The following is a 57,671-nucleotide window of genomic DNA, read 5'->3' as shown; positions in this document are numbered from 1 at the left end:
TTATGACTACAATTGAGGATAAGATAAATTTATTTTCTAAAGTTATATATGATAAGGTCAATGATGAAAAGGAAGAAAAGCTTAAAGCTTTTGATGAGAAAGCTTTGGAAAAAATAACTTTAGAAAAGAAAAAAATAGATGAGCTTAGAAAAGCTATTAAAATTAGCTTAGATAAGAAATACAATATTAAAGCTAATGAAATAATTGCAAAAGAGAAACTTAATAAACAAAAAGCCATATTAGCAATAAAGGAAGAATTAATCAATAATACCTTATCAGAGGTTAAGGCTAGGCTTTTATATTTTATTTCATCTAAAGAATATAAGAATTATTTTATTTCCTTGTTAGTAAGTATTTTTGATGAGCTAGAGGAAGGTAAATATAATCTTATTGTTCTAGATAGGGATTATAAAAGATTTGAGGAAGATATTAAATCTGCTATAAATAAATATTCTCATATAGATATAAAGGTTGAAACATCAAATGAGGAGTTTATAGGTGGGGTAATATTGAAAGACGAAAAAGAAACCTTCAAAATTGATAATAGTCTTTATTATAAGTTAGAAGAATGTAAAGAATTTATAGGTATAAAGGTTATGGAAAAGTTAGCGTAGGAGATGGTTTTATGGAAGGTAGAATAATAGGAGTCAATGGTCCTGTTATAAAAGCCGAGGGAATGAAAGGCTTTAAAATGAGAGAAATGGTCACTGTAGGATCAAAAAAATTAATTGGTGAAATAATTATTTTAGAAGAAGATTTTGCGACCATTCAAGTTTATGAAGAAACAGGCGGACTTAAAATAGGAGAAAAAGTGATTTCCACAGGTAATCCACTTTCATTAAAATTAGGACCTGGGTTATTGGGAAGTATTTTTGATGGAATAGAAAGGCCATTAGAGAAAATAAATGAAGATTCTGATGGATTTATACCAGAAGGAATAGGTCTTATATCTATAGATGAAGAAAAACTTTGGGAAGTAAAGGTAACGGTTAATATTGGTGATGAGCTAGAAGCAGGTCAAGTGTATGCTGAAATTCAAGAAACACCTTCTATAACCCATAAGTTAATGGTTCCTCCAGATTTACAAGGAAAAGTTAAAGATATAAAACCAAATGGAAAGTATAATATAGAAGAGGTAATAGTCACTCTAGAAAATAATGATGGTGTTCATGAACTTAAATTATACCAGCTTTGGCCAGTAAGAAAACCAAGACCTGTTAAAGAGAAAAAGACTATATTTAGACCCTTAATAACAGGTCAAAGAATAATTGATATGTTTTTTCCACTTGCAAAAGGTGGAACCTGTGCTATACCAGGTGGATTTGGAACAGGGAAAACAATGACTCAACATCAGTTAGCTAAATGGTCAGATGCAGATATAATAGTTTATATTGGCTGTGGAGAACGTGGAAATGAAATGACTGAGGTATTAGAAGATTTTCCTAAGCTCATAGATCCTAGAACTAATCTTGCACTTATGAATAGAACTATTTTGATAGCTAATACATCTAATATGCCAGTTGCAGCTAGAGAAGCCAGCATTTATACTGGAATAACTTTAGCTGAGTACTTTAGAGACATGGGTTATCATGTAGCTATTATGGCAGATTCAACATCAAGATGGGCAGAAGCCTTAAGAGAGATTTCAGGAAGACTTGAGGAAATGCCAGCAGAGGAAGGATATCCAGCTTATTTACCTTCAAGAATAGCAGAATTTTATGAGAGAGCAGGATACGTTGATACATTAAATGAAGAAGAAGGATCTGTAACTGTAATTGGAGCAGTTTCGCCAGCAGGAGGAGATTTCTCAGAGCCAGTTACTCAAAACACCAAACGATTTGTATCAGCTTTTTTAGGCCTTGATAAAAAACTTGCTTATGCAAGACATTATCCAGCTATTAATTGGTTAGCTAGTTATAGTGGATACTTGCCATTACTTAGAGAATGGTATGAAGAAAATGTAGCTGATGATATTTTTAACTTAAGAGCAGATATGCTTAAGCTATTGTATGAAGAAGATAAACTTTTGGAAATAGTTAAGTTAGTTGGTGAAGATGTTCTTCCAGATGATCAGAGACTTATTATTGAAGTTGCTAAAGCTTTAAAGGTAGGATTCCTTCAGCAAAATGCTTATAATGCAGTGGATACCTATGTACCACTAGATAAGCAATATAAAATGCTAAAGGTTATAAATAGTTTTTATAAACAAGGGGTAAAAGCAGTTAAGCTTGGAATACCAATAGCTATAATAATGGATAGAGATCTAATAGAAAGAATATATAAGATGAAATATAACATTCCAAACGACAATTTAAATGAAATAGATGATTTAGAGAACGATATAGCAAATTATATGAATAATCTTATAGCAAAATATAGATAGGAGGAGGATGGAGTGAGGAAAGAGTATTTAACCTTAAATAGAGTTCAAGGCCCCTTAATTGTATTATCTAATGTAAAAGATGTTGCTTACGATGAAATTGTTGATATTATAGTTGATGGAAAAGATAAGAAGAAAGGCAAAGTAGTTCAAATTCATAAAGACAAGGCAATAATACAAGTATTTGAATCTACTATTGGTATGTCTGTAGATAATACTTCAGTTCACTTTAGAGGAGAATCACTTAAGATACCACTATCTAAGGATATACTTGGAAGAGAGTTTAATGGTGTAGGAGAATGCAGAGATAAGGGTGGGGAAATCTATTCATCTAAGAAGTATGATGTTAATGGAAGACCTATGAATCCTGTAGCAAGAAAATACCCTAGAGACTATATTCAAACAGGAATATCGTCTATTGATTGTTTATCAACCCTTATAAGAGGACAAAAGCTTCCCATTTTCTCTGGAAATGGTATGCAACATAATGAGCTTGCTGCACAGATTGTTAAGCAAGCTAAGATTTCAGAAGAAAATGAGGATAATTTCTGCATAGTTTTTGGAGCCATGGGAATAAAATACGACGATGCTAACTTCTTTAAGAAAAATTTTGAAGAAGCTGGAGTTCTTGAAAAGGTGGTTATGTTCACTAATTTGGCAGACGATCCTATAGTAGAGAGGATAGTAACACCAAGATGTGCTTTAACTGCCGCTGAATATTTAGCTTTTGAAGAAGGTATGCATGTGCTTGTAATATTAACAGATATAACGAGCTATTGTGAAGCTTTAAGAGAACTATCATCTTTAAGAGAAGAGGTTCCCAGTAGAAAAGGATATCCAGGATATTTATATTCAGATTTAGCATCTTTATATGAAAGAGCAGGTATGATGATTGGAAAACAAGGTAGTATAACTCAGATACCAATACTTACAATGCCAAATGATGATATAACTCATCCTATACCAGACCTTACTGGGTTTATAACAGAGGGCCAGATAGTTTTAAGTAGGGGCATACAACAGAGAGATATATATCCATCCGTTAATATACTTCCATCTTTATCAAGACTTATGAAAGACGGTATAGGGGAAGGTTTTACTAGAGAGGATCATAGTGAGGTTTCTAATCAGATATTTGCAGCATATTCTAAGGTTCAGGATGTAATAGCCTTAGCTCAGGTTATAGGAGAAGAGGAACTTTCAGAACTGGATAAAAACTATATGGAGTTTGGAAGAGTATTTGAAAATAGATTCTTAAAACAAGATTATGATGAAAATAGAGAAATGGAAGAAACATTAGATTTAGCTTGGCAGGTATTAGGTATATTACCTAGAAAAGAATTGGATAGAGTTTCACCAGATATATTGAATAAATACTATAAAGCTATGGAGAGATAATATGGAAAATTTTGTGCCAACTAAAGCGAATCTAATGGCTGCTAAAAATTCTTTAGAGTTCTCTAAAAAGGGGTTTGAATTACTAGATAAAAAAAGAAATGTTTTGATTAGAGAGATGATGTCATATGTAGCTACAGCACATGAGTTACAGGAAAAAATAAATATAACTTTTGGTAAGGCATATGAAGCATTGATTGAAGCTAACATCATATCTGGTGTAGTAAATGTTGAAGATATTTCTATGACTGTAGAAGAAGCTAATGACTATGAATTATTATTTAAAAGTGTTATGGGAGTTGAAGTACCTATAATAAATTTTGATAAAAAAGATATAAACCTTAAGTATAGCGTTTTTAGAACTGGAGCTGCTATAGATGAGGCTATGAGAGAGTTTAATAATGTTAGGTATTTAACTTATGAATTAGCGGAAGTTGAAAATGCTGTATACAAATTAGCTATGGAGGTCAAAAAGACTCAAAAGAGAGCTAATGCACTTCAAAATATACAAATTCCGAAATTCCAAGAGATAGTAAAGTTTGTTACAGAGGTTTTAGAAGAAAAAGATAGGGAAGATTTCTTTAGATTGAAAATTGTAAAAAAGAAACATAAAATAGAATATTAATAACTTATAAAGCATAGAAGAATTTAGACTTTCTATGCTTTTTTGTTTATATTGTAATAATTATTTTAATATTTTTAGGCTAAAAATGTGATATTATAGAAGTGAGTCGGAGGTGCTTTGTTAGAAAATAGTATTAAAGACTGTTTAAGTTGATTATATATATGGCTATAGGATATAATTATGTATAGTTATAAGTTTTAAGGAGACGCATTTATGAAATACGTAATAGCACTAATAAGCACTTTTTTAATCGTGTATTTTATAATACCTTTTTTGATGAAATTATTTGTAAAATATGATTTTTTGGATAAGCCTACTCAGAGAAAAAATCATAGAGAGCCGATTCCTCTTTGTGGTGGAGTAGGTATGTTTATAGGTTTTTTTGTAGTTTATTTTTTAGCTATGGGAAGGAATATAAACAAGGAAAATATAAGTGTTTTTATTGGAGCATTAGCAATATTAATTATAGGACTAGTTGATGATTACTATAAAACAAGAGGAAAAGAATTCCCTATTTACCCAAGATTTTTGGTCCAAATATTAGCTGCTATATTAGTTTATAATAGCGGAATATCATTTTCTGGATTTACTAATCCAATAACAGGTGAATTTGTACAACTTCATATAGCTTTACAATTTTTATTAACTGTAACCTGGCTATTTGGGGTCACAACAGTTATAAATTGGTCAGATGGAATGGATGGACTTGCAGGTAGTATTTCTACAATATCATCTGTAACGTTGTTTATTGTAGCTCTTGTTATGAATCAAAGTGATTCTGCAATTGTATGTATTATTTTAGTAGGAGCAATACTCGGGTTTTTAAATTATAACAGACATCCAGCAGTGGTTTTTATGGGAGATTCAGGAGCTAACTTTTTAGGTTTTATATTAGGAATAATAGCCTTAGATGGAGCTTTTAAACAAGCTACTATAATGAGTCTTTTTATACCTATATTAGCATTAGGGGTACCCATATTTGATAATATATTTGTTATATTCAAAAGATATACAGAAGGGAAACCAGTATATCAAGCTGATAGAAGCCAAATTCACTTTAGATTACAAGAAAAAGGTCTTACCACAAATCAAGTTGTGGCATATATATGTGCCATAAGTTTTGTATTAAGTTTGTTATCAATAGTATTATTATTTATTAAGATATAAAAGCGACTTGGTCGCTTTTTTATTTTTAGGTTATAATATATTAAAGGGGTGATTTAATGAGTATAAATTTTAATGAAAAAATAAATCGGTTAAATACAGGCAACATAAAATGGGATAATTATGGGGAAGATTACATACCATTATGGGTAGCTGATATGGATTTTAAATCTCCAGATGAAGTTTTAGAAGCTCTAGAGAAAAGAATTGCTCATGGAATATTTGGTTATACAAAGGAAGATAAGGAATTAACAAATATCATAGTGGAGCATTTCAAAAAACAGTATGGTTATGAAATAGATAGCTCTTGGCTAGTATGGCTTCCAAGTGTTATGCCAGCAGTAAATGTTATATGTAGGATGATTGAAGGGTCAATAATGATTAATACTCCTATGTATATGAATATAAGAAGTGCTCCTATTAATGCAGATAAGGAGATAATAGAGGTTCCTTTAAAGCATTCACAAGGAACATATACCTTTGATTTTGATGCTATGGAGAAATCCATTAAAGCTGATACAAAATTGTTCATATTGTGTAATCCTCATAATCCAGTAGGAAGAGTTTACACAAAAGAAGAATTACATAAATTAATAGTTTTTGCTAAAAAACATAATTTAATAATTTGTTCAGACGAAATTCATTGTGAACTGGTTTATGAAAAGAAACACATTCCAATGGTTACATTAAAGGATGAATTTATTAATAGCATAACTTTAATGAGTCCAGGGAAAACATATAATCTTCCTGGAATACCTATTGCTTTTGGTGTGATTCCAGACAAGGAGTTAAGAAACCAATTTTTGAAGGCTTCAGCAGGTGTACTACCAAAACCAGGAGTATTAAACTATGAGGTATGCAAGGCTGCCTATAGTAAAGGGGACTCTTGGAGACAAGAACTTTTAAAGCATTTAAAAGGTAATATAGATTTTCTAAAGGAAGAAATAAATAGAAGAATGCCAGCTTTAAAAGTTGGGGAAGTTGAAGGAAGTTACTTAGCCTGGATTGATGCTAGGGAATTAGGAATAGATGATCCGCATAAATTTTTCTTAAAGGAAGCAAAAGTGGTTTTCTCTGATGGAAGAGATTTTGGTGAAAGTGGATACCTAAGATTGAATTTTGCTTGCAGTAGAGAAGTCTTGGAAGAAGCCTTAGATAGGATGGAGAATGCTATAAATAAAAGATTTAAGTTATAAATAATAAATTATTTACACTTTAAATCATATAATGTATAATATAAAAAACACTTATCGAGAGAGGTGGAGGGGCTGGCCCTATGAAACCCAGCAACCCATAAGTTTTCATTTAGACTTACAGGGTGCTAATTCCTGCAACTATTTAGTTGGAAGATAAGGATATTGCTTGGGGAAGTCTATTTATGCCTAAAGGAAATATCCTTTAGGTTTTTTTATCTTTGTTTTAAATTTTAAGGGGGTTAACAAATGTTTATAAAGGATATTTTTAAAGAAAAAAAGGTTGTATTTTCGTTTGAAATATTTCCACCAAAAACAACATCATCATTGGATACTATATATAAAACGATAGAGGATTTAAAAGATTTAAAACCAGATTTTATATCAGTAACTTATGGGGCTGGTGGAAGTACTATAGATAATAAGACAACTTTACTATCATCATTAATAAAAAATAAATATGGAATAGAATCAGCGGCTCATTTAACTTGTATAGGTTCATCTAAAAGTGACATTGAGACAATACTAGAAGATTTAAAGAAAAATAATATTGAAAACATTTTAGCTTTAAGAGGTGATATTCCAGAGGATAAAACTTCAAATGGTGAGTTTTCATATGCGTATGAATTAATATCTCATATAAGAGAACATGGGGATTTTGGAATAAGTGCAGCTTGTTATCCAGAAGGACATCTTGAATGTAGAGATTTGGATTTAGATATAGTTAGACTTAAACAAAAAGTGGAAAATGGGGCAGAACATTTAGTTTCACAACTTTTTTTTAACAATAATGTTTTTTATGATTTTTTAGAAAGATGTTCTAAAAAATCTATAGATGTACCTATTGAAGCGGGTATAATGCCAGTAATAAATAAAAAGCAAATAGAGAGAATAACTGCTTTATGTGGAGCAGAATTGCCAGAGAAATTTATTAAGATTATGAATAAATATGAGCATAATCCAGAGGCTTTAAGGGATGCTGGAATAGCTTATGCAGTAGAGCAGATAGTTGACTTATTATCATCAGGTGTAAGAGGAATTCATCTATACACTATGAACAATCCTTTGGTTGCAAGAAGGATAACAGAAAGTGTAGGATCTATTATTACAAGTTTAAACAAGGATATAATTGTTTAAATAAAATCATTGCTATTTGAGAAAAATATCTATGACTAAACATAGAAGGAGTGATTTTATGAACAGAGAAAATCAACAGGACGCATTTAAAGTTGCAAAAAAGATGATGATAGATGGTGAAGATTGGGATAAAATAATGCAAGAAACTAGACTTAGATTAAAGGATTTAAAAAGAATACAGCAAAATGAAATAGACCCACATTTCTAGGATTAAGTAAGAACCTATAAACTAAATAATTAGTTTGTAGGCTCTTTTTATATTATGGACTTTCTCCTTTAAGAAAATATTAAGAACATTACTATAAAAATATTAAGAAAATGAAGATATTATTAGTTTATAGAATAAAAGGAGTGAGTAGTAATGAAGAGCAAAGGGAAAGCATTAATATTTTCCATATTACCTGGAGGAGGACATTTCTATTTAGGTACTTATACTAGAGGAATTATTTTTCTTATAAGTTCAATAATATTTTCTATGAGTTTTAGAAACTATGGATACGGTCCATTTAATGCCTTTAACGGATTAAATAATTTATTTCATAACTTTGCCGTTTTGATTTGGATTTATTCAGCTATTGATGCTTATGTTAGTGCTGATTATATTAATAATGGCGGAATTAATTTGGAAGATGAGAGGAGTTTTTCTACTAGAAATAAAAATCTTTTAGGAATTATCTTGGCTTTAGTACCAGGATTAGGGCATCTTTATGAAGAGTATTCTGAAAAAGGATCTAAACTATTAGTTATTTTTATTGTAACTGCGGCAATAGGTGGATTTTTTAATACTGGACTAATAAATGACTTGTTGTTGATTTTATCAATATATTCAGTTTTAGATTTAATGGCAATGAGGGAAGGAAAAAGCTTTGGGTTTAAGGTAGAAAACTCAAAAGAGTTTAAGACAATTATTAAAATAGCAGGAATTGCTTTAATAGCATTTGGTATATCTCAAGGATTCCAAATAGCATCAACATATTTAGTTGATTATGGCTTTAACTATCTATTAAATATAGTTTCATTAGGAATGAAAGCTCTTATTTTAATAGTAATAGGTATGATTATATTATTTAAAACAAGAAAATAATTTTTTTAAAACAGTACACGATAAATCTTAATCGTGTACTGTTTTTTTTGTATATGAAACAAATATTTTTATGTTAAAATTAAGTGGTTAACTTAAATCATATTTTATACTATGATTAAATAATAAATTTGGACAACTAGTTTTATAATGGAATATTTTTAAATAATTTCAATTATAAAATTAATGCAAAAATTCGAAGCATATGCAATAATTATAGTATATAAACTGAAAGGGGAAAAACGATGGCAGTTAGAACAATCGTACAATTAGGCGATGAACATTTAAAAAAAATATCAGAGCCTGTGAAAGAAATTAATGAAGAAATATTAAACCTTGTTAAGGATTTAAAGGATACTTTAGCTACAGTTGAGGGAGTTGGACTTGCAGCTCCTCAGATAGCTGTGAATAAAAGAGTTATATATATAGACTTAAGAGATGGCTCAGAGCCGATTGTATTAATAAATCCTGTTATAACTGAAAAAGAAGGCAGCGAGATGGACTATGAAGGCTGCTTAAGCTATGTAGGTTATGAAGGTATGGTTGAAAGACCTACTAGAGTTGTAGTTCAGGCTTTAAATGAAGACGGAGATTTAATGGAATATGAAGCAACAGACTTTTTAGCTAGATGCTTCTGCCATGAAATAGATCATCTTGAAGGTATTATGTATACAGATAAAGCTACTGAGATCTTTGAACTTGAGGAAGAAGAGTACGAAGACGAAGATGAAGAAGAATACGAAGAATAAAAAAGCGACATTGTCGCTTTTTTTATTGTATAGGAAAGTAAAGTTTATATTGTAGACATTTTAGAAGAATTTATCTATAAAATGCCTTGAAGTCGCATAAACACTATATATAGTTATATATCTAGCTATCTATATAGAGAAATATATATCTAGATATATTCCTATTTCTTTATTGACATGTATTTTTTATAGAAGTATAATATCCTTTTAATGGGAAAAGAAGGTGATGTAATGCATAAAGATTTTAATGAAGAACAAGAAATTTTAAAACAAAAGATTAATAGAGTAGAGCGTGAAATAAAAAAAAGAGAAGATGAAGAAGAAAAGTTTAAGGATAAAATAGCACTTTTAAAAAAAGCAGCTAAGGGCAGTTATAACTTAGAGCTAGAAAATACAAAAATAATATATGATATTGTAAATAAAAATCTTCAGAATTATAGAGAATCTATAGTGAATCCATACTTTGGAAGGATTGATTTTAAAGAAGATAAAAAAATACCAGAGAGTCTTTATATAGGAAAACATGGAATATATAGCTCAGAGGATGGAGAAGAAATAGTAATAGACTGGAGAGCTCCTATATCAGATCTTTATTATAGTGGAACTGAAGGTGAAGCCTATTATAGATCACCTATTGGTGTAATAAATGGAAAGCTATTACTAAAGAGAAAATTTTTAATAAAAGACGGTGACCTTGAGAAGATTTTTGATGAGGGAATAAATGAGATAATATTAAAAGGTGAAGAAGTAGATCAGGAAAACCAATTAGTGGATGAATTTTTGAAGATTAATCTAGAGGAAAGTGCCGGTAGCAAATTAAAAGAAGTTGTGGCAACGATTCAAAGAGAACAGAACGATATAATTAGAGCTCCACTAAACTTCCCTATAATTGTTCAAGGATCAGCTGGATCTGGGAAAACTACAATAGCTTTACATAGGTTAGCTTATTTGGTGTATAGATATAATGAAAAAATAACAGGAAAAGATATATTGGTTTTAGCACCTAATAAGTTATTTTTAGATTATATATCAGAGATACTTCCAAACTTAGGAACTTATGATGTTAATCAAAAAACTTTTGCACTACTAGGAAAAGACTATTTGAACTTTAAAAGTAAAGTGTATTCAAGAGATGATAAGTTAAAAGAAATCCTTGAGGGTGATCCAGAAAAAAGTAAACTAATCAAAAACTCTAGTAAAGTAAAGGGATCTTTAGTATTTAAGGTTATACTAGATAGACTTATAACCATTTGGGAAAGAGAGTCACAAAACCTGAAGGATATAAAGGTTCAAGGTTTTACATTATATAATGAAAAAGAAATAAAGAGATTATATTTTAAAGATTTAGTACACTTTCCAGTAAATAAAAGAATAGAAGAAATTTATAAGTATTTTAAAAAGAAATTAGATAATACACTTGTAAAAATATATGAACAGCTAGATTTATTCTATGATTTGAAGATAAATAAAATCAAAAAGAATAATGAGGACTCAAAAGAGCGAAGAGAAAGATTAATTGGCATATATAATCAAAGAGATGAGATAAAAAATAATCTTAAAAAAGAAGCTTTAGTGAAACTTAAAGAATATTTTGATACATGGAACAGCTCTAGTGGAGAAGGACTATATTATAGGCTTTTTGAAGATGAAGAAATATTTAATGAAGCTACTGGTGGGAAAATACCTAAAGTGTTAGCTGATTTTATGAAGGAAGAAGTTTTAAATAACAGAGATAAAAATATAATAGATGAAGATGATATAGCTCCACTTTTATATTTAAAACTTAAAACTGAAGGGGTTAAAGAGGAGAATAAGTTTAAACATATAGTAATAGATGAAGCACAGGACTACTCTCCACTTATGTTTATAGTCTCAAAAATGTTGTCTATAGGAAGCTCTATGACAATAGTAGGAGACTTAGGACAAGGAATATATAGCTACAAAGGTATAGACAGCTGGGATGGGTTAATTAGGGATGTATTTGAAGGTGATTGCACTTATATATCATTAAGCCAAAGCTATAGAAGTACTATTGAAATAATAGATTTTGCTAATGAAGTTTTGAGTAAACAACAAAACGCTCCTAAACCAGCTAAGGCAGTTATAAGAAGAGGACCAAAACCTCAGTTAATTAAATTTAGTAATTTTAAAGAACTTGCATCGACTATAGACAATTTAGTAGAGGAAATAACTTCAACTAACAAAAAATCTATAGCTATAATTTGTAAAACATTTAGAGACTGTAAAAAGCTTAGAGATAGAATAAAAGCCTACAGCAAAACTCAGTGGACTTTAGTAAAAGAGGGAGATAGTGAGTTAGATGTAACTAATATAATACTACCATCCTATCTAACTAAAGGCTTAGAATTTGATTGCACTATAATATATGATGTATCTAAGGATGTCTACAAAGATAGTGAAGAAGACAAAAAGCTATTGTATGTAGCATTAACTCGTGCACTTCACAATGAGTATGTAATTTATAATGATGAAGTGAGTGAATTAATAGAGTAATATTTTTAGAAATGGTTGTTAGTAGAGTAGCTCTATGATAGAATTAATGTGAATTTAATAGTAACTAAAAATTCCCCTAAAATGGGGAATTTTTATTCTTTAGGAAGCTATAATAACTATAAATGTGGATAATTTTATTAGATTAATTTATAATTTAAGTGTTAAATTTACTCCTAAAGAATAAAAATGTAAATTGAGCGCCTGCCAGTTTTTCCTCACATGCGTTTGGAAAGGCAGATGCGCAAAAAAAATCGACGGCTCATAGTCGCCTTGGCGATTTTTTTATGAAGAAAATATAATCAAAAAGTGGAAAGGTGAGTATAATGGAAGAAAAAGAAATAATGTCATTTAAAGATGAAGATGGAAATAAAGTAGACTTTGAGGCAATAGCACGAATATATTTAGAAGAACAAGAATATTTAATACTATCACCATTAAATGGAGATGGCAATGAAGATGATGCATATATATTTAGAGTAGACTACGTAGATGAAAAGCAAGAATTAAACTTGGTAGAAGATGATGAGGAATTTCAAGCAGTTAAGAAAGAATATAAACAATTACTGTATTAAGGAGAGGGAAATATGGTAAAAAATGAAATTATTAAGGCGCTTAAAGAAAAGGGCGTAAGTGACATTGAGGAGATAAAATATAAAAGAGGTTATCTATTGGTGAAATTCTTTTATGATTTTGATGACGATGAAATATCAGCAGCTAGAACTTATTCAAATGAAGAGGGAACATATGAATCAGAAACAGAGGAATGGTTTAAAGAGTTATATCTTCCTTACCTTTATGATATCTCATTAGACAATGTTGAAGAGTATATAGAAGAGATAACAGAAGAGTATGAGATTCAAGGGCAATTTGTAGCTTATGATGTGGATATAAATAACCCAACCTTTGGAGAATTTTTAGCTATATTTAGCGAAGATGAAGAAGAAGTAGATATTGATGAAGTTGTAGAAGAATTAGATCTATAAAGATATATGATAAGCAAAAAAGAAACTCAATTAATTGAGTTTCTTTTTTTACGCAGAGTTATGCTATGTACTTTAAATATGTCCTTTTTTTTAAACCTAATTTATTCTTATAAGTTTTATAAAGTTGCTTTTGTTTTAAAGAAACTGACTTGTCCAAACTTTGACTTAAATTAAGAACTATTTTATTAGTAGGTAACAAAAACTTCAAAAAGAAGTTTAAAAGTGCTCTTTTAATTAAAATTTTTCTATCTAGTATATAACAACCCATACCCAACACCCCATTTATTAGTTGATACTTCAACAAATCTCTTAAGATAATTATAACAAATTCGGAAATTATGTAAAATCATTTCGTGTGTCAATTAATTACAAAAAATATATATGTTTGGACAAGTATTTACAAAAAAGTATTTTATAGTGCGGCTGTTTGTTACATAATGTAACAAATTAACAAAAATAGGAAATTATTCAAAAATAATTATATGTCGAAATAGTTAAAATTGATGTATTAAAGTTAGCAACAACAGCTGTTATATGATATAATTTTCCTTGATAAATGTTGAATTTATTTGTAAAATAGTTTTAAGTTTATCTGATGTCTAGCCATTGTAACACTCCTATCTTATATTAAAGTGGGATATAACAATGGCAGAACCCTAGACATTGTGCTCCATGTGGGCAAAGCACTCTATGAGTGTAAATTCAACTAAACTTCAGTGGTAGAACAAAACTCCCTATGAAGCTAAGTTTCACTTTATACAAGGAAGAAGGTACATAATGGATATAGATGCATTAATAGCAAGAATCAATGAATTATATAAAAAAAGTAAAGAAGTAGGATTAACAGAAGAAGAAAAAGAAGAGCAAGCTAAATTAAGAAGAAGATATATAGATTCAGTGAAAAGTAATTTTAGGGCTCAATTAGAGACCGTTAAACCTAATAAACCGACAAATAAATATAGAAATTAATTAATTTAATGATGGGGGCGTTTAGAATGACTGTGACTGTTGAAAAGCTTATCAAGGACTTTAACCTTGAAGTGCTAGTAGAAGGGTGTGCGAATAAAGAAATAACTGTAAGCGATATTAATAGACCAGGATTACAACTAGCTGGATTCTATAATTATTTTGCTGCAGAAAGAATACAGGTTATAGGAAAAGCTGAGTGGAGCTTCCTAGAAGACATGGGTATTGAAATTAGAAAAAAAAGATTAAATAAATTTTTAAGTTTTGATTCAACTTGTATTATCATAACAAGAGACTTAGAACCACATGAAGAACTTATAAAAGCTGCGGAAAAAAGTAAGGTATGGGTTTTAAGAAGTGATGCAATAACTACGAAGTTCATAAGTAAATTAACCATATATTTAGGTGATAAAATGGCACCAGAAACAAGACTTCATGGAGTGTTGGTGGACGTGTATGGTGTAGGAGTATTAATAACAGGAGAAAGCGGAATAGGTAAAAGTGAAACAGCTCTAGAATTAATAAAAAGAGGGCATAGAATAGCTACCGACGATGCTGTTGATATAAGAGAAATAGATGGGGAACTTGTGGGTTCATCTCCTGAAATAACTTTTGGAATGCTTGAAGTTAGAGGGATGGGAATAATAGATATCTCTGCTTTATATGGACTAAGCTCAATAATTCCATCAAAAGACATAAAATTAGTAATACATTTTGAGCATTGGAAAGATGATGGAGATTACGATAGATTAGGCACTAATGCAGAATTTATGGATATACTAGGGGTTAATGTTAGAAGACTAGTAGTTCCAGTAAGACCAGGTAGAAACATTGCAGTTATAATAGAAGCGGCGGCTGCAAACTATAGATATTCATTGATGTCTAAAGTTACTCCAGTAGATATTATAGAAAGTAGAATGAATAAACTTTAATATTATAGCTAAAACATAGGCATACTATAATAAATATTATAGTAAAGGTGGACCTATGATAATATATGATATTTCTAATAAATTTAAAGAAGTTGAGGAATGGGATAAAGAAAATAGCTTTTATTGGATAATACTACATGCAGAAGAGCTATATAATTTAGAACTTTTGTTGGATGAAGAGTGCATAGTTGAATGTATGGACTTTTCACAATCAGCACAAATTCATTACTATAATGATTATATATTTATGGTACTAAATGTACTGGATTTAAATAAGAAAGATGTTATCTCCAAGGAGCTTAACATCTTTCTTAGTCATAACTTCATTATAACTGTATATAAAGATAGGATAGCGGTTCTAGAAGAGATAATTCAAGATGTAAAAGCAAATAAAAATTGCTTTTCATTGAAGAAAAAAGGAAGACCAGAAGTTGTTTTGTATTATATATTAGACAGACTTATAATAAGAAACTACAACATTATGTCAGTAGTTGAAGAGATGGCTGATAAAGCAGAAATAGATATATTAAAATCTCCGCGGTCAAATCAAATAGATACTTTAGTATTTTTAAGAAGGCAGACCTACAAAATAAGAAAAATATTAAATCCTTTAAGATATATAGGAGATGCCTTAATTGCTAATGAAAATGGAATAATAGATGATGAGTACATAGAATATTTCAAGAATATAAATAATAAGATAAGCAAGCTCATGAAGGTAATAGAAACTTTAGTTCAAGACTTAGCTATGGTTAGAGAAGCCTATGAAGCTGAAATATCTAATAAGACTAATGACCTTATGAAGGTATTTACTGTGGTTACAACTATATTTTTGCCGCTAGAATTACTAACAGCAATATTTTCTATGGGATTTAACTACATGCCATTTAAAGATCATCCATATAGTTTTTTTGGAATATTAGCATTAATGTTAGCTATTGCCTTTGGTATGCTCTTATATTTTAAGAAACATAAAATGTTTTAAGGTAAATTTGAATATACTAAAAAATAGGTGTAAAATATAGTAGATATAAGGCAAGGAGGTATCGGTATGGAACAAAATTTAAGAAAAGAATATGCGTTAGCATGGGATAAATATGATGAAGAGGATCTTAAAAAGGTATTTTCAATAAGTGATAGATACAAGAACTTCATATCTAAATGTAAAACAGAGAGAGAATCAGTAGATGAACTTATAGTACTAGCTGAAAAAGAAGGCTACAGAAATGTTCAAGATATAATTAATAATGGAGAAACATTAAAAGCTGGAGATAAGGTTTACGCCAACAATATGGGTAAGACCTTAGCACTATTTTTAATAGGAAGTGAACCATTAGAAAAAGGACTAAGAATATTAGGAGCTCATGTAGACTCACCAAGACTTGATTTAAAACAAAATCCATTATACGAAGATGGTGGATTAGCTTTATTTGATACTCATTACTATGGTGGTGTTAAAAAGTATCAATGGGTTACTATTCCTTTAGCTATACATGGAGTTATAGTTAAAAAAGATGGAACTGTAGTTAAAGTTGAGATAGGTGAAGATGACAATGATCCAGTAGTCGGAATATCAGATCTTTTAATTCACTTAGCTGGAAAACAACTAGAGAAAAAGGCTAGAGAAGTTATAGAAGGCGAAGATTTAAATGTTTTAGTAGGTTCTATGCCTATTAAAAACAAAGAATTAAAAGAGAGAGTTAAAGAAAATATATTAGTTCTTCTAAATGAAAAATATGGAATAGTAGAAGAAGATTTTGTATCCTCTGAATTAGAGATAGTACCAGCAGGAAAAGCAAGAGATTATGGTTTAGATAGAAGTATGGTTATGGGATATGGACATGACGATAGAATATGTGCTTATACAAGCTTTGAAGCCCTTCTAGAGATTAAAGATACTGATAGGACGTGTGTAGCTCTATTTGTAGATAAAGAGGAAATAGGGAGCGTAGGAGCCACAGGAATGAACTCTAAGTTCTTCGAAAACATATTAGCAGAGATTATGGATAGAAAAGGTGAATATTCAGAATTAAAGCTTAGAAGATGTTTAAATAATTCTCATATGCTTTCTTCTGATGTAACAGCAGCTCATGATCCTAATTTCCCAGGAGTATTAGAAAAAAACAATGCTGCATACTTCGGTAAAGGAGTTGTATTCTGTAAATATACTGGAGCTAGAGGAAAGTCAGGATCAAATGATGCAAACCCTGAATATATAGCTCGTATAAGAGAAATAATGGATAAAAATGAAGTAGTATGGCAAACAGCTGAACTTGGAAAGGTTGACCAAGGAGGCGGTGGAACAATTGCCTATATACTAGCTCAATACAATATGGAAGTAATAGACTGTGGTATAGCACTTCACAATATGCATGCACCATGGGAAGTTGCAAGTAAAGCTGATATATATGAAGCTGTAAAATGTTATAAAGCATTTTTAAAAGAAATATAATAAAAAAGAAACCTTGGGTTCCTGTCAACTGATAGGGATACAGGGTTTCTTTTTTTATTTATAAAGGATTACCTGGATAAATAAATTAAGTTACATCCATATTGGAATAATTTATAAATTTATGTAATATATACTTGACTTACATAGAAGCTCGATGTAATATTAATACATAGAATTTCTATGTAAGGATGTGATAAATTTGGTGTCAAAGGATCTTATGGCTGCTTCAGCTAAACCCCTTATTCTTTCGATTTTAGCAACTAAAGAAAGCTATGGATATGAAATTATAAAATCAGTTAAGGAACTATCCAAAGATGAAATAACTTGGAAAGATGGAACTCTGTATCCAGTTCTTAAAAAGTTGTGTGAAAGTAAACTCATTGAATCAGAATGGAAGTCCATAGATGGAAGAAAGAGAAAATACTATAAGATAACAAAGCTTGGATTAGATACGTTAGAAGAAGAAAAATCTCAGTGGAAGGTAGTAAATAATACTCTAAATAGTTTATGGGGGAATTCGGCATGTTTGAATTAGAAAAAGCATTAAATCAGTGGAAAACAAAACTATATAAAAGCGATTCTTTTTGTGAATCGGATATATTAGAGTTAGAAGAACACCTGATAGATGAATTTAACTCTTTAATGAATACTACAAAGTTGTCAGAAGAGGAGGCTTTTTTAGTTTCTTGTAGTCGTATTGGTTCAGTAGACTTATTAAGTGAAGAGTTTGAAAAAGTGAATCTAAGAAGTATTTGGTTTAGGAAAATATTTATGTTTTTTTGTGGTTATATTTTAATATCATTTCTACAAAAATTCATCCTTCTTTTTTCTATTTTATTAACAGTGAACTTTAGCAAAATACAGTTATTAAAGAATATAAAATTGGAACATTCTAATTTTATAATAAGTACAGTTATAACATTAGTACTTTTATTAATTATGTTTACTTCAAAGTTCACATTTATAACTAAATTGCACAATAAATTTAGTAAACTCTTTTATAATAATAAATGGATATTTATTTTTTGTGTACTTATGATAGCACTGTTAAGTAGCTTTTCAAGTATTTTTTATACTCCAGCACTTCTTAATCATATAAGTATTGAAGACTACGGTAGAATATCTTATGGAAGTAACATGTTTATAGTAATATGGACGATACTAATAATTTTATCTACATCATTTTTATATCTAAAAGAACGTAATAGAGTAGCAACATAAAAAAGAGGCTTAACGCCTCTTTTAAATTTATTCTCCTAAATATGCACTTCTTATCTTATCATCATTTAGTAGTTCTTTAGCATTTCCTTCAAGAACTATTGAGCCAGTTTCAAGAACGTAAGCTCTATCAGCTATTGAAAGTGCCATGTGAGCATTCTGCTCAACTAATAAAACAGTAGTGCCAGCTTTGTTTATTTCCACAATGGTATCAAAAATCCCCTTAACAACTATAGGTGCTAGACCCATAGAAGGTTCATCTAGAAGTACCATTTCAGGTTTAGACATTAAAGCTCTTCCCATGGCTAACATTTGTTGCTCTCCACCAGAAAGTGTACCAGCTTTTTGTTTCATTCTTTCTTTTAATCTTGGGAATCTGGTAAAAACAGTTTCCATATCAGAATTAATTCCCTTTTTATCTTTTCTAAGATAAGCACCTAGTTCTAGATTTTCTAAAACAGTAAGGTCAGGAAAAATCTTTCTTCCTTCAGGTACATGTGATAAACCTAAAGAAAGGATCTTGTGAGATGGTATAGTTTTTAAAGAAGTATCTTTAAAACTTATATCTCCTGATTTAAAAGGAACTAAGCCTGAGATGGCTCTTAGGGTTGATGTTTTACCAGCTCCATTAGCTCCTATTAGAGTAACTATTTCCCCTTTATTAACCTTTAAAGAAAGATCTTTTAAAGCATGAATTCCACCGTAATATACATTAAGACTATCTATTTTAAGCATTTTAAGCCCCCTCTCCAAGGTACGCTTCAATAACTTTAGGATTAGTTTTAATTTCCTCTGGTGTACCTTCTGCAATTTTTCTTCCGTAATCTAAAACAACTATTTTTTCACAGATACCCATAACTAATTTCATATCATGTTCAATTAGTAATACAGATAGCTCAAATTTATTTTTAATCCAATTAATCATATTCATTAACTCTTGAGTTTCTTGAGGATTCATACCAGCTGCTGGTTCATCTAATAATATTAGTTTCGGCTCAGCGGCTAGTGCCCTAGCAATCTCAAGACGTCTTTGCTCACCATAGGAAAGATTTTTTGAAAGCTCATAAGCTTTACTCTCTAAACCAAAGTGAGAAAGAATTTCAAGGGATTTTTCTTCAATTTCACGTTCTTCTTTTGTAAATCTAGGTGTTCTAATCATTGCATCAAAAATTGTGTATTTAACTCTATAGTTAAAACTTATTTTGATGTTATCTAAAACAGTAAGATTAGAAAAAAGTCTTATATTTTGAAAAGTTCTTGAAATTTTCTTTTTTGTAATGTTATAAGGTTTAGAACCTTGGATTTCTTCACCAAAATAAGAGATGGAACCTTCAGTAGGTGAATAAACTCCAGTAAGCATATTAAATACAGTTGTTTTACCAGCTCCATTTGGTCCTATTAAACCAACGACTTGTTTTTCACCTATATTTAAATCAAAATCTGAAACAGCTTTTAATCCTCCGAATTGTATAGATAAATTATCAACTTTTAACATGGTTTATTCCTCCTTCCCTTTTTGAGGTGATAGTTTTTTGAAAATATTAAATGATATTTCCTTTGTTCCAAGTAAACCTTCAGGTCTAAATATCATAAGTGCAATAAGTGCTACTGGATAGATGATATTTTTAAAATCCTGTAGAGATCTTAAAGCTTCTGGTAATGCTGTTAAGATAAATGTTGCTATAACAGAACCAGATAATGAACCCATTCCACCAAAAACAACAAAAGTTAAAATTTCAATTGATTTCATAAAGTTAAATGATTGTGGTTGAATGAAAGTGTAGTAGTGAGCATAAAGACCACCAGCAACACCAGCTATAAATGCAGCTATAATAAAGGCTAATAGCTTATATTTAAAAGTATTAATTCCCATAGCTTCAGCAGCTATTTCATTTTCTCTAACAGAAATCATAGCTCTTCCAGGAGAAGAGTGAATTATATTATAAATAACAAGTACGGATAAAACCATTATGATAAATGCCCAAGAAAAATTAGTATTTCTAGGAATACCACTTAATCCTCTTGCACCACCTATTAAATCAGTATTTGTAATTATACCTTTTATTATTTCTCCAAAAGCTAGGGTAGTTATGGCAAAATAGTCTCCTTTAAGCTTAAGCGTAGGAACACCTACTATTAATGCTAGAGCAGAAGCCAGTAAACCACCTAAAACTAAAACCAAAATAAAAGGTAAATGATAGGTTTTAGATAAATAAGCTGATAAATAAGCTCCTATAGCCATAAAACCTGCATGTCCAAGTGCTAATTGACCTGTGAAACCAACTACTAAGTTTAGAGAAACTGCTAATATAATATTTATAAAAGCTAAAACTAAGATACCACTATAATAAGAATTTATAACTTTTCCATTGATAAGTGTTGAAAGTACTAGGTAAACAGCTACAATAACAGCAAATGTTATTAAAGATTTAAACATTGATTTATTATTTTTCATATATTTCACCTACACTTTCTCGTTAGTTTTCTCTCCAAGTAAACCAGTTGGTTTAACAAGAAGGATGATTATTAGCAGCGAAAATGCTACAACATCTGATAATGATGTTGAGATGTATGCTTTAGTTAAAGTTTCTATAGACCCCATAAGTATTCCACCAAGAAGTGCTCCAGGTATGCTTCCTATTCCACCAAGTACGGCAGCTACGAAAGCTTTAAGACCAGGCATCATTCCCATATAAGGATCTATTGTTGGATATGTAATTGCAACCAATACACCAGCAATTCCAGCTAAAGCTGAACCAATAGCAAAAGTTAAGGATATTACTGTATTAACATTAATACCCATCAATGACGCAGCCTCCATATCTTGGGAGGCTGCTCTCATTGCTTTACCAACTTTTGTTTTATAGATAATGTATTGAAGAAGTAGAACAAGAATTGCGGATACACCTAACATTAACAAAATTTTTCCGTTTATGTGTAGGGGACCTATATCTACAGTTCCTACAGGGAATAAATCTGGAAATGGTTTAGGATTTGGACCTACTAAAAATCTCATTCCGTGTTCTAGGAGCAATGACATACCGATTGCTGTTATTAAAAGTGCTATTCTTGGCGAATTTCTAAGTGGTTTGTACGCAATTTTTTCAATTATAACACCTAAAAGTGCTGCTGCTACCATAGAGACAACTAATGTTGGCACTAAGGATAAACCTAAGTTTGCTGACGCATAAAATCCAGCAAAAGCCCCAATCATATAAATATCCCCATGTGCAAAGTTTATAAGTTTTATAATTCCATATACCATTGTGTAACCAATAGCAAGTAGAGCATACACGCTACCTAAAGCTAAGCCGTTAATTATCTGTTGTAAAAGCTCCATTATTCTACTCCTCCATTTTAAGTATTAAATATTAAGGATTAACCTTATCAACTAGTTCTTTTTTATCTCCATTTACTTTTATTATTGAAGCTCCTTTAACAGCAGATCTATCAGAACCAAAAGTTATATTACCAGTTACTCCATCAAGTTTAGTTTTTGCTAAAGCATCTTTTATAGCAACTGGATCAGTTCCAGCAGATTTTATAGCTTCAACTATAACTTTTGTTGAATCATAAGCTAAAGCAGCAAAAGCATCAGGTTCTGCATTGTATTTAGCTTTGTAAGCTTTAACAAAGTCTGCTACTACTGAAGCAGAATCTCCTGAGTAATAGTGATTTAAGTATAAAGCACCATTAACAGCTGTTCCACCAAGCTTAGTTAATTCTTCTGATTCCCATCCGTCTCCACCTAAAAGTTGAGATTGTATTCCCATGTCTCTAGCTTGTTTTGCTACAGTACCAACTTGAGTATAGTAGTCAGGTAAAACTAAAAGATCTGAATTTGTTCCTTTGATTTTTGTTAATTGAGCATTAAAGTCTTTATCGCCTTCATTGTAAGTAAGGAATTCTGTAACTTTACCACCTTTGCTTTCAAATTCCTTTTTGAATGCATCAGCTATTCCTTTTGAGTAATCTGAATCCTTGTTATATAATACAGCAGCGGTTTTTTTGCTTAATTTAGAAGTAGCATAGTCTGCTAAAGCAACTCCTTGGAAAGAGTCAACAAAACATCCTCTAAATACAAACTCACCACCATTTTTTGTGATGTTAGGTTCTGTTGCTGTTGGTGTTAACATTGGAATTGATCTAGATGTAGCTTGAGGTGCTACTGCATTAGTTGCCCCAGAAGTTACCGCTCCTAATATTACAGGAACCTTGTCATTATCTACAAGTTTATTGAAAGCTTGTATAGCTTTATCAGCATTAGCTTCGTCATCTTCAAATAGAAGACTTAATTTCTTTCCGTCGATTCCTCCATCAGCATTTACTTGTTCTAAGTACAATTCAGCACCATTTTTTACTGATTGACCATAAGTTGAAGCAGGTCCTGTTAATGGTCCTATAGCTCCTATGTTGATTGTGTCGCTGTTAGCTGAACTTTTGGAACAACCAGCTAATACTGATCCCATTACAGCTGTAGCCATTAAAGCTGATAATATTTTCTTTTTCATAAAGTGTGCCCCCTTAAAATATAAAAGTAATTAATAATTTATCAAATTTATTACTTTGAAGTAATTAAATAGTTAAAGATTCTAAAAAATCTTTAGTGATATAGTAACATAGAGTAGATGAAATTACAATATATGAATTTTAAATATTTTCATTAAATAATTAAAGAAAACACGAAAAATGTAAAAATATGTTTCAACATCTGGTGATTATGTGAATAAACTAATGTTGAGGAGTGATGATAAATGAATGATAGTTCAAGGTTCAAGAATTATGCACTATGGATATCTGTTTTTTCACTTATTCCATTGATATTAGAGGCTTTTGGTCTAAATATAATCCCGAAGAATTATAATGAAATAGTTACTGCTGTTTTGTCAGTATTAGTAATGGCAGGAATCATTAATAATCCAAGTACTGAGAGTAAATGGTATCTAGATGATGAAAAGAAAAATGAGAATTCTGTAGAGGAAAAATAACTAAAAGAAGAGGACAGTCTTAGACTGCCCTCTTTTGCTTACCTATATGCACTTAGAAACCTTTCTAATAATTCTTCAGGTATTTCTGTAATTCCTAAATCTCCATGTCGATCATCTCCAGCTAAATCACCGTGAAAATCGCCACCAGCAGAGACTAATAGATTTTTTTCTCTGCAGAGTTTTAATAATCTTTTTGTATCATTTTTTTTATTTTGGAAATATATAGCTTCCAACCCATCAAAATTAAAACTTAAAAAGTCCTTAATTGGAGTTTTTCTTATTAAAATAGGATGAGCAAGAAATACTAAAGCATTATATTTTTTTAATAAAGCTATACCTTCCTCTACACTAACTTGTTTATTTTCAACATAAGCAGGACTGTCTTTTGAAATAAATTTATCAAAAATCTCAGCTTTAGTATAAGGGTAGCCATTGTCTATTATTGCCTCGGCAATATGAGGTCTAGCAATAACACCTTTTCCCCTCTTTAGAACATCTTCATAAGATATTTCAATATTAAAATAAGTCTTTAAATTATTAACTATTTTTTCTCCTCTGGTTCTTCTATGTTCCTTTAAGTCAAATAAAAAATCCTGAAGTTCCTTAGACTTATAGCTATCATCTCTAAAAAAACCTAACATATGAATAGATTCATTATTGTGAATAGTAGAAAGCTCAATACCTGGAATAAAATCTATAGAAAATTCTTTAGATGCGGTAATTGCTTCTTCTAATCCAGCCGTAGTATCATGGTCTGTAAGTGCCATAAGAGTACTACCTTTTTCTTTAGCTCGTTTAACTAAATCCCTTGGAGACAACCTTCCATCTGATGCTTTAGAGTGAGTATGTAGATCAACTTTTACCATAAAAATCTCCTTTCAGTTTAGAAAATATATTAATCCTATTGTAATATTATTTTTAGAAAAAACCAATTCTTCTGTAAAACTAATCTTCTTGCTATAATATAAGAATGACCAAGGAGGTATATATGTTTTTAATAATAGATAATTATGATTCTTTTACATTTAATTTGTCTAGGTATATAGAGGAACTAGATGAAGAAGTTAAAGTATATAGATGTAATCACATAACTGTAGATGAAATAAGGCACATTAATCCTTTAGGGATAATAATTTCACCAGGTCCTAAGTCTCCTAAGGAAGCCAAAGAATCTTTGAAGGTCATAAATGAGTTCAAAAAAGATATACCTATACTGGGAGTATGTTTAGGGCATCAGTGTATAGGAGAAGTTTTTGGTGGAAAAATTGTTAAAGGCACTGAACCTGTACATGGGAAAATATCTAAAGTAACCCATAAAGAAAAGGGGATATTTAAAGGAATAAAAAATCCTATAAATGTAACTAGATATCACTCATTAATCATAGATAGAAAAACTATTCCCAAGGAGCTTTATGTTACTGCAATCACTGATGACGGAGTTATAATGGGGATAGAACATAGAGATTATCCTATATATGGGGTTCAATTTCATCCAGAGGCAGAATTAACAGAGTGTGGACATTTACTTTTAAAAAACTTTATAAATATTTGTAGAGAAAGGATAAAGCTTAATGGAGGTATTAATTAAGGAAATAGAAACTTCTTTAAATATCGCAGAAATATATGCACATTTTAATAGTCGAAATAATATAATGTTAGATTCCTCTAAAGAAGATAAGGAATTATCAAAGTTTTCATTTATTGGAGTAAATCCCTTTTTAATATTTAAATGGTTTGGTGAATTTGGAGAAATAATTAAAGATGAAGAAATAGAAAAATTTGAATCTGATCCTTTAGAAAAATTAAGAGAATTAACTGAAGCTTATAAGATAGAAATAGATAACAAAATTCCCTTAGTTTCAGGGACAATAGGATATATTTCTTATGATTATGGAAAAAGAATTGAAGGGATAGAGGGAGTAAGTAAAAAAAATATAGAAATTCCTGAAATTTATTTTGTTTTTTATGATAATATAATAGTCAAAGATTTGAGTAAAAACAAAACATATGTAACTTCTAGAGGGATTTTAAAAGATAGAAAAATTAGCTTAAAAGAAATAGAAGATAAAATACATAAGATAATTAAAACTAAAGATGAGAAATTTAGTTTTAATACAAATAAATTTACATCTAATTTTTATAAAGAAGACTATTTAAAAGCTATTAGCAAGATGAAGGATTATATAGTGGATGGACATATTTATATAGCAAATATGACTCAAAACTTTTGCTGTGAAAACAGTGAAGATTCTTTTTATACATATAGAAAATTAAGAGAAATTAATCCTGCTCCATTTTCAGCATATATGAACCTAGATGGATTTGAAGTAATATCATCTTCCCCAGAAAGATTTCTAAAGCTAAATAATAGAGGTAAAGTTGAAACAAAACCTATAAAGGGAACTAGAAAAAGAGGGAAAACCTTAGAAGAAGATGAAAAAAACAGGAGAGAACTTGAAAATTCAGAGAAAGATAAAGCTGAACTTTTAATGATAGTAGATTTAGAAAGAAATGATTTAAGTAAGGTGTGTAAACCTCATTCAGTTAAGGTTGAAGAATTATTTAAAATAGAGGAATATTCTACTGTTTTTCATTTAGTATCCAAAATAGTCGGAGAACTAAGAGAAAAGGAAGATATTTTTTCATTACTAAAGGCAACATTTCCAGGAGGGTCTATTACAGGAGCACCTAAGCTTAGGGCTATGGAAATAATTCATGAGCTAGAAAAGCTAGAAAGAGGCTTGTATACAGGTTCAATTGGATATATTGACTTTAGAGGAAATAGCGATTTTAATATTGTAATAAGAACAATAATAAAACAAAAGGATAAAGCTTATTTTGGAGTAGGTGGCGGGATAACCTACGACTCTTTAGAGGAGTCAGAATATGAGGAGACTTTAGATAAAGGAAAGGCTCTAATGAAGGTATTATAAATGGATTTGATAAAGGTTTATAAAGGTGAATCTAAGATAGATATAGATGAAGGAATATTTTTTGGAAAAGGTGTATTTGAAACAATATTGATACTTGAAAAGCCAGTTATGCTAAAAGAACATCTAAAAAGATTAAATACTTCTCTAAAAAAATTATCTATAGATAAAGAGATTAATTATAATGAAGTAGTAGACATAATTGAAAAAGATAATATAAAAAATAAGGCTCTAAAGATAACAATTACTCCTAAAAATAATATAATTTCTTTAAGGGATATACCCTATAAAAAAGAGGATTATGATAAAGGTTTTTCCTTAGGCATATCAGAGATAATAAAGGACTCTAATGCTTTTTTAACCTCAATTAAATCTACCTGTTATTATGAAAACCTACATATAAGAGATGAGGGCTTAAAAAAGGGATTTAATGAAATGCTTCTTATAAATAGTAAAGGGAAAATTTCAGAAGGAACTTTGAGTAATATATTTTTTATAAAAGAAGAAAAAATCTTCACACCATCTCTTTCTTGTGGATTATTAGATGGGATTATGAGACAATGGTTAATAAATAATTATGATGTTCAAGAGGGAGAGTTTAGAGCTCAGGATTTATTACTTGCAGAAGAAGTTTTTATAACTAACTCTTTAGTAGGAGTAATGTGGATAAACAGAATTAAAGATAATAAACTTTATAAGGGAAAAATAACAAACAATATAATAGAAAGATATAAAACATTTTTGAAAGAAAATGGAGGGGCATAAATGATTGATAAAAACAAAATAGAAGAAGCTGTTAGGATGATGTTAGAGGCTATAGGAGAAGATCCTGAGAGAGAGGGACTTAAGGAAACACCATTAAGAATAGCTAAGATGTATGAAGAAATATTTGATGGAATAGGTAAAACAGCTAAAGAGCATTTAGAAAAGACTTTTACAGTAGAAAGAGATGATTTAGTAATAGAGAAGGATATAACTTATTATTCTATGTGTGAGCATCATCTAGTTCCCTTCTTTGGAAAAGCACATATAGCTTATATACCAAATGGAAAAGTTGCAGGGTTATCTAAACTTGCAAGATGTGTAGAAATCTATTCTAAAAAACCACAACTACAAGAAAGGCTGACATCTGAAGTTTGTGATGCACTTATGGCGTATTTAAAACCAAAGGGAGTTATGGTTTTGGTTGAGGGTGAACACATGTGTATGACTATGAGAGGTGTTAAAAAGCCAGGTACAAAGACAATAACCTATAGTTATAGAGGGGTTTTTGAAGAAGATGCAGAGCTTAGACGAGAAGTAAGGGAACTTATTAATGGATAGAGTTAATGAGATTTTAAATAATCCTATATATAAAGAGAATTTAACCAAGATTAAAGCTTTAGAAAAAGACAGGATCTTTTGTAAGCACGACTTAGAGCATTTTATTAATGTGGCTAGGATATGTTACATAATTAATTTAGAGAGAAATTTAGGATTTTCTAAAGAAATAATATATACTATTGCACTTTTGCATGACATAGGAAGAGGGGAGCAATATGAAAATGGAACCCCTCATGAAATAGCTTCTTATGAAATAGCTAAAGCGATAATTAAAGATATTAAATTTAGCTTAGAGGAGCATAGGTTAATAGAAGATGGAATTATAGGTCATAGAAAAAATGAAAAAGCATCTATTATAGGTAAGCTTATGTATGAAGGTGATAAAGTTTCTAGAGAATGTTATAACTGTCCTTCAAAATCTCTATGTAACTGGAAAGATGAAAAGAAGAATTTAAAGATTAAGTACTAGGAGTGAAATTAATGAAAATAGGTACTAAAGAATTTAACTTAGGTGAAAGAACTTTCATAATGGGGATATTGAATGTTACTCCAGATTCTTTTTCTGATGGAGGAAAGTTTAATACCTTAGCTAAAGCCTTAGAGCAGGTAGATAAGCTTGTAGAAGAGGGAGTAGACATAATCGACATAGGAGGAGAGTCTACTAGACCTGGATTTTTATACGTTGAAGAAGATGATGAGATAGCTAGAGTAGTACCTGTTATAAAAGCAATAAAAGAAAAATATGATATAGCTATATCTATAGATACATATAAGTCAAAAGTTGCAGAAGAAGCTGTTAAAGCTGGAGCAGATTTAATTAATGATGTTTGGGGATTTAAAAAAGATTTAAATATGGCGAAGGTTGCTGCTAAATACAATGTGCCATGTTGTCTTATGCACAATAAAAGTGAAAAAGAATATGACAATATAATAGAAGACATGCACCTTGAACTTCAAGAAAGTATAAATATTGCTTTAGAGGCCGGAGTTAAAAAAGAAAATATAATTTTAGATCCAGGTATAGGTTTTGGCAAAACCTATGAGCATAATATAGAAGTTATGCACAATTTAGAGAAGTTTTTAGATTTAGGATATCCTATGCTTTTAGCTACTTCAAGAAAATCAATGATAGGCTTAACCTTAGATTTACCTACAGAAGAACGAGTTGAAGGGACTATAGCAACTACTGTAGTTGGGATAATGAAGGGTTATGATTTTGTAAGAGTCCATGATGTAAAAGAAAATAAAAGAGCAGCACAAATGACTGATGCTATTATTAGAAGAAAAAGGTGAGTACATGGATAAGATTTATATAAAAGATTTAGAGGTATTTGCATACCATGGAGTTTTTAAAGAAGAAAAAAAATTAGGGCAGAAATTTTTAATTTCTATTGAATTAGGATTAGATTTAAAAACCCCAGGAAAAACAGGGGATTTAGTTACATCTGTACACTATGGAGAACTTTCTCATAAGGTAGAAGAGGAATTTAAAAAAGTAAGCTATGATTTAATAGAGACAGCATGCAATAAGACTTGTGAATTTATACTATTAGAATATCCCATAGTAAAAGAAGCTAAGGTTTCAATAAAAAAACCTTGGGCACCTATACATAGAAGTTTAGATACTGTAAGTGTAGAAATAACTAGGGTAAGAAGAAAAGCAATAATTGCCTTAGGTTCAAATCTAGGTGATAAAAAAGACAATTTAGATAATGCAATTAAACAAATAGGGGAAAATGATTTTTGCAGAATAACTAAAACTTCAAGTTATATAGTAACAGAGCCTTGGGGATATACAGAGCAGGAAGAGTTCTTAAATGGAGCAATAGAAATAGAAACTATATTGTCTCCAAGGGAACTTATGGAGCTTCTTTTGGATATCGAAAAGGGATTAAAAAGAGAAAGGATTCTTAGATGGGGGCCTAGAAGCATAGACTTAGATATTATATTTATGGATGATATTATATCTAATGATGAGTATATTATATTACCTCATCCTAGAATGCATTTAAGAGAGTTTGTACTAGAACCTATAAATGAAATAAGTCCGTATTTTTTACATCCCCTAAAAAACAAAAGAGTTTTTGAACTATTAGAGGATTTGAAAAAACAGGAAAGTTAAAAAGGTAGCTTTAGGGCTACCTTTTAGTTTTTCTTTGAAGTATTACTATTGTTTTTATCTAATATATAGTTACAGAAAGTAGTAAGTTTATTTCCAAGAGGAATAGATTCCTCTTTTAATACATCTTCCTTAAATACTCCATCCCAAGGAGCTATAGATACATACTGATCTTGGAATACCTTGATTTGATACTTAGTATTATCTATTGTAACATAAACTCTAAATAGGCATTTTTTACTGCTATCAATTGCTTCTTCAGTAAAATTATCATCTTTTATGGATTTAAGAAAAGCCTTAAAAGATTTCTTATCTTCGTCATCTACCGGCATTTGTTTGTAATAATTTGAATCAAAGACAACTAAAGAAAAGTCTTCAGAACTATTTAAAGCATTATTTAATTCTTGAGTATAATAATCATTTGAGGGCTTAGATTTTAAGTTTATGTATTGCGAACTATTAAAACTACAGCCTGACAAAAAGAATAAACATATAAATAAAAATGTAACATAAAAAATCTTTCTCATATGAACTCCTTTTAGTGTACTTTATTATAATTTATTAATATATGTAACTTCTTAGAACCTTTTTACATTAAATACATAATATATTAATAAAGTGAATTATGGAGGAATCCATATATGAAGTATGGCTTGGATATTAAATCAGACTTTTTAAGAGAAAAAATTGGGAAAGCCTTAAGTGAGGAAGGACATACAATTATATCTATGGATAAGCTTGAATACTACAATAAAGGAGATTTGTTAGTTAAAAAGGTACTGTTAGCTAATCAAACAAGAGTAGACTTCTATATTAAATTAGATATAAGTGAAGATGTAGAAAATAGATTGATTTTTTATGGAGATAGAAGTGTTAAATCTCTAGAATTATATGAAAGTTTACATGAAGAAAAAGAACTTTTTAATAGTGAAAATATAAAATATATTGAAGGGCTTAATTATTATCTTATAAAAAATATTAAGGGAAGTGTTGTATTTTTAGATATACACCTTAAAGAATTAGAACTTAAAAAAATAGCAGATTATGTTATTAAGGCACTGCTGTCACTAAAGGACAGTTGATGTATAAAAGTCCGTAGTGAGACTACGGACTTAGGATAAAATTAGCAAAGATCGTTTTTTTTAGATTTTGATAAATAGTTTTTGTCCTCGACATCACTTAAGGCTTTAGACATTGAGGTTAGAAATCCGACTGAAGCAAACAATAGATTTTTAAATTCACCTATAGGAGCAGAATTTAGGTTAGTGAAAGTGAATTCACTAATAATTAATATTAATGTTGTAATTAAGGCTACAAAACCAGCAACATAAATTCTAAATCTCCTGCTACCAATACTTTCTATAACTGAGTTGTTGCTTTGACCAAAGATATATCCAAAAATTGATAACATTATTGAACGAATAGCTTCATCCGAAGAATTGTTTATACTTTTAACGGAGAAAGTTGTTATTATCATATAAGATAAACTAGCGAAGCAAATCACCGTCAAAAATTTAGTTGATAAGCATAAAGAGCGCCAAACTCTTCTAAGATCTCTAATAGTTTTAAGCATAAAATCACCCTCTTAATGAATATAATATGTACAAATGCCAATTATGTTAAGAAATTGTGCATTAAATTTGTAATAATTTTATTTATATAAGTATAGGATTAAATGAAGCACTTTTTAAGGAGATTATATGGATATAATTATAACTTTAGGACCAAAAACCTTGGATGGGACTAGCATTAAAGATATTAAAAGTTATGGTGCTACTGCAGTCAGATATAATTTCTCGCACTTTGACGAGGAGCTATTTAATCAAAACATTAAAGAAATAAAGGAAGGTAACATAGATTTAAAGCTTATAGGAGACATACAAGGTAGCAAGATAAGGGTATGGAGAGGTTTAGAGGCTCCTATGAAATTAAAAGAAGGAGATCAAGTTAGATTTTGCTCACATGAGGTTTACGAAGACAATTTTAAAGATAAGGATAAATTAATTCCTCTAAATCTTAATTTGAATATGTTTAAAAAAATAAAATCAAAAGAAATAAGTTTAAAAGATGGAAGTATAATAATAAAAGTTCTAAAAATTCAAGAAGAATATGTAATTGGACAAGTAGTTAAAGGTGGATTAGTAAGAGGAGAAAAAAGCTGTAATATAAAAGGGTATATAAGAGAAAAAGGTGCATTAAATAATAAGGATAAAAAGGATATAGAGTACTGTATAGAAAATGAATTTGATACAATTGCCTTTTCATATATTGAAGATAAAGAAAGTCTTATAAAATATAAAAAATATATAAATAAAATGGCTTTAGAGTTATCAAAAAAAGTCCCTAAAATTTTCGCTAAAATTGAGACTATTAAAGGTGTAAAGAATATAAAAGAAATTAGTGAAGAATCAGATGGAATCATAATAGGGAGAGGAGATCTGGTACCCGAGATAGGTATAGAAAATATCCCTATTGCACAAAGAATAATAATAAATTGTTGTAAGGATAAAGAATTAATAATAGCGACACATGTATTTAATTCCATATCAACAGGGATAGGAATATCACCAGCTGAGGTTAATGATATATATTGGTTTATTAAAAGCGGTGTAAGTGGATTTATGCTTGCAAAAGAAACCACAATATCATCAAATCCTAGAAACGCCATAGAAAGCTTAAATAAATTGATGAAAAAATATATTAAAGAATAGAAAAAATAACTTAAAATCCTTCATATCTAATTCATTAATTGGTATAATTTAATAAATTGTACGTAAAAATTTGATGAATTTGGAGGAAATATGCACAAGAAAAAACTTTTAATAATTATATATGCTTTGGTTATAGTAGCAACAATTTTTGGAGGCTACAAATATTTTGATAATTCAACAAAGGTAGATAAAGATAGTGTGTTAGGAACTAAACTTAATACTGGAGATAAAGATAAAACTAAAGAAGAGGACAAGGTACAAGAAGATAAAAGTGTTGAACCTGTAAAGGTAGATGAGAAAAAAGAAGAACCAAAAGATAATACCAATCAAAATAATACATCAACTACTAACACTAATAATTCTAATAAAAACTCTAACACTAATGTAAATAAGAATAACACTTCTAGTAACAGCAGCAGTAATGGTAGTGGGAATAGTAATACTAGTGGGGGTTCTAGTTCCACAGATGGAAATCAAACCGGTGGTACTAAACCTGAGGATTCAGATAACCCTACAAAGGAAGAAACTCCACCAAGTACTAATCCACAAAATGATGATAATAAGGAACCTGAGAACAAGCCACCAGTAGAGGAACCTAAAAACGAACCTCAAGATGGAGGAAATGAAAATAATAATGGGGTAGATAATAATCAAAACAATTCACAGATACCTCCAGCTACTTCATAATTGGAAAATTATGTTCTTGCATTGGTAAAAAATCTGTGATAATATGTTAAAGTAACTTGCCGATGTGGCGGAATGGCAGACGCAGTGGACTCAAAATCCACCGGTGGCAACACCGTGCCGGTTCGACCCCGGCCATCGGCACCAAAAAGCTCTATTACAGGGATTAACCCAGTAATAGAGCTTTTTTTTTATTCCTTTTTTACAAAGGAGAAAATTGATTACTTTTATTTAATGAAGTCTGTCATTTGAAAGTTGAATAATGTTAAGTTGGGAAAATATGATATAATTGTTTTGCAATGTAAATGGGTGTTGGATAGTAATTTAATGGAGGGATAATAATGTGTATAGAAAAATTTATTAATGAATTTTGGGAGTGTGTTGCATCTCAAGATAAAGATGAATTAAGAAAATATTTCTGTGAAGATGCAACTATCAGATGGCACTGTACAAATGAATGTTTTAGTGTTGATGAATATATTATTGCAAACTGTGAATATCCAGGCACTTGGAATAGTGAAGTTGAACGTATTGTTCAATTGGATAATAGCATTATTACGGTTGCACGAGTTTGGGATGAAGGAATGTCTTGTCACGCAACTTCATTTTTTACAATAGAGAATAATAAAATTAAAGAACTTGACGAATATTTTGGAGATGATGGTTCTGCTCCAAAATGGAGATTAGATAAACAAATTGGAAAACCTATTAAGTAAATTATAATTTGTGGAGATAATAATATGAGTAAGTTTAAACATCAATTTATAAAAAATGAAGATGAATTGCGAGAGAAAATTAACAATTTGGATAAAGTAGCAAATTCATATCTTATAGAGATTAAAGAGCTATACATAGAGGATTTATTTTTTATGTCAGTGATTGATAAATCAATCAAGTTGATAGATTCTTTTCTGTTTGCGTTGGATAAAAGAAATCTTACAGTTCTTGCTACTCTAACGAGAGTTCAAATGGATTGTGCAATGAGGTCATTCGCCACTACAATGGTTAGTGATAGTCGGGATTTTTGTAAGGCTATTCTTAGTGATAATAAAAGAATAAGTAGTCTGACAGATAGTAACAACCATAAATTGACAGATAGGTATCTTTGCGAGGCGTTGGAGTCTTATCTAAACTTACCAGTGTATGACTTATATAATAAAGTCTGCGGTTTTGTCCATTTTTCTTCCGATAGTTTTCATAGTATTACTAAAGCACAAGAGAAAAATAACATTACAATGTTTATAAGTCGAAATAACAGAGAGGAGGATAATCAAGAGTTTGAACGACTTTCATTAGAACTTGCGAATCAATTTTTCTTTTTTGGTTCAGTCCTTATAAAAGATATCTTTGTTTTATGGTTGGAACAGAAAAAAAGATGGAATAATGGATAGAATGTGGATTAAATATTCTTATAAAGAAGTAGCAATACAAATTCCAAATTTGTATAGTTGCGTAAAATAATAGAGGACAAGGTTAAGCTGATTTAGAGTCTTTGTATACTGTTAACTATTTGTTTAAATAAGGGGAAGGAGGAATGTTTTTTATGTATGATTATAAATTTATAAAATTAGATTATCAAGAATTTTGGAAAACAAAGAAAGTTGACTATCAATCTATTATAAAAGAGCACGCAAAAGATGGGTGGAGATTAGTGCAAATTTTTACTCCACCATCAGGAATGAATAAAAGCCTGAATTATATAGAATTAATATTAGAAAAAGAAATTGAATAATTTTTGTTAGTATACTTATTTTTGAATGCGTATTAGACAAGCTTAATTTAGTATATATGAGATATTATTTTTAATTATTATAACTGTATGGGGTTATAGTAGCTATGTTAATGGGATATTGTTTAGCTTGGGCTTTTAGCTCTAAAATTAAAGCTAAAGTTAGAAAATAAAAAGAAGTAGGTTTCTAAAAATTTGTATTATTGGTAAATAGATTTTGTGGTGGTTTTTAAATAAAATTGATTTGGAAATGTAAATGATTATTAATAAGATAGATAAATAGTAATTTGTAGTGATGACTATATTTGTCTAATGTGGGGGTGAATTTTTGAAGTCAATATATAAAAGTGAAAAAGGAAAATCTGCTATTCTCTCACTATATGATAGCCAACTAGAAAGGTTAATGATACCTTTTAAGGATTTGCTCGTTGACACATCATTTGGTGTAACTCATATTATCGAAACGGGTAATCATAGTGGAAAGCCACTCCTTGTTTTTCATGGGGGAAATGCTACTACAGCATATAATTTGCTTGCCTGTGAATTTTTGTTGAATGAATTTCATATTTATGCAGTTGATACAATTGGACATCCAGGAAAAAGCGCGGAGGTATGTCTTTCGCCAAACAATTATGATTATGGTAAGTGGGCAAGTGAAGTAATATCCGCTATAGGATATACTGCTATCTCTTGCTTCGGCGGTTCATTTGGGGCAGGGATAATAGCAAAAACTATGTGCGTTTCTCCTACAAAAATAGACAAGGTTGTTTTGTATGTGCCATCAGGCATAAAAAATGCACCTACAATTTACAGCATGAATATGATGCTACCGATGATTATGTACTGGATTACACATGAACAAAAATGGCTTAAAAAATGCATTTTACCAATGGCAATAACAAATGATAATATTGAAAAAGACATTTTTGAAACAGCAAAATGTAGTATTGATTATGCCAAAATAAAAGCTGGAATGCCTAGCAATGTCAAGGCTATAGACATGAGAAAATGTAAGGCTTCGACACTTGTAATGGCCGCTGAAAAAGATTGTCTTTTTCCAGCCAAGATGGTAATACCACAGGCAAAGAAAATAATTCCAAACTGTAGTACCTATTTGTTGGAAAGCCGTGGTCATATACACACATTGACAGACAAAGAAAAGCAAATGATTGTGGACTTTTTGTTGTAATATTAAGTATATAACATGAGCTCCGTAAGTTATAATTTATAGAACAGTTTTAAAATACGGATTATATTATATGAATGGAGTATAAATATGGAAAAGAATTTCAATATTATGGATCATTATGATGAACAAGAGTTTTTGAATACCGTGCGTATAAACGGTTTGTTGAAATATAACATGGATAAAACAAAAGGAAAGCTAAAAGAGCCAGATGTTGAGATAATGAAGGTTGCTCGTAATGAAAATGGCATTATTATAGGTGGTATAGCAGGTTCTACATATCTTTCATCGCTTGAAATAGAAGTGCTATGGGTTAGTGAAGCTTATAGAGGGCAAAGCATCGCTTCTCAATTACTTAATGAAATCGAAAATGCAGCTAAAGAAGCTGGATGTCTATTAGCCCATCTTACAACTTACTCTTTCCAAGCTCCATGTTTTTATCAGAAAAATGGGTATGTTGTTTGTGGCGAAATTGAAGGTTTTCCAGATAATATTAAATTGTACATATTAAAGAAACTATTATAACTGTATGGTGTATTGTTTCGGATAAAAAGACTGGGCTATGTATATTAGGTGAGGTGAGGAGCTTTGGAGCGGATAATTATTATAGGTGGGAATGGTTGTGGAAAAACTACATTTGCAAAGGAATTATCTGATAAATTAAATTTGCCTTTAATTCATCTTGATGTATTGTATTGGAGAGATAATTGGGAAACTGCGTCCACAGATGAATTTGATGAGTTATTGGTGCAAGAAATTACAAAGCCTAAATGGATTATAGATGGAAATATTGGTCGCACTATACCATTTAGATTAAAATATTGCGATACTGTTATTTACATGGACTTTTCTAGACTAAAATGTGTTTATGGTGTAATAAAACGAGTGATAAAATGTTATGGTAAAAGTCGTACTGACATGGGTGGATATTGTCCTGAAAAGTTTAATATGAAGAAATTTGAGTTTTTAAAGTCTGTTTGGAATTTTAACAAAAATAACAGAAAGCGTTATTATGATATGCTACAAAGTGCAAACGATGTTAAGATAATTATATTAAAAAGCAGAAGGCAAGTAAGAGAGCTATTGCAACAATTATGAGAATAATACAATGAAATAAATTAAGATTACTGTAAATCAAACTATTTTATTGGGGAAATGCTCTGAAGCCGCATAAACACTATATATAGTTATATAGCTAGATAGATATCTAGGAAAAAATATATCTATCTATATTCTACGAATTCTAAATTAATGATGGATTTATAATTTCCCCTTAAGAATGACTTTGTTTTTAACCTTATATTTGAATAAGGACATTCTTATAGATTTTCTAAACTCCATATTAAAAACACCACAATCAGAGTTAGAGGATATCGAACTTATTAACACAGAACTATTAAGAGAGTTTTCAGAAGAGAGAAAAGGAATATTAGATGTAAGAGCTAGAACAAAATCAGGTGAACAGATTGATATAGAGATTCACTATTTAGAACTTCCTAAGTTATTTGAATCTAATATTAAAAAGGATGAGAACGAAGATATAATCCAATGGTTAATGTTTTTAGAAGGTAAAAACAAGGAGGGATTTGAGATGTTAGCAGAGAAGAATGAGAAAATCAAAAAAGCATACGGTATACTTGAAGTTATAAGTAAAGATGATATAAAAAGAGCTGCCTATGAAGCTAGAGAAGCAGAACTTCATGATCAAATGACAAGATTAAAGTCAGCTAGAGAAGAAGGCCGAAGAGAAGAAAAATTAATTAATGCAAAAAAATTAATTTTATTAGGTGTAGATGTTGAAATAGTGGCTAAAGGTGTAGGCCTTTCTATAGATGAGGTTAAAAGATTATTAGTCTAGTTATATTGAAAGCTTCCTGATGAAATGAACCTACTATTATCCAGTATTATGAGAGATAAGAATTAGGGATATTGAGGGGTGGAAAATCTGGATGAACTCATGAAGTTAGTTCAGGTGTGACAATAATATTTAAATGAACTTTAAGAGTGGGAGAAATCTCACTCTTTTTTTATTCTTTAGACCAATTATATTATTTCAAAGTTGTGGATTACTTAAATTAGATATGAATATAAGAAAGCTGCATGAAGTTACTAAAGACTAAAAAACAAGAAAATTGAGCTCCTGTAAAGATTAGATAAATGAATGTTTGTAAGTGCAGATTTTCCTCACATGCGTTTGGAAAGGCAGATGCGCAAAAAAATCGGTTACTTTTATTTAATGAAGTCTGTAATTTGAAAGTTGAATAATGTTAAGTTGGGAAAATATGATATAATTGTTTTGCAATGTAAATGGGTGTTGAATAGTAATTTGATGGAGGTAAAGATTGTGGAATATTATTTGAGAAATGGAAAAGCAGTAGTAATAAGAAAACCTGTAGTTGAGGATGCAGAGGAAATAATTTCTGTTATCTCAACAGCTGATAAGGAAACGCTTTTTTTGGCAAGAAATCCAGGTGAGTTTTCTCCTACAGTAGAAGAAGAAAAAAATCTGATAGCAGGATTAGAGAATTCAAATAGAACTTGGTTTATTGCTGAATATGATAAGAAAATTGTAGGACAATGTTCAATTGGATTTGTTAATGGATACCAGAGATACAGACATAGGGCTTCAGTAGCATTTGTTATATTAGAAGAATACTGCAATATAGGTATTGGTGGAAAAATGATGGAAGAATGTTTGAAATGGTGTAAGGATAATAAAATAACTCAAATTGAATTAGATGTTGTTGCAACAAATAAAAGAGCATTGACAATGTATCAAAGTTTTGGATTTGAAATTGTTGGGACAATCCCTAATGCTTTACGGTATAGTGATGGTAAATATACTGATGAATATAATATGGTTAAGTTTTTATAGATAAAGATAACTTCCAATTTGTATAGTTGAGTAAAATAAATAGAGCATGCAAAAGATGGGTGGAGATTAGTTCAAATTATTGATAAAGCCTAGTTAAGTATACATGAGATTTGATTTTTAATTATTATAACTGTATGGGGTATTGTTTAGCTGGGGCTTTTAGCTCTACAATTAAAGATAAAGTTAAAGCAAAAGATAGTAATCTTAAAGGTTTGGAGGTTAGAGGGATATATGGATATTGATGGAATAAAAAGTCCTGAAGATATATTTAGATATATGAATGATTATATAGAATATGGATGGATTGATATAAATAATAACAAACATATTAAAACAATGAAAGATTTTCGAAAAATGTATAGAACATCATCTTTGGAAGAAACAATTGAAAATAGATTAGGAACATGCATTGAACAAGTTGAGTTGATGCATTACTTATTTACTAGGTTAAATATAGAAAATAAAATGTTTTGTTGCAGGATTTATGAGCCTGATGATTACGGTAATTTGGAAGAAGAGGAGCATATGCATTGCTTTTTGCTTTACTATTTAAATAATAAAGTGTATCATATTGAGCATCCTAATTTTAAGAAAAAGGGCATATATGAATATGAGAGTGAAGAATCAGCAATTAATACTATTGTTAATTACTACAAAGAATTAAGAGATGGAAAAGATAGTCCTACAACAGAGTTTTATGAAGTTAAAAAGGGTTTGTCATTTAAAGAATTTAATAATTATATTAACCATATTAATGATTAGATAAATTTGATAAGAAACTAATAGTAGCAGTAGCTATCCCATTCTTTAAATCTTCATCTCTCAGAATTAAATCATGGGGATGCCATTTTAATTTTATGGGATGCTCAAGCCCTAACCCCAGGAAGTAATGCTCTGGGTTTTTTATAATAGTCTCACTTTGTTCGATAGGAAACTTTGAACAAGCTGATATTTGATTAATTGGGTATTCCTATGTGGTGTTTTTGTATAATTTAATTAACACACGATTGTAAATTATTGTGAATTGTTATATTAAAAGGGAAGGTGATTATATGGTAGAAATGGGATGTTTAGCAAGATTCAATAATCCTTATGAAGAAGAAGTTGAGTTTGCAAAAAAAAATAATTTTAAGTTAATGCAGGTTTGGTACGATAGAGGTGGTATCATAAATCAGAAAATAATAGGTTGGATAAAATTATTAGCTATGGTTTTCCTACAATAATTCATGCTGTTTTAGATATTAATGAAATAGAGGATCATACGATTAAATTAATAAAAATATTGAACAAACTAAATCATAGAGAATTAATAATTCATCCTGTATGTCATAGCGAAGTTATCGATGAAAATACAATATATAAACTTACAAATGTAATTAGAAAAACATTAGAAATGCTAAAGCCTCATGGAATAACTCTTTACCTTGAAAATAATAGTAAATTAGACCCTATATTTTCAACATCAAAAGAAATTGAGATAATGTTTAATCATAATCCAGATTTAGAATTTTTATTAGACATAGCACATATATACAGCTATGAACACTTGAAAGAAATGGTATTCATTAAAGTACCACAAATACTTCATATTACAGATAAACATTTTGATATTATACATGAACATTTACCAATAGGACATGGTGAAATAAATTTTAAGTATATATTTGATGAAATATTATGTAACTATGATGGGAAAATTATTTTTGAAGTAACTAAGGACAATGTTGACATAGTAAAATCAAAAGAAATTATAGAATTTTTAGTGGGATTATAAAAATACTGAGTTAATTAGGTTAAAGTAGAATTTTCTTATTTTACAAATAAAAGGACGCCCATGAGGCTCTTTGCATTTGTTATTATATACAAACATTGTTTGTAACTGTGATAGAAAAAGAGTTCATAAAATGAACTCTTTTATAATGAAATAAATTAAGATTACTGTAAGTCAAACTATTTTATCAGCAAAATGCTCTGAAGCCGCATAAACACTATATATAGTTATATAGCTAGATAGATATCTAGAGAAAAATATATCTATCTATATTCTACAAATTCTAAAATTTAAAATAATTTTATGGGTGAAGGATTAACAAAATTTTGATTAGCTGCTGTTAATTCTAAAATATTAATATGTATATTTTAGAATGAGGATATAAAGGATTAATATTAGGAGATACAACAGTTTTTGTTGAGAAATTATGCAATGTAACATATCATAATAGTATGGAAGTAAAGAAAAACAGTACTTTATTGAGTTTAGAAAGAAAAGAAGAAATCAAGGAATGGTGTGATTATATGAAATTAGAAAAAATAAAGTTTAATAATCATGAAGTATTTAATGATTTAGAGATAGAGTTTAAAGATAATAAGGGAAAGATATTAGATACTATTGTTGTTATTGGTGAAAATGGTTCTGGTAAAACTACTTTATTAAAATGTATTTATGATTCATTTGAAATCGATGAACGTGGATATAAAGAAGTGGAAGATGATAAAGTAGAGTTGACTCCTGATTTGTATACATCTACGGTGAAGTTAGAGAAGGATGAAATTGGAATGTTAAGTCCAGAGTTTGCTTATGGATTTGAATATGACTCTACTTATCCTAAAGTTGTATATATGCCAACAGAAATTAATTTCGAAAAGATTAATAAGGTGGATAATACACTGAATTTCACACCACATTTTCAAAATATAGTAGACCAAAATATGACTCAAAACATACCATCATTTATAGCTACAAAAATAAATAAAGAAATATTCAAAAATAGAAATAAAACTATAGGAGAAGTTATAGATAAAGTTTGTGATGATATAAATAGTATATTTTCTATTATGAATTTAGATATAAAATTGGTAGGTTTATCTGAAACAAGTGAAACTAAACCTATATTTAGAAATGGATTAGGGAAAGAATTTGATATTACTGGTTTATCCTCAGGAGAAAAACAATTATTTTTAAGAGCATTGGCCCTAAAATTCTTAGAAGTTAATAACTCCATAATATTAATTGATGAGCCCGAAATATCACTTCATCCAGAGTGGCAGAGCAAGATAATTGATGTGTATAAAAGTATTGGAAATAATAATCAGTTAATTATAGCTACTCATTCACCACATGTAATTGGAAATATAACAGCTAATGAGTTAAGAGTAATGAAAAAAGATAACAATGGTATTAGGTTAATAGATAATGATAAATTAAATGAAACCTATGGAGTATAAATACAATTATAAGGTGTACTGATTATAAAATAATGAATAACTATGCATAGATAAATAGTGTTAATAAAAGTTAAATAGAATGAACAAATAATATCTGAAGGGAAAGAGAGATTAAAAAATAATTAGTAGATAAGATGTTAATAAATACTAAAAAAATTAAATCACCTTAAAAGTAGTTATTGAGCAGAAAAATATTTGATTTTAATCATATAAGTTTTTAGATATTGTGAATGGTTCTAAAATCAAAATAATTAGAAAAATTTAAAATATACTGGATTTTATAAAAAAGTGAAAACAAACTAGTGTTATTCATAAAAGAATAATATAAATAAATTATAGAATAAGGTATTAATATCTAAGACTATGGACAAGATAATAATGTAGCTGAGCAGCTACTAAAAGAGAATTGGATTAGGGATAGCTTAATTTGCTAAATTAAGCTACGACTGAGATAGGTTTAAGTTGTTTAAATCTATTTCAGTTTTTATTATGAATAAATTTTCAATAATCTATAATATTTCTAAGATGCGAACTAAAAATAGCGTAAATTTATTTAAATAATACGACATTCTTATAACTTTATATTTAATTTTATTTGCACAATATTAGAAATAGTATTTGGTTAATAAATGCTACAAATTGGAATTTGTATGTATAATGTTATAAATGTATAGTTCATATCGATCAATGAGTGGCCAAACTTATCTCAAGAAGGAAGGAACTCCCCTTAACCCTATCATTAATTTCAGTAGCTATAACTTTCTGTCTTTGATTATATCGAGAGTACTATAAATCCAAGGGATCACATGGGGTTCTTGGAATTCTCCCCCAAAATGAAGTAGAAAATTTATGCTAGGGGCAATTCTAAACCGTTGCTCTCATGTATTTTTTATTAAAAACATGTCCCTTTTCTTGGTTACAATGCATTATCCCAAAACTCATCAGTCTGTACATACTCTACTTCATAATTTCCATCAATTTCGACTTCATCAAATGCATTCTTAAGCTTAGCATATGCTTCATCATTATAATAATATACTGTCCATTTTGTATCTCTTCTAACACACTCTTTGATTTTCAATAAATATGGAATATCAACGCTTCCAGCTGACCAACCGATTATTATAACATGTTCTATTTTATTTAAACTTCTAAAAAAACTACTATGAAAATTAATTATTGAGTTAGTATCTTTTAATAATGCCTCCAGATAATCAGCTACTGCACTTTGAATGCTTGACTCACCTTCATCATATTCTTCATCTGCTTCTTTAGCCCACTTACGATGTTTCTCACTTTCAGCTTTATTACAATGTCCCATAATCGGTGAGATGTCTGAAACGCTCTCAATGCTTCCATGAATATGTGTAACGTCTTCAATTTTATATACATGCTCTAGCACATCAGTATAGTTAAAGTTCAAAAACAAGTCTTCATCATTACCTATTAACTCATTCTTCCTAGGAAGAATTCTACTAGTATCAATCTGCTCAATCCATTCTTTCAGATAATTCTGTAGTAAATTTACAAAACCGAACTGTTCTCGCCAATAAACGTCCATTGTATCTCGAATCCCAATATTTCCTCCATCTAAATCCATGTCATCAAGAATACAGGAAGAGAAATTAAGCATATCAGTGATATCAGGATGCCCCATCGACTCTTCAAATGCACTCCAAAGATCTTTATTAACAGATTTGTTCCATATTTCTTGAGTTTTTTTGGAATACCAAGGTTCTGTGTCGTCTAATTGCTGAATGCCATACAACTTTTCAAACTCTATTAAAAATTCTGGATAATTCTCCTCAAGATATATTCTAAACGTCCAATAGTCCGTATGAAGTCCATGTGCAACATCAAAACCATTTCCAATAATATACATATTTTTCATATCATTCATATCTCCTCTAAATATCTTCAATACCATTAATTCATCTCGAAACAAATAACACGTGGAAGTATTATCCCAAATTGTAATACAAGCTTTTTCCAATATACCACAATATTAGCAACAAAGTTTTCAACGAAATTATCTGCTGAAAGGATATCTTTTGTTAATCTTCTTCTATATTCGGATTCATCATAGAAAAAATACTTCATTTTCTCTTTTATCTCCATTGTACTTTCTATTTTGGAGTTTGCCATTATTGCTATAAATTAATCTTAACTGAATCGTCAAATTACTATTTATGTTTTCAACCCTAAATTTCAAATTAGTTAGCATAGATCCCCAAATTATACCTTTCAATTAATTCTAAAATCCTATCAAATGAAATTTTTCTTCTGAATTTAGCGTATGCACTTCTACAATTTTTGATGTTTTTAATTTCAGTTACAATCTCTAAAAGAACTTTTTTATCTTCGCCAAGTGATTCTGCTAACCAGAGTAATGTTTCTGGACGTCCAAATTTATTATACATGACTCTTGAACTATTATTTGATTCATGTTTAAACCCAACAATACCTTGAGTTGGGTGATGAAGACACCAAATAATAAGGTGTTCACGTTGACAAGTCTACCATCTCTTTTCTTTTTGTCCATAATTCTTATCAAATTCAATAGAGATTGGTGTGTCAATAGACATCATACTTATTAAGCGCCCAAAATCAAGTACATTCATATCATTTATTTGTTTATTCATAGTTAATAACTATCTCCTTTTCAAAGACAAATTCCAAGTTTGTCCACTTTATTAATAATCATCAAATTACTACCTATTTCTATAACTTTATTTTACAATTATAAGTTAATTATATCATATTAATCCAAAATTATATTATCTCATTTCCACGAAACTACTTATTTCTCAATAACTATGAAGCCTTAATTACAAAAGTTTTTATTGGATAAAAATTTATTGTATGTAAATTTATAATTATATAGTCTAAATATAACAATTTAAACAAAAATATGATACAATTACAATACAATATTTATCCAAATTTTATCCAGATTTAATTAAGGGGGGATTCAAATAAATACATATTATAAAAATATTAATGAGATAGGAATTGCTTTAAACTCTATTATTGATAGCTATTGGAGAAATGAAATCAATGAAGAAAATATGATTGAAAAGATTAACTCAATTTTAAAAAATAATAAAGAAAAAATATTTACAAATAGCGGATTTAAGGCTGTAATTATTCATAAGTGTGGAAAGAAAAGGTTAGAACTTATAAATAAAGTTAGAAGGGAAGATACCTAATTGAATAAAATTGATATGTATATGAATTTAGCCGATGATATAGAGGTAAATGATATATTAAAGTTTTTTAATTGTAATGTTAGAACTAAAAACTTGGATTTTAAGAAAACAAAGATAAAAACAATAGTTAGAACAAACCATACAATTAGACAGTCTAAAGGAATTCAAAATCCATTTACGGCTATTTTAATGCGGCATAAAGTAGAGGAATGGGAATCTCTAAACGAAAAAGAATTTTTTATAACACTTAATAAGGATATAAATAAAATACCTGATTATGTAAAATTTGCAAACCTTTTAATAAAATATCCTGATGAAAACAAATATATAGAATTAATTAATGATAATATAAACAATAAAAAATACATATTTGATTTTGACTTTAAATTTAATAACGAAAATGAAATTATAGAATACTCTTCTAAACTATTAAATAATTTGGGAGAAAGTATTTTTGAGGATATAAAAAAGTACTTTCTTAAAGCTATAAAATCGAACTTATTAAAGTCAACTGTAGAAAATATAGATGATATTAAAAATTGGAGCATAGTAGATTTATTCAATAAATTAGAAGACAATAACGAAGATAACAATACATTTATGAAGTTTGAATACATAAGAACTCACAATGGTGTAAATAAAGAAATACTAATAAATTTAGATTTTGATATTCTTTTTTATCTAGTATCATTATTTGAAAAAGAAAGTATGAATGGCAGTAAAGAAAGTTTAGAAGAATTGAGAGAAATTAAAGATAAAGTAAATAAGTTAAATGATGACTATAAAAAACTATCGAAAGCGGGGAAGGATAAGGATAAGGAGAATAAGGAAATTATTCAAAAGTTAAAAAGCGAAGTAAAAGCCAATATGAAAAGTGAAGAAGAAATAAATAAAGTCAAAGAACAAATGGACATACAGTGTAATAGAAACAACTTTTTAGCTGAGTCTGTAAAAGACTTGAAAAGTAAAAATGATTTATTAAATAGTGAATTAAAAGAATGTAGAGAAAAAATAAAAACTTATACTGATAAAATAACCAGTACAGAGCTATACTACAAATACAATTTTCAGCTTAATGAAGTAGATGAAAAAATATTTGGTGTAATATATTGTATGCATATTGAAGTTGCAAAAATTATATTTGGGGAAGTTGAGTTTATCCATATTGATAACTGGAAAAAGCAAATTAGTACTATAAAAAAATTATTTATACAAAGAGAAGGAGTATCTACAAGAGAGCTAATGAATATAAAAAAGTATTGTATTAAGAATGGAATAGTAATTGTAGATTCAATTTCAGTACATGATGAAAAAAAATTAATTGAAACAATATCTCTAATTAAAAATAAGTACGAGGTGATTTAAATGACTATGTCCCAAGAGAATAAAAATAAATTGATAAGATCAAATCAATGTTATATGGTAGGAGTATTAGCTGAAAATGAACAATTTTACCCATCAGGTGATGAACAGAAAGCTGTGACCACATTGAAAAATTCAAATAGCGTTATTTTTTATATAAAACCATTAAGTATAGATCCAGAACCTGTAGTAGAATTAATAGACCCTGATATAGTAAACCCGTTATATATAGGTATAGATAATTCCCAAAGCAGCTGGCTTATCCCGTACACTTACCAATTGACACAGAATTTAGATCAGAAAAAACAGATGATATATGACAAATTGAAGGACAAGCTAATTGTATTTAGACCTAAAATAAATTTTACTCATAAAGAATTAAGTGATAAACCATACAAAAATGCAGTTGTAGTAAATGTAGAATCTGATATAAAAGTTGATGAAGATACAGAGTTTATTACTATACCTATAGTAGAAATTAGCAATTCAGAATTTCAAAAGAAAATAGTTGAGGGTAGTAGCATTATACTAAGCAATTATTCTCAGCAAATGTATCCTCCAGAACATATTATGTGTAATAACTATATATATTTTAATTTTCCTGAATGGACGAAATCTTCTGATGGAACAGGATGGATATGTGAAAAATTCGATAATAGGATAAAACGTGTGAAAATAGATATAGAAAACAGTGAAATGGATGGGAAAATAATAGAAGTTAGTGGAGTACAAGTGATTTTTATAGAAAAAAATGCTCTTTATAATTTAGAGAAAAATGGAAAAGTAGAGAGTTTAACTGATCCAATAATGGGTGAAATTATATTAAATAAAAATAATGAAAGTACTGAAAGTGAAGGTAATGAAATTAATGTAAAAGAAAGCATGTTTATAGATGATTTTAAAGAATTTACATTAAGAAATAATTTATGTTATTCAAAAGAAGACCTAATTAACTTACATACTTGCGTGAAAACTAATCCACTAACAATATTATCTGGTATGTCAGGAACAGGAAAATCAGAGCTAGCTACTGCATATGCTAAAATGCTAAAGTGTTCGGAACAATTAGACACCCTATTATTTCTTCCAATAAGCCCATCATTTACAGAGCCAGGGGATTTACTTGGATATTTGAATAATGCAACTGGGTTATTCATTCCATCTGAGACAGGTCTTAGTGAATTTTTATTACATGCTAAGGATAATCCAAATTCAATGCATGTAGTAGTCTTTGATGAAATGAACCTTTCGCAAGTAGAATATTGGTTTTCTCCTTTTATATCGTTATTAGAAAGAAAGCCTGAGGATAGAAGATTATTTCTATATAATCCTTCAACACATTGTATAAACAAACAGTCGTACCCCCCTTCAATAATAATAAAGGATAATGTTAAATTTATAGGGACTGTAAATACAGATGAAACTACAAAAGATTTTTCTGACAGACTTCTTGATAGAGCAAATATAATAAATCTTAAGAAAGAAAATCTAGTAAAATTCCAGAAAGAAGTTAAAGAATTAAAAAATATTAAAATGGAAGATAAAGATTTTTCACGTTGTGCCAGCGAAGAGGAATATCAATCATGGACAGTTAAAAGAAATTGGTCAGAGGCGTATACAGATGAAGAAATTAAGTTTTTGGATGATTTACATAGTTTATTGAATGAAGTTGATAATCAAAAAGGTGTATCTTTTAGAATAACTAAAAAAATAGCTGAATATTTACTGAATATTCCCTCTAACTTAGATGGAACTAAAACTATCCTAAAGAGAGAAGCTTTTGATCTTCAAATAAAACAAAGGCTAATAACAAAAATTAAAGGTGCAGAGAAAAAATATGGAAAGCTTATAGGTACCATTAAGGATAGTGAAAGTAAAGAACCTACAAATAGTAATTTATATGAATTTTTTAGTTCTGAGGAAGCAGTAAGAATTAGTGACTTTAAAGTTACTAAAAAAGAAATAATTAGAAAAGCAAGGGAATTAGGAGTGTATGGGTATGCAAACTAAAGCAACTTTTTATGTCTTCTATGGGAATGAGATACTAACTAATACAAAGTATTTAATTATAGATGATACTACAAAAGAAGATTTAGGGGATGTGGTTGTAGCATTTGATGAGTATAGTAAAATTGCGGTAGAGTTTGAAAGTGATGATAAGAATGCTATTCTGGAAATTGATAGTAGTATTTCAGAATATCCCTTGCAGATACATCCAAGTGATGGATTAATAACTATATCGGAAGCCGAAGATCATGATAGTATGCTTACGCCTGGTTATTATGGTATTAATGTGTTAACTAAATCAAAGACATATAAAGGACTATACTTTATTAATTCAAAATCAGTAACATGGGAAGGACTAATTAATATAAGAAAATATCTTGAAACAGTTATGACTGGTTTATCACAAAATTTATATATACAGAGGATGGCGGGACAAAAGAATATATATGGAGATGAAGAATATTCTTTAAACAAAATGTATTTTTATATTAGTAATAATATTGAAAATGTTATTAATAGTGTATCCAGTATAATTAAGGATCCTCTTACAGATATAAAAAAAGGATATAGAGAACAGTATTATGTAAGAAAGCAAGATGTAAAAAGTCAAAGATGGTTGTGTACAAAAGGACTAAGCAAAAATAAAAATATATATACTCCAGATATTGTGCTTGAAAAGCATTCTTTTCTCGATAGTAATATATTAGAAAATTGCTATATAAAGCAAATACTTGAAAAGACATTAGAAATGGTTCTTTTCATTGAAAATAGATATACAATAATTAAATCTAATTCAAAATCTATAATCAATAATAAAAAAAATATATATCAAGATAATGAGTTGAGTTACAATATATTGAAAAGTGACAGAGTTGTTAGTAAGGAGCATAAAGAGAGTAAAAGAAGAGAACTTAAATTTTTACAAGATGATATTAATAAATTACAAGAACATGATGCCTTTATAACTGATATACTCACTAATTTAAAAAAAATAAAAAGTATACTACTAACATATGTTAATGAAACTTGGCTAAATGAAATAACATATATTAGCACAGCATTAAAACCATCACAAAAGTTACTGAGAGATAACAGATACTATCAAGTTTATGATTTTTATTTTAATATTTTAGCTATAGAAAAAAATGATCCTGAAAGTAGAAAACCTTATTTTCCAAGTAAAAAGACATCCAAACTTTTTGAGTATTATTCAGTGTCATTAATTATAAGTATATTAAAGGATTTTGGATTTGAGTGGAAAAGTGGGTGGCTAGCAGATAATATGGATGAAGAATTATTTAATGGTGAAATTATAACCAATAAGCCAATTATCTTGATAAAAGATAATTTAAGAGTGGAGCTCGCTTATGAAAAAGAAGTTGAGGCTAATACAACAATCATAGGAAAGAACATAAGTGATTTTGTAAGAATGAATGGAAGACACTATAAGCCAGATATTATTTTAGGTCTATTTGATAATGAAACTGAGGAGTTATTAAGCTCTATTGTTATTGAAGTAAAATGCTGTATGAGCAGAAATCTCCAAAGCAAAAATGGACCTTCTAGAGCTATAGAACAAGCGAAGGATTATTATAATTTTGGCTACTACGATAAGGAAAAGAAAAGCAGGAATAAAACCAAAAGAGGAATTGTAGAGGAAGTTATAATTATATACCCAAAACAGGATAAGGTTATACAGTATGGGTATGATGATATGAATGTTTCTTTTATACAAGTAGAAGCAAATTCTACAACTGATATAACAAAACATTTTGGGTATGAAGAACTTAAACATGAAATAGATACTTATTTTTTAAATTAGAATCAGTACAGGTACTTAATTTATATACAAGATAATATACAAAAAATATGTTATCATATCTTAGTAGTATTGGAGAAGGACGAACATACATCTTTACTCCAATCCTTTATTATATTAATACATTAAATTTTAACTTTGAAGAGGTGTTTAATAAGAGGTGAAAGAAATGACGTCATGAAAAATAACCTTCGGTTTGGTATACTTTCATAAAGTAATCAAATGGGAGGTTTTATTATGAAATCTACAGATGAAGAGATGAAGCTTTAGGAAAATAGACTCAATGAAAGGATTAAAATTGGTATAGTGGTTTCAAAGTGATGCGAAGAAAATGAAGTAGGTAAAATAAGTACCATTGCTGGAAAACTCGCATAAATAAAATACATGAGGACAAAACTGTATCTTTATTTATTACATTCAGTCTACATTTCTATATTATATTTACCATGACTTAATATAATAATTAATTGACCCGTACAAAACAAGTGTCTTCAAAAAATTTGAGGCTTAATAAATATCTAGTGATATTTATAAAATCTACATCGGCTCTCACCAAAAGAATTTTAGAAAAAAGGCTCTATTACTCGGATTAATCCCAGTAATAGAGCCTTTTTACTATACTTTTTTGCGTGGTAACACCACTGGATCTGATTTATTTGAATTAAGCGAGTGTTCTTCAATGATAATATTTTCTTCTTTCTGTATATATTTTGTATCCTTTGCTTTCTCATATACAACGATTCCATTAATTTTAATTGATAAGATGTTTTCCTCTAACATTACAATTCCCCCCAACTAAATGTGAAGTAATGTTCTAAATATCTATTTTTATAGAACATAGAAAGGTTGTTAAAAATTTAATAAACTTATATGGTTTTATATAATATTACATAAACATTTAACAAATGTAAATATATGGAGGAAAAATTAAGAAAATTATAATAAAAGAATCTAAATCTGAAGAATTGTAACTTTTTAGCAATACTTTTTCAGATTTAGATTGATAATAAACTATAACAGATAAATAATTATTCTGTAGGTTCTTTGGCGTTTTTAATTAGTGTTTCTACATCAAACCCAACAGCTTTAAGTTGATTTATAAGATTTTGTACCTCTTTATCTGATAATTTATGAAGGTGATTTTTAGATATTTCAATCTCTATTACCTTACCATCAACTTTAGATTTATATACGGTTGAATTTGATTCAACTTTACGAATATCTGAATTACCTATAAGATAATCTAAATTAACGTTAAAATAGTTTGCAAAATCTTTTAATGCATCTATCTCTGGAATTCTTTTATTGTTTTCGTATTGAGAAACTGCTGATCTAGTAAAAGAGTAATGATATTTATTATTAAAGTCATTAATTAATTCTTCTTGCTTTAAATTTTTTTCTAATCTAAGTGTTTTAAATCTTTCTCCAAAAGTACTCAAAATATCACCTCCTATCATAATTGTAAAACAAGTTAACACTAATAGAAACTTTTGTAACGATAAGAATACATTATTTTGTAGAAATATTAAAAAGCTTATTGACTGTTTTATTTATGTTACATATAATTAACTCATAAAGTAACGACAATAGCACATAAAAGGAGGTGCAAGTGTGGCAAATCTTACATTTATATATTTAGGAGTAGGAAAGACTGTACTCTTAAAGATGTGAAAAAATTTTATAGAAAAAGGTAACACAAAAGATACATTTGATGTTTGGTATTAGTTTTTGTAAAAGATTCATTTAATATGAAAAGAAATGTATGGAGGAAATCACCAAGATATTATAAATCAAAATGAATTAAGGAGAAAATGATTTTGAATATTAAAATTCTACAAGATTATATAAAAAGGTGTACACATATGAGAATTACTCCAACATGGAAGGGCTTAAAAAATTTCAAGTGGTTTTATTTTTAAATGAAGGAGAGGGTTTTATGGCTGATAATAGGAAATATTACTATCTGAAACTAAAGGATAATTTTTTTGACAGTGAAGAAATAAAGATATTAGAAAGCTTACCTAATGGTATATATTACTCAAATCTCTTAATTAAATTATATTTGAAATCCTTAAAGTATGACGGGGCGCTTAGATTTAATGATTTTATACCCTATGATGAGAATATGATAGCAACAATAACTAATTTAAATATAGATACTGTTAAAAGTGGACTTAACATATTAAATTCTATGAAACTTATAGAAAGGCTAGATGATGGCACTATGTACATGATGAATATACAAAGCTTTATAGGTAAATCCAGTAGTGAGGCTGATAGAAAGAGACTTTATAGAGAAAGAATAGAAGAGGAAAAGACCTTAATAGGTCAAGGTAAAAGGGAAAATAGTGGACAAATGTCACAAAAAAGTCCTAAAGATGTCTCAGAAACCAATGGGACATTTTTGGACAAACATTCACCAGAGAGAGAGCTAGAGAATAAAGATAAAGAGTTAGAGTTTAAAGAGAGAGATAGAGAAAAAGAAAGTTCCAATAATCAGAATGAAGATATAGAAAGTCTCTCTCAAGGTCTATTAAGTTACTTTAGTGGTATAACAGGGGATACTGAAGAAATATCACTAACAGAAGTTAAGGTATCTATAGCTAAGTATGGAGTTGAACATGTAAAGATGGCTATGAACACTGCATTAAAAAGAAGTAAACCTACTATGAAATATATAAATGGGATACTTAGAAATTGGGAGAAAGAAGGGTATCCACTTAAAGGGGAGGAGGATTTTAATGGAGGCATTAACGAGAATAATGAAACAGGTACAGGAGAGAAGTACAACCTTAAAAAGCAATGGGGAAGAACACTCACTGAAAGAGAAAGAAATGAAATATGTGAAGAAATCTTATAAATGTGAAAAGTGTCGTGATACTGGTTGGATATTAGTTCCTCAAAGTAATAGTGCACCTATAGCAATTAGCTGCAAATGCAGAGAATTAGATAAGATAAAAAATGATTGGAAGAGATCAGGCATAAAGATAGAGCAAAATAAGCTAACATTTTCAAATTTCTCTGTTTGGAATGAAAGCTCTAGAAAAGCTAGAGATATAGCGCTAGCCTATTATAAAGACTTTAGTTCCATAAGAAGCTTTAGGAAAAACAGCATCCTATTTTGTGGACAAGTTGGGGGAGGAAAAACACATCTATCAATTGCTTTAGCTTTAAACTTTTTAAAGAAAGGTATAAAGGTTGTGTATATGCCATATAGGGATAGCATTGTGAAAATTAAGCAAAATATAATGGATGATGAATACTATCAGAAGATAATTTCTAAATATCAACTAGCAGAAGTGCTCCTTATAGATGATTTATTTAAGGGAAAGATTAGTGAATCTGATATAAGCATAATATTTGAGATTCTTAATTATAGATATCTAAATAACCTCCCTATGATAATTAGTACAGAATGTGTATTAGAGAAGCTTCTTAACATTGATGAAGCCATAGGTTCCAGAATATATGAGATGTGTAAGGGCTATATTATGGAGATTCAGAAGGAGAGCGGTAATAATTATAGGCTGAGGTAGGGGGAGTGAATAGGATTTTAAGCTGGAGGAATCCTGATTTTGTATGGGAGATTTTGATTAGGGATTTGGAATAAATATGATATAATTGATTAAAGTTTGCGAAAAAAAGTGTGAATATAAGGAGGATTTAATATGGCAATTGGTACTTTTCTCATTACTGGATGGATTCTAAGTTGGTTTAAATTTGATGAAATAATTATTCAAACATTCAAGGAGTTGTTTAATAAGGATATAACAAAGGCAACCTACTATTTTATATTTTTTTGTTTGGGTATTTTAGGAGAAATAGTTTTACTATTTCAAGGTGCTTATTATGAATATTTCTTACGTTAGGTAAGATTACAACTTAAATTTATGCTATTTTATATTTCTCTTAAAAATTAAATTAAAAAATAATAATCATAAGTGCCGCAATATTCAGAGATGGATTTTGCGGTATTTTTACTTCTAAATTTATAAATAATTATTACTGAATGTGCATTAAAGAAAGCTCTTACACTAAATAATATAATGTCAGAAAAAATGTTATAATGATGACTATACTATATAAAGAAAGTATATTTAAAAGTTAGAGTAAATTGTAGGAGAAACTATGGATAAAATTTATACTAAAATTATTAATAAAACAGAAGATTATATAGAAGAAAATTTGCATAGAAAAATTACATTAGAGGATGTTGCAAACAATATTAATCTGTCTCCATATCATTTTCATAGATTGTTTACTAAATATTCAAAGGAAACCTTAAATCAATTTATTACTAGAATGAAGATGGAGAGATCAGCAATATTTTTAGTGGTTAACAAGGATATTACTATTACAGAAATTGCATATAAATACGGATACACTAGCTCTAGTTCCTACAATAAGGCTTTTAAAAAGTATTATGGAGTTAGTCCAACAGAATATAGAAGAGCAAGAATGGAAAAGCTTTAAGATAAATCTTTCCTTATAATATAGCTAAAGGAGGGAGAGCTTATGGAAAAACCCAATATAACAATTGAAAATATTGACATTAGAGTAATATATGTTAGATTTAAAGGGAGTTATGTTGACTTTAGAAAAAATAGTAGAAAGCTATTTAACCAACTATTTAAATTTGCTAAAGAAAGAGATTTGATAATAGAAAATGTTACGAAGGTACTAACTATATATCAAGACAACCCATTCATAACTGATGAGAAAAATCTTAGAACAAGTGTGGCTATGACTATACCTAAGGATGTAGAGGTTAATGAGATAGAAGACATAAATGTGATGAATATCAATGGGAAATATGGAGTAGGGCATTTTGAGATATCTGCTAAAGAATATGGAGATGCTTGGAGCTATATGTATAACCAGTGGTTATTCAAAGAAAAAGTAAAACCAAGAGATACTTTTCCCTTTGAATTATATGTGACAGAGCCACCAAAGAATATGAAGGATAAGAGTTTTACTGATATTTATATTCCAATTGAATAAATAAGACAAACAAAAATGTAATATAAGCCCTGTAAACTCTCATGTTTACAGGGCTTATATTTTTGTGAAAAATGTGCTACGTGTGAAGAAAACTTTACGTAGCAAAAAATTACGTGAAAATAGTTTCTAATTTTTCCAATATTTTTATGAACTTAATTTTTGGATTAATACAGAAGCATTGGAATTGATTTGGGTTCCACCTGCAAGTGTTTGTAAAGTTACGGCTGCAGTACTTGTATGATTTCTTAATGTTAAAACATCGCCTGCTGCAGCTGTAATAATTACCATGCCAGGATTTGGTTGAGTTCCAGCGCCAGATCCATAGATTGCTCCAGCAACAGGAGCTCCATTTTGGTAAAGAGTAAATTGGTTTGGTTCTACGCCAGCAGCATTAAAAAATACAGCATAGTCGCCAGCAGTACCAATAGCAATTGTAGATGTTCCTGGTGCGTGGGTAATTGTTCCTACAATTACGCCATTATCACTAAAATTTATATCTGCTTCTAATGCAACAACTTGAGCTGCTAAATTGTAAATATAGGCGTATTCAGATAGCCCTTGAGCACCAACACCAGTAGCTCCAGTAGCCCCAGCATCACCAGTAGCGCCAGTAGCACCAGTAGCGCCAGTAACACCGGCAGCGCCAGTAGCGCCAGTAGCACCAACATCACCAGTAGCACCAGTAGCGCCGGTAACACCAGTAGCGCCAGTAGCACCAGTAACGCCAGTAACACCAGTGGCTCCAGTAGCACCAGTAACGCCAGTAACACCAGTGGCTCCGGTAGCACCAGTAGCGCCAGTAGCACCAGCATCACCAGTAGCACCAGTAGCGCCGGTAGCGCCAGTAACACCAGCAATACCAGCATCACCAGTAGCACCAGTAGGACCAGTAGCACTGGTAGGACCAGTAGCACCAGTAGCGCCAACATCACCGGTAGCGCCAGTAGCACCGGTAGCACCAGTAGCTCCAGTAGCACCAGCATCACCAGTAGCACCGGTAGCACCAGTAGCGCCGGTAGCGCCAGTAACACCAGCAATACCAGCATCACCAGTAGCACCAGTAGCGCCGGTAACACCAGTAGGGCCAGTAACACCGGTGGCACCAACATCACCAGTAGGGCCAGTAGCACCAGTAGAACCTGTGAATCCGGTAAAGCCTGTAGGGAACACTCTATAAACAAGAGTACAACAATTATTACAACAATTATTACAATCATTTAACATATTAATTCACCTCCAAACTATTATATTTATAACCACTATATATATTATGGTGGGTAGTGAAATTTGGGTTATTGCAATGATAAAACTACTACTATTTTTATTATAAATAAATTTTAAGAGTTAAAAGCTTATGAATATTATTATATTTATTACGTAAAATAAAACCGAAAGGTGGGCGAAGGATGAAACGATTTATTGGTATATTTTTAATTTCTTTATATTTAACTTTCAACATAATTGGATTAAAACATGCATTTGCAATCAGTGGCAATTTGTTTTCACAGGGGATTTATAAATCATCTGATCTTAATATATCAAAAAGTGATATCTTTACTATTCAGAATGTTTCTACAAACAAGAGGATGTATTTATATATTTTAGATGAAAACCAGGTTATAGTGGAATCAATTAGACTGCTTCCTAATATACAAAAGTTTGACACAGTACCTCTTAAGCCAAACTACGTAATTTTAATAGTTGGGGAAGGTCA

Annotated in this window: 68 protein-coding genes, 1 tRNA gene and 1 riboswitch (1 of these 70 cut by a window edge); of the genes, 53 read left to right on the top strand and 16 right to left on the bottom strand. The window is 29.6% G+C overall.

All coding sequences use genetic code 11. The annotated features are described in order from the left end of the window. The first annotated feature begins 2 nt into the window (after positions 1-2). The 13 genes from BUA92_RS06110 to BUA92_RS06055 all read left to right on the top strand — a co-directional run bounded on the left by BUA92_RS06110 (position 3) and on the right by BUA92_RS06055 (position 13,221). On the top strand, positions 3-614 hold the full coding sequence (locus BUA92_RS06110; protein WP_073017770.1) for a V-type ATP synthase subunit E: 612 nt from the start codon (positions 3-5) through the stop codon (positions 612-614). An 11-nt stretch (positions 615-625) separates the two neighbouring features. Further along, positions 626-2,383 carry a V-type ATP synthase subunit A gene (locus BUA92_RS06105; RefSeq protein WP_073017768.1) on the top strand — a complete coding sequence of 586 codons (1,758 nt, stop codon included), beginning with the start codon at positions 626-628 and terminating at the stop codon, positions 2,381-2,383. Between the two features lie 12 nt (positions 2,384-2,395). Then, complete coding sequence (locus BUA92_RS06100; protein ID WP_073017766.1) at positions 2,396-3,778, top strand: V-type ATP synthase subunit B; 1,383 nt, start codon at positions 2,396-2,398, stop codon at positions 3,776-3,778. A 1-nt stretch (position 3,779) separates the two neighbouring features. Then, complete coding sequence (locus tag BUA92_RS06095; protein ID WP_021802847.1) at positions 3,780-4,400, top strand: V-type ATP synthase subunit D; 621 nt, start codon at positions 3,780-3,782, stop codon at positions 4,398-4,400. Positions 4,401-4,613: 213 nt separating this feature from the next. Beyond that, positions 4,614-5,567 (top strand): MraY family glycosyltransferase, encoded by a 954-nt coding sequence (locus tag BUA92_RS06090; RefSeq protein WP_073017764.1) that lies wholly within the window; start codon positions 4,614-4,616, stop codon positions 5,565-5,567. A gap of 56 nt (positions 5,568-5,623) precedes the next feature. Then, positions 5,624-6,760 (top strand): MalY/PatB family protein, encoded by a 1,137-nt coding sequence (locus tag BUA92_RS06085; RefSeq protein ID WP_073017761.1) that lies wholly within the window; start codon positions 5,624-5,626, stop codon positions 6,758-6,760. Between the two features lie 48 nt (positions 6,761-6,808). Next, positions 6,809-6,920, top strand: a riboswitch (SAM riboswitch). A gap of 86 nt (positions 6,921-7,006) precedes the next feature. Then, positions 7,007-7,894, top strand: coding sequence for a methylenetetrahydrofolate reductase [NAD(P)H] (gene metF / locus BUA92_RS06080; protein ID WP_073017759.1), 888 nt, complete (start codon positions 7,007-7,009; stop codon positions 7,892-7,894). A gap of 58 nt (positions 7,895-7,952) precedes the next feature. Next, entirely contained in the window at positions 7,953-8,102 is a 150-nt protein-coding gene (locus tag BUA92_RS23210) for a hypothetical protein (protein ID WP_021802843.1), read from the top strand. Between the two features lie 153 nt (positions 8,103-8,255). Continuing rightward, entirely contained in the window at positions 8,256-8,978 is a 723-nt protein-coding gene (locus BUA92_RS06075; protein ID WP_073017756.1) for a hypothetical protein, read from the top strand. Positions 8,979-9,220: 242 nt separating this feature from the next. Continuing rightward, positions 9,221-9,724: a peptide deformylase gene (gene def, locus BUA92_RS06070; protein ID WP_073017754.1), complete on the top strand. Its 504-nt coding sequence runs from the start codon at positions 9,221-9,223 to the stop codon at positions 9,722-9,724. A gap of 210 nt (positions 9,725-9,934) precedes the next feature. Then, positions 9,935-12,238, top strand: coding sequence for an RNA polymerase recycling motor HelD (gene helD / locus BUA92_RS06065; protein WP_242950076.1), 2,304 nt, complete (start codon positions 9,935-9,937; stop codon positions 12,236-12,238). 323 nt (positions 12,239-12,561) lie between these two features. Continuing rightward, complete coding sequence (locus BUA92_RS06060; RefSeq protein ID WP_021802840.1) at positions 12,562-12,810, top strand: DUF1292 domain-containing protein; 249 nt, start codon at positions 12,562-12,564, stop codon at positions 12,808-12,810. A 12-nt stretch (positions 12,811-12,822) separates the two neighbouring features. Next, a complete protein-coding gene (locus tag BUA92_RS06055; protein ID WP_073017750.1) occupies positions 12,823-13,221 on the top strand; it encodes a hypothetical protein in 399 nt (132 codons plus the stop codon). 58 nt (positions 13,222-13,279) lie between these two features. Here the strand turns inward: BUA92_RS06055 and BUA92_RS06050 are convergent, their stop codons facing one another. Beyond that, positions 13,280-13,489 (bottom strand): hypothetical protein, encoded by a 210-nt coding sequence (locus tag BUA92_RS06050; RefSeq protein WP_073017748.1) that lies wholly within the window; start codon positions 13,487-13,489, stop codon positions 13,280-13,282. Positions 13,490-13,998: 509 nt separating this feature from the next. Here BUA92_RS06050 and BUA92_RS06045 point away from each other — a divergent pair. The 6 genes from BUA92_RS06045 to BUA92_RS06020 all read left to right on the top strand — a co-directional run bounded on the left by BUA92_RS06045 (position 13,999) and on the right by BUA92_RS06020 (position 18,792). Further along, positions 13,999-14,190: a DUF896 domain-containing protein gene (locus tag BUA92_RS06045; RefSeq protein ID WP_021802837.1), complete on the top strand. Its 192-nt coding sequence runs from the start codon at positions 13,999-14,001 to the stop codon at positions 14,188-14,190. 26 nt (positions 14,191-14,216) lie between these two features. Continuing rightward, the gene (hprK, locus tag BUA92_RS06040; RefSeq protein WP_073017746.1) at positions 14,217-15,119 is read left to right on the top strand and encodes an HPr(Ser) kinase/phosphatase; all 903 of its coding nucleotides are present in this window, start codon (positions 14,217-14,219) and stop codon (positions 15,117-15,119) included. Positions 15,120-15,174: 55 nt separating this feature from the next. Next, entirely contained in the window at positions 15,175-16,104 is a 930-nt protein-coding gene (locus BUA92_RS06035) for a magnesium transporter CorA family protein (RefSeq protein ID WP_073017743.1), read from the top strand. Between the two features lie 66 nt (positions 16,105-16,170). Further along, on the top strand, positions 16,171-17,571 hold the full coding sequence (locus BUA92_RS06030) for an aminopeptidase (RefSeq protein ID WP_073017741.1): 1,401 nt from the start codon (positions 16,171-16,173) through the stop codon (positions 17,569-17,571). Between the two features lie 202 nt (positions 17,572-17,773). Beyond that, positions 17,774-18,106, top strand: a complete 333-nt coding sequence (locus BUA92_RS06025; protein ID WP_238903204.1) for a PadR family transcriptional regulator — start codon at positions 17,774-17,776, stop codon at positions 18,104-18,106. Beyond that, complete coding sequence (locus BUA92_RS06020) at positions 18,094-18,792, top strand: hypothetical protein (RefSeq protein ID WP_073017739.1); 699 nt, start codon at positions 18,094-18,096, stop codon at positions 18,790-18,792. The genes BUA92_RS06025 and BUA92_RS06020 overlap by 13 nt, the downstream gene beginning before the upstream one ends. A gap of 27 nt (positions 18,793-18,819) precedes the next feature. Here BUA92_RS06020 and BUA92_RS06015 read toward each other — a convergent pair whose 3' ends face one another. Genes BUA92_RS06015 through BUA92_RS05995 form a run of 5 tightly spaced genes read right to left on the bottom strand, consistent with a single transcriptional unit; the run spans position 18,820 to position 23,300 of the window. Beyond that, a complete protein-coding gene (locus BUA92_RS06015; RefSeq protein ID WP_021802831.1) occupies positions 18,820-19,524 on the bottom strand; it encodes an ABC transporter ATP-binding protein in 705 nt (234 codons plus the stop codon). A 1-nt stretch (position 19,525) separates the two neighbouring features. Next, positions 19,526-20,284, bottom strand: a complete 759-nt coding sequence (locus BUA92_RS06010) for an ABC transporter ATP-binding protein (RefSeq protein ID WP_073017737.1) — start codon at positions 20,282-20,284, stop codon at positions 19,526-19,528. A 3-nt stretch (positions 20,285-20,287) separates the two neighbouring features. Further along, positions 20,288-21,244: a branched-chain amino acid ABC transporter permease gene (locus BUA92_RS06005; protein ID WP_073017734.1), complete on the bottom strand. Its 957-nt coding sequence runs from the start codon at positions 21,242-21,244 to the stop codon at positions 20,288-20,290. 9 nt (positions 21,245-21,253) lie between these two features. Continuing rightward, on the bottom strand, positions 21,254-22,129 hold the full coding sequence (locus BUA92_RS06000) for a branched-chain amino acid ABC transporter permease (protein ID WP_073017732.1): 876 nt from the start codon (positions 22,127-22,129) through the stop codon (positions 21,254-21,256). A gap of 31 nt (positions 22,130-22,160) precedes the next feature. Next, positions 22,161-23,300 (bottom strand): ABC transporter substrate-binding protein, encoded by a 1,140-nt coding sequence (locus BUA92_RS05995; RefSeq protein ID WP_073017731.1) that lies wholly within the window; start codon positions 23,298-23,300, stop codon positions 22,161-22,163. Positions 23,301-23,543: 243 nt separating this feature from the next. Between BUA92_RS05995 and BUA92_RS05990 the strand changes: the two genes are divergently transcribed. Beyond that, the gene (locus BUA92_RS05990; protein ID WP_073017729.1) at positions 23,544-23,777 is read left to right on the top strand and encodes a phage holin; all 234 of its coding nucleotides are present in this window, start codon (positions 23,544-23,546) and stop codon (positions 23,775-23,777) included. 38 nt (positions 23,778-23,815) lie between these two features. On the opposite strand, the gene BUA92_RS05985 is transcribed toward BUA92_RS05990, so the two are convergent. Beyond that, a complete protein-coding gene (locus BUA92_RS05985) occupies positions 23,816-24,643 on the bottom strand; it encodes a PHP domain-containing protein (RefSeq protein WP_073017727.1) in 828 nt (275 codons plus the stop codon). Positions 24,644-24,765: 122 nt separating this feature from the next. On the opposite strand from BUA92_RS05985, the gene BUA92_RS05980 reads away from it, so the two are divergent. Genes BUA92_RS05980 through folK form a run of 7 tightly spaced genes read left to right on the top strand, consistent with a single transcriptional unit; the run spans position 24,766 to position 30,152 of the window. Further along, positions 24,766-25,365: an anthranilate synthase component II gene (locus BUA92_RS05980; RefSeq protein WP_073017725.1), complete on the top strand. Its 600-nt coding sequence runs from the start codon at positions 24,766-24,768 to the stop codon at positions 25,363-25,365. Continuing rightward, positions 25,349-26,710 carry an aminodeoxychorismate synthase component I gene (pabB, locus tag BUA92_RS05975; protein ID WP_073017723.1) on the top strand — a complete coding sequence of 454 codons (1,362 nt, stop codon included), beginning with the start codon at positions 25,349-25,351 and terminating at the stop codon, positions 26,708-26,710. Before BUA92_RS05980 ends, pabB begins: the two co-directional genes overlap by 17 nt. After that, a complete protein-coding gene (locus tag BUA92_RS05970; protein WP_073017721.1) occupies positions 26,711-27,472 on the top strand; it encodes an aminotransferase class IV in 762 nt (253 codons plus the stop codon). 3 nt (positions 27,473-27,475) lie between these two features. Next, positions 27,476-28,030 carry a GTP cyclohydrolase I FolE gene (gene folE, locus BUA92_RS05965; protein WP_175550869.1) on the top strand — a complete coding sequence of 185 codons (555 nt, stop codon included), beginning with the start codon at positions 27,476-27,478 and terminating at the stop codon, positions 28,028-28,030. Continuing rightward, complete coding sequence (locus BUA92_RS05960; protein ID WP_073017716.1) at positions 28,023-28,499, top strand: HD domain-containing protein; 477 nt, start codon at positions 28,023-28,025, stop codon at positions 28,497-28,499. The genes folE and BUA92_RS05960 overlap by 8 nt, the downstream gene beginning before the upstream one ends. Positions 28,500-28,510: 11 nt before the next feature. Further along, the gene (gene folP / locus BUA92_RS05955) at positions 28,511-29,323 is read left to right on the top strand and encodes a dihydropteroate synthase (protein WP_073017713.1); all 813 of its coding nucleotides are present in this window, start codon (positions 28,511-28,513) and stop codon (positions 29,321-29,323) included. Between the two features lie 4 nt (positions 29,324-29,327). Then, on the top strand, positions 29,328-30,152 hold the full coding sequence (folK, locus tag BUA92_RS05950; RefSeq protein ID WP_073018018.1) for a 2-amino-4-hydroxy-6-hydroxymethyldihydropteridine diphosphokinase: 825 nt from the start codon (positions 29,328-29,330) through the stop codon (positions 30,150-30,152). A gap of 23 nt (positions 30,153-30,175) precedes the next feature. Here the strand turns inward: folK and BUA92_RS05945 are convergent, their stop codons facing one another. Beyond that, the gene (locus BUA92_RS05945; protein WP_073017711.1) at positions 30,176-30,676 is read right to left on the bottom strand and encodes a DUF4883 family protein; all 501 of its coding nucleotides are present in this window, start codon (positions 30,674-30,676) and stop codon (positions 30,176-30,178) included. Between the two features lie 114 nt (positions 30,677-30,790). Here BUA92_RS05945 and BUA92_RS05940 point away from each other — a divergent pair, with 114 nt between their 5' ends. After that, positions 30,791-31,231: a hypothetical protein gene (locus BUA92_RS05940; RefSeq protein ID WP_073017708.1), complete on the top strand. Its 441-nt coding sequence runs from the start codon at positions 30,791-30,793 to the stop codon at positions 31,229-31,231. Between the two features lie 41 nt (positions 31,232-31,272). Here the strand turns inward: BUA92_RS05940 and BUA92_RS05935 are convergent, their stop codons facing one another. After that, positions 31,273-31,722 carry a hypothetical protein gene (locus BUA92_RS05935; RefSeq protein ID WP_073017706.1) on the bottom strand — a complete coding sequence of 150 codons (450 nt, stop codon included), beginning with the start codon at positions 31,720-31,722 and terminating at the stop codon, positions 31,273-31,275. Positions 31,723-31,849: 127 nt separating this feature from the next. Between BUA92_RS05935 and BUA92_RS05930 the strand changes: the two genes are divergently transcribed. From BUA92_RS05930 to BUA92_RS05865, 15 genes are all read left to right on the top strand, one after another. Next, positions 31,850-32,860 carry a pyruvate kinase gene (locus BUA92_RS05930; protein ID WP_073017704.1) on the top strand — a complete coding sequence of 337 codons (1,011 nt, stop codon included), beginning with the start codon at positions 31,850-31,852 and terminating at the stop codon, positions 32,858-32,860. Positions 32,861-32,950: 90 nt separating this feature from the next. Beyond that, positions 32,951-33,547, top strand: coding sequence for a hypothetical protein (locus tag BUA92_RS05925; RefSeq protein WP_073017702.1), 597 nt, complete (start codon positions 32,951-32,953; stop codon positions 33,545-33,547). A 58-nt stretch (positions 33,548-33,605) separates the two neighbouring features. Then, positions 33,606-33,691 (top strand) — tRNA-Leu (locus tag BUA92_RS05920). Between the two features lie 194 nt (positions 33,692-33,885). Next, entirely contained in the window at positions 33,886-34,260 is a 375-nt protein-coding gene (locus tag BUA92_RS05915; RefSeq protein WP_073017699.1) for a nuclear transport factor 2-like protein, read from the top strand. A 24-nt stretch (positions 34,261-34,284) separates the two neighbouring features. Beyond that, positions 34,285-34,935: a hypothetical protein gene (locus tag BUA92_RS05910; RefSeq protein WP_073017696.1), complete on the top strand. Its 651-nt coding sequence runs from the start codon at positions 34,285-34,287 to the stop codon at positions 34,933-34,935. Between the two features lie 152 nt (positions 34,936-35,087). Beyond that, entirely contained in the window at positions 35,088-35,276 is a 189-nt protein-coding gene (locus BUA92_RS05905; RefSeq protein WP_073017694.1) for a DUF4177 domain-containing protein, read from the top strand. Between the two features lie 325 nt (positions 35,277-35,601). Beyond that, a complete protein-coding gene (locus tag BUA92_RS05900; RefSeq protein WP_073017692.1) occupies positions 35,602-36,462 on the top strand; it encodes an alpha/beta hydrolase in 861 nt (286 codons plus the stop codon). An 87-nt stretch (positions 36,463-36,549) separates the two neighbouring features. After that, positions 36,550-36,984, top strand: a complete 435-nt coding sequence (locus tag BUA92_RS05895) for a GNAT family N-acetyltransferase (protein ID WP_073017689.1) — start codon at positions 36,550-36,552, stop codon at positions 36,982-36,984. Between the two features lie 63 nt (positions 36,985-37,047). Then, complete coding sequence (locus BUA92_RS05890) at positions 37,048-37,557, top strand: AAA family ATPase (protein ID WP_073017687.1); 510 nt, start codon at positions 37,048-37,050, stop codon at positions 37,555-37,557. 181 nt (positions 37,558-37,738) lie between these two features. Then, complete coding sequence (locus BUA92_RS05885; protein WP_242950074.1) at positions 37,739-38,317, top strand: Rpn family recombination-promoting nuclease/putative transposase; 579 nt, start codon at positions 37,739-37,741, stop codon at positions 38,315-38,317. Between the two features lie 486 nt (positions 38,318-38,803). Then, positions 38,804-39,334: a GNAT family N-acetyltransferase gene (locus BUA92_RS05880; protein WP_175550864.1), complete on the top strand. Its 531-nt coding sequence runs from the start codon at positions 38,804-38,806 to the stop codon at positions 39,332-39,334. A gap of 231 nt (positions 39,335-39,565) precedes the next feature. After that, a complete protein-coding gene (locus BUA92_RS05875) occupies positions 39,566-40,096 on the top strand; it encodes a hypothetical protein (RefSeq protein ID WP_073017683.1) in 531 nt (176 codons plus the stop codon). A 290-nt stretch (positions 40,097-40,386) separates the two neighbouring features. Beyond that, the gene (locus BUA92_RS23565; protein WP_242950072.1) at positions 40,387-40,557 is read left to right on the top strand and encodes a hypothetical protein; all 171 of its coding nucleotides are present in this window, start codon (positions 40,387-40,389) and stop codon (positions 40,555-40,557) included. Continuing rightward, entirely contained in the window at positions 40,521-41,108 is a 588-nt protein-coding gene (locus BUA92_RS05870; RefSeq protein WP_242950070.1) for a TIM barrel protein, read from the top strand. Before BUA92_RS23565 ends, BUA92_RS05870 begins: the two co-directional genes overlap by 37 nt. A 449-nt stretch (positions 41,109-41,557) precedes the next feature. After that, positions 41,558-42,559 carry an AAA family ATPase gene (locus BUA92_RS05865; protein ID WP_073017681.1) on the top strand — a complete coding sequence of 334 codons (1,002 nt, stop codon included), beginning with the start codon at positions 41,558-41,560 and terminating at the stop codon, positions 42,557-42,559. 916 nt (positions 42,560-43,475) lie between these two features. Here BUA92_RS05865 and BUA92_RS05860 read toward each other — a convergent pair. The 4 genes from BUA92_RS05860 to BUA92_RS23715 form a co-directional block, all read right to left on the bottom strand. Further along, the gene (locus BUA92_RS05860) at positions 43,476-44,450 is read right to left on the bottom strand and encodes a bacteriophage abortive infection AbiH family protein (protein WP_207650337.1); all 975 of its coding nucleotides are present in this window, start codon (positions 44,448-44,450) and stop codon (positions 43,476-43,478) included. Positions 44,451-44,485: 35 nt separating this feature from the next. After that, complete coding sequence (locus tag BUA92_RS22960) at positions 44,486-44,704, bottom strand: hypothetical protein (protein ID WP_139259311.1); 219 nt, start codon at positions 44,702-44,704, stop codon at positions 44,486-44,488. A gap of 68 nt (positions 44,705-44,772) precedes the next feature. Then, positions 44,773-44,979 carry a hypothetical protein gene (locus BUA92_RS05855; protein ID WP_073017677.1) on the bottom strand — a complete coding sequence of 69 codons (207 nt, stop codon included), beginning with the start codon at positions 44,977-44,979 and terminating at the stop codon, positions 44,773-44,775. Positions 44,980-45,075: 96 nt separating this feature from the next. Beyond that, entirely contained in the window at positions 45,076-45,201 is a 126-nt protein-coding gene (locus BUA92_RS23715; protein ID WP_278335123.1) for a hypothetical protein, read from the bottom strand. A gap of 327 nt (positions 45,202-45,528) precedes the next feature. Between BUA92_RS23715 and BUA92_RS05850 the strand changes: the two genes are divergently transcribed. The 4 genes from BUA92_RS05850 to BUA92_RS05835 are packed head-to-tail and all read left to right on the top strand — an operon-like array spanning position 45,529 to position 50,959. Beyond that, a complete protein-coding gene (locus BUA92_RS05850; RefSeq protein ID WP_073017675.1) occupies positions 45,529-45,768 on the top strand; it encodes a TIGR04540 family protein in 240 nt (79 codons plus the stop codon). Beyond that, positions 45,769-47,133, top strand: coding sequence for a hypothetical protein (locus tag BUA92_RS05845; RefSeq protein WP_073017673.1), 1,365 nt, complete (start codon positions 45,769-45,771; stop codon positions 47,131-47,133). Further along, on the top strand, positions 47,134-49,140 hold the full coding sequence (locus tag BUA92_RS05840; protein ID WP_073017672.1) for an McrB family protein: 2,007 nt from the start codon (positions 47,134-47,136) through the stop codon (positions 49,138-49,140). It begins immediately after the preceding gene. Further along, positions 49,130-50,959, top strand: coding sequence for a hypothetical protein (locus tag BUA92_RS05835; protein WP_073017671.1), 1,830 nt, complete (start codon positions 49,130-49,132; stop codon positions 50,957-50,959). The genes BUA92_RS05840 and BUA92_RS05835 overlap by 11 nt, the downstream gene beginning before the upstream one ends. A gap of 612 nt (positions 50,960-51,571) precedes the next feature. Here the strand turns inward: BUA92_RS05835 and BUA92_RS23205 are convergent. Further along, the gene (locus tag BUA92_RS23205; RefSeq protein WP_175550862.1) at positions 51,572-51,736 is read right to left on the bottom strand and encodes a hypothetical protein; all 165 of its coding nucleotides are present in this window, start codon (positions 51,734-51,736) and stop codon (positions 51,572-51,574) included. 248 nt (positions 51,737-51,984) lie between these two features. Further along, positions 51,985-52,395 carry a helix-turn-helix domain-containing protein gene (locus BUA92_RS05830; protein WP_073017670.1) on the bottom strand — a complete coding sequence of 137 codons (411 nt, stop codon included), beginning with the start codon at positions 52,393-52,395 and terminating at the stop codon, positions 51,985-51,987. 497 nt (positions 52,396-52,892) lie between these two features. Between BUA92_RS05830 and BUA92_RS05825 the strand changes: the two genes are divergently transcribed. The 5 genes from BUA92_RS05825 to BUA92_RS22805 all read left to right on the top strand — a co-directional run bounded on the left by BUA92_RS05825 (position 52,893) and on the right by BUA92_RS22805 (position 55,957). Beyond that, complete coding sequence (locus BUA92_RS05825) at positions 52,893-53,816, top strand: phage replisome organizer N-terminal domain-containing protein (RefSeq protein ID WP_175550861.1); 924 nt, start codon at positions 52,893-52,895, stop codon at positions 53,814-53,816. Continuing rightward, the gene (locus tag BUA92_RS05820; protein ID WP_073017668.1) at positions 53,791-54,492 is read left to right on the top strand and encodes an ATP-binding protein; all 702 of its coding nucleotides are present in this window, start codon (positions 53,791-53,793) and stop codon (positions 54,490-54,492) included. Before BUA92_RS05825 ends, BUA92_RS05820 begins: the two co-directional genes overlap by 26 nt. Before the next feature lie 132 nt (positions 54,493-54,624). Further along, entirely contained in the window at positions 54,625-54,825 is a 201-nt protein-coding gene (locus BUA92_RS05815; RefSeq protein WP_073017667.1) for a hypothetical protein, read from the top strand. A 259-nt stretch (positions 54,826-55,084) separates the two neighbouring features. Next, positions 55,085-55,429 (top strand): helix-turn-helix domain-containing protein, encoded by a 345-nt coding sequence (locus tag BUA92_RS22810; RefSeq protein WP_083553424.1) that lies wholly within the window; start codon positions 55,085-55,087, stop codon positions 55,427-55,429. Between the two features lie 42 nt (positions 55,430-55,471). Then, a complete protein-coding gene (locus BUA92_RS22805) occupies positions 55,472-55,957 on the top strand; it encodes an AraC family transcriptional regulator (protein ID WP_083553423.1) in 486 nt (161 codons plus the stop codon). Between the two features lie 144 nt (positions 55,958-56,101). Here BUA92_RS22805 and BUA92_RS05805 read toward each other — a convergent pair whose 3' ends face one another. Continuing rightward, on the bottom strand, positions 56,102-57,181 hold the full coding sequence (locus BUA92_RS05805; RefSeq protein WP_073017666.1) for a collagen-like protein: 1,080 nt from the start codon (positions 57,179-57,181) through the stop codon (positions 56,102-56,104). Between the two features lie 182 nt (positions 57,182-57,363). On the opposite strand from BUA92_RS05805, the gene BUA92_RS05800 reads away from it, so the two are divergent. Continuing rightward, positions 57,364-57,671, top strand: the 5' portion of a protein-coding gene (locus BUA92_RS05800; protein ID WP_073017665.1) for a hypothetical protein. Its footprint extends 28 nt past the window's final position; only the first 308 of its 336 coding nucleotides appear in the window; the start codon lies at positions 57,364-57,366; its stop codon lies off the right edge, out of view.

It is taken from the genome of Clostridium intestinale DSM 6191, assembly GCF_900130055.1.
Lineage (GTDB): Bacteria > Bacillota > Clostridia > Clostridiales > Clostridiaceae > Clostridium_T > Clostridium_T intestinale.
The sequence above is the reverse complement of the archived record's forward strand: the minus strand, read 5'-3'. Positions and strand labels throughout refer to the sequence as shown.

What these genes read in the sequence shown, in the direction of transcription:
- BUA92_RS06095 (WP_021802847.1), top strand. Translation starts at nt 3,780, where the DNA reads ATGGAAAATTTTGTGCCAACTAAAGCGAATCTAATGGCTGCTAAAAAT.
- BUA92_RS22805 (WP_083553423.1), top strand. Translation starts at nt 55,472, where the DNA reads ATGGAAAAACCCAATATAACAATTGAAAATATTGACATTAGAGTAATA.
- BUA92_RS05805 (WP_073017666.1), bottom strand. Translation starts at nt 57,181, where the DNA reads ATGTTAAATGATTGTAATAATTGTTGTAATAATTGTTGTACTCTTGTT.
- BUA92_RS05925 (WP_073017702.1), top strand. Translation starts at nt 32,951, where the DNA reads ATGCACAAGAAAAAACTTTTAATAATTATATATGCTTTGGTTATAGTA.
- pabB (WP_073017723.1), top strand. Translation starts at nt 25,349, where the DNA reads ATGGAGGTATTAATTAAGGAAATAGAAACTTCTTTAAATATCGCAGAA.
- BUA92_RS05875 (WP_073017683.1), top strand. Translation starts at nt 39,566, where the DNA reads ATGGATATTGATGGAATAAAAAGTCCTGAAGATATATTTAGATATATG.
- BUA92_RS06085 (WP_073017761.1), top strand. Translation starts at nt 5,624, where the DNA reads ATGAGTATAAATTTTAATGAAAAAATAAATCGGTTAAATACAGGCAAC.
- BUA92_RS06055 (WP_073017750.1), top strand. Translation starts at nt 12,823, where the DNA reads ATGGTAAAAAATGAAATTATTAAGGCGCTTAAAGAAAAGGGCGTAAGT.
- BUA92_RS06015 (WP_021802831.1), bottom strand. Translation starts at nt 19,524, where the DNA reads ATGCTTAAAATAGATAGTCTTAATGTATATTACGGTGGAATTCATGCT.
- BUA92_RS06005 (WP_073017734.1), bottom strand. Translation starts at nt 21,244, where the DNA reads ATGAAAAATAATAAATCAATGTTTAAATCTTTAATAACATTTGCTGTT.
- BUA92_RS05970 (WP_073017721.1), top strand. Translation starts at nt 26,711, where the DNA reads ATGGATTTGATAAAGGTTTATAAAGGTGAATCTAAGATAGATATAGAT.
- metF (WP_073017759.1), top strand. Translation starts at nt 7,007, where the DNA reads ATGTTTATAAAGGATATTTTTAAAGAAAAAAAGGTTGTATTTTCGTTT.
- BUA92_RS06075 (WP_073017756.1), top strand. Translation starts at nt 8,256, where the DNA reads ATGAAGAGCAAAGGGAAAGCATTAATATTTTCCATATTACCTGGAGGA.
- BUA92_RS05990 (WP_073017729.1), top strand. Translation starts at nt 23,544, where the DNA reads ATGAATGATAGTTCAAGGTTCAAGAATTATGCACTATGGATATCTGTT.
- BUA92_RS05945 (WP_073017711.1), bottom strand. Translation starts at nt 30,676, where the DNA reads ATGAGAAAGATTTTTTATGTTACATTTTTATTTATATGTTTATTCTTT.
- BUA92_RS06010 (WP_073017737.1), bottom strand. Translation starts at nt 20,284, where the DNA reads ATGTTAAAAGTTGATAATTTATCTATACAATTCGGAGGATTAAAAGCT.
- BUA92_RS05815 (WP_073017667.1), top strand. Translation starts at nt 54,625, where the DNA reads ATGGCAATTGGTACTTTTCTCATTACTGGATGGATTCTAAGTTGGTTT.
- BUA92_RS05980 (WP_073017725.1), top strand. Translation starts at nt 24,766, where the DNA reads ATGTTTTTAATAATAGATAATTATGATTCTTTTACATTTAATTTGTCT.
- BUA92_RS22960 (WP_139259311.1), bottom strand. Translation starts at nt 44,704, where the DNA reads ATGGCAAACTCCAAAATAGAAAGTACAATGGAGATAAAAGAGAAAATG.
- BUA92_RS23210 (WP_021802843.1), top strand. Translation starts at nt 7,953, where the DNA reads ATGAACAGAGAAAATCAACAGGACGCATTTAAAGTTGCAAAAAAGATG.
- BUA92_RS05895 (WP_073017689.1), top strand. Translation starts at nt 36,550, where the DNA reads ATGGAAAAGAATTTCAATATTATGGATCATTATGATGAACAAGAGTTT.
- BUA92_RS06000 (WP_073017732.1), bottom strand. Translation starts at nt 22,129, where the DNA reads ATGGAGCTTTTACAACAGATAATTAACGGCTTAGCTTTAGGTAGCGTG.
- BUA92_RS05915 (WP_073017699.1), top strand. Translation starts at nt 33,886, where the DNA reads ATGTGTATAGAAAAATTTATTAATGAATTTTGGGAGTGTGTTGCATCT.
- BUA92_RS06110 (WP_073017770.1), top strand. Translation starts at nt 3, where the DNA reads ATGACTACAATTGAGGATAAGATAAATTTATTTTCTAAAGTTATATAT.
- BUA92_RS23715 (WP_278335123.1), bottom strand. Translation starts at nt 45,201, where the DNA reads ATGAATAAACAAATAAATGATATGAATGTACTTGATTTTGGGCGCTTA.
- BUA92_RS05910 (WP_073017696.1), top strand. Translation starts at nt 34,285, where the DNA reads ATGAGTAAGTTTAAACATCAATTTATAAAAAATGAAGATGAATTGCGA.
- BUA92_RS05995 (WP_073017731.1), bottom strand. Translation starts at nt 23,300, where the DNA reads ATGAAAAAGAAAATATTATCAGCTTTAATGGCTACAGCTGTAATGGGA.
- BUA92_RS06035 (WP_073017743.1), top strand. Translation starts at nt 15,175, where the DNA reads ATGATAATATATGATATTTCTAATAAATTTAAAGAAGTTGAGGAATGG.
- BUA92_RS06030 (WP_073017741.1), top strand. Translation starts at nt 16,171, where the DNA reads ATGGAACAAAATTTAAGAAAAGAATATGCGTTAGCATGGGATAAATAT.
- BUA92_RS05855 (WP_073017677.1), bottom strand. Translation starts at nt 44,979, where the DNA reads ATGTATAATAAATTTGGACGTCCAGAAACATTACTCTGGTTAGCAGAA.
- BUA92_RS05960 (WP_073017716.1), top strand. Translation starts at nt 28,023, where the DNA reads ATGGATAGAGTTAATGAGATTTTAAATAATCCTATATATAAAGAGAAT.
- hprK (WP_073017746.1), top strand. Translation starts at nt 14,217, where the DNA reads ATGACTGTGACTGTTGAAAAGCTTATCAAGGACTTTAACCTTGAAGTG.
- BUA92_RS23205 (WP_175550862.1), bottom strand. Translation starts at nt 51,736, where the DNA reads ATGTTAGAGGAAAACATCTTATCAATTAAAATTAATGGAATCGTTGTA.
- BUA92_RS06020 (WP_073017739.1), top strand. Translation starts at nt 18,094, where the DNA reads ATGTTTGAATTAGAAAAAGCATTAAATCAGTGGAAAACAAAACTATAT.
- BUA92_RS05820 (WP_073017668.1), top strand. Translation starts at nt 53,791, where the DNA reads ATGAAATATGTGAAGAAATCTTATAAATGTGAAAAGTGTCGTGATACT.
- BUA92_RS06090 (WP_073017764.1), top strand. Translation starts at nt 4,614, where the DNA reads ATGAAATACGTAATAGCACTAATAAGCACTTTTTTAATCGTGTATTTT.
- BUA92_RS05885 (WP_242950074.1), top strand. Translation starts at nt 37,739, where the DNA reads ATGACTTTGTTTTTAACCTTATATTTGAATAAGGACATTCTTATAGAT.
- BUA92_RS05840 (WP_073017672.1), top strand. Translation starts at nt 47,134, where the DNA reads ATGACTATGTCCCAAGAGAATAAAAATAAATTGATAAGATCAAATCAA.
- BUA92_RS05825 (WP_175550861.1), top strand. Translation starts at nt 52,893, where the DNA reads ATGGCTGATAATAGGAAATATTACTATCTGAAACTAAAGGATAATTTT.
- BUA92_RS05985 (WP_073017727.1), bottom strand. Translation starts at nt 24,643, where the DNA reads ATGGTAAAAGTTGATCTACATACTCACTCTAAAGCATCAGATGGAAGG.
- BUA92_RS05860 (WP_207650337.1), bottom strand. Translation starts at nt 44,450, where the DNA reads ATGAAAAATATGTATATTATTGGAAATGGTTTTGATGTTGCACATGGA.
- BUA92_RS22810 (WP_083553424.1), top strand. Translation starts at nt 55,085, where the DNA reads ATGGATAAAATTTATACTAAAATTATTAATAAAACAGAAGATTATATA.
- def (WP_073017754.1), top strand. Translation starts at nt 9,221, where the DNA reads ATGGCAGTTAGAACAATCGTACAATTAGGCGATGAACATTTAAAAAAA.
- BUA92_RS06105 (WP_073017768.1), top strand. Translation starts at nt 626, where the DNA reads ATGGAAGGTAGAATAATAGGAGTCAATGGTCCTGTTATAAAAGCCGAG.
- BUA92_RS06060 (WP_021802840.1), top strand. Translation starts at nt 12,562, where the DNA reads ATGGAAGAAAAAGAAATAATGTCATTTAAAGATGAAGATGGAAATAAA.
- BUA92_RS05835 (WP_073017671.1), top strand. Translation starts at nt 49,130, where the DNA reads ATGCAAACTAAAGCAACTTTTTATGTCTTCTATGGGAATGAGATACTA.
- BUA92_RS05865 (WP_073017681.1), top strand. Translation starts at nt 41,558, where the DNA reads ATGGAAGTAAAGAAAAACAGTACTTTATTGAGTTTAGAAAGAAAAGAA.
- BUA92_RS05930 (WP_073017704.1), top strand. Translation starts at nt 31,850, where the DNA reads ATGGATATAATTATAACTTTAGGACCAAAAACCTTGGATGGGACTAGC.
- folK (WP_073018018.1), top strand. Translation starts at nt 29,328, where the DNA reads ATGGATAAGATTTATATAAAAGATTTAGAGGTATTTGCATACCATGGA.
- BUA92_RS05905 (WP_073017694.1), top strand. Translation starts at nt 35,088, where the DNA reads ATGTATGATTATAAATTTATAAAATTAGATTATCAAGAATTTTGGAAA.
- BUA92_RS05940 (WP_073017708.1), top strand. Translation starts at nt 30,791, where the DNA reads ATGAAGTATGGCTTGGATATTAAATCAGACTTTTTAAGAGAAAAAATT.
- BUA92_RS05935 (WP_073017706.1), bottom strand. Translation starts at nt 31,722, where the DNA reads ATGCTTAAAACTATTAGAGATCTTAGAAGAGTTTGGCGCTCTTTATGC.
- BUA92_RS06050 (WP_073017748.1), bottom strand. Translation starts at nt 13,489, where the DNA reads ATGGGTTGTTATATACTAGATAGAAAAATTTTAATTAAAAGAGCACTT.
- helD (WP_242950076.1), top strand. Translation starts at nt 9,935, where the DNA reads ATGGGAAAAGAAGGTGATGTAATGCATAAAGATTTTAATGAAGAACAA.
- BUA92_RS06045 (WP_021802837.1), top strand. Translation starts at nt 13,999, where the DNA reads ATGGATATAGATGCATTAATAGCAAGAATCAATGAATTATATAAAAAA.
- BUA92_RS23565 (WP_242950072.1), top strand. Translation starts at nt 40,387, where the DNA reads ATGGTAGAAATGGGATGTTTAGCAAGATTCAATAATCCTTATGAAGAA.
- folP (WP_073017713.1), top strand. Translation starts at nt 28,511, where the DNA reads ATGAAAATAGGTACTAAAGAATTTAACTTAGGTGAAAGAACTTTCATA.